This window comes from Longispora sp. NPDC051575 (assembly GCF_040681875.1).
Classification (GTDB): domain Bacteria; phylum Actinomycetota; class Actinomycetes; order Mycobacteriales; family Micromonosporaceae; genus Longispora.
The window spans coordinates 1-57671 of sequence record NZ_JBFAZP010000014.1; the positions used below are offsets into that span (position 1 = coordinate 1).

Below are 57671 nucleotides of genomic sequence, written 5' to 3' on the forward strand. Positions count from 1 at the left end.
CCATAACGGGGTCTCATTCTGTGCGGGGTGGCCATCGCTGGCCGGGTATCTGATTTCGTGTCGATGGACGCTCGACTCCGCGACGTGATCAAGTCACCGGCGGCGGTTCCTGCCCGTCGTTTCGCGGATCGCGGCAGGTTTGATGTCTGGCGGCGGCGAGGATGGGCGCGGTGGGTACGCGCCATTGGCGGCCGACGCGGATGACCGGCACCGGAAAGTTGCCGGCGTTGGCCAGTTCGTAGGCGTGGTTCTCCGAGAGGGCGAAGATCTCTGCGGCGATGAGCAGCGAGGTGAAAGCACCCAGCGCTTCGATCGCCTCGACAGTCCAGGTACGTGTGACGGGGCGCATGGAGTGCTCCTGAAACAGAAAAAGGAGGCTCCCTTGCGGGAGCCCCCTGAGGGCGAAGATGCGGATTCAGATGTGTGGGTATGCCGTGCGGGTCGGATCAGTCGGCGTGCCTGCTCGGCGTGTCTGCGTCCGGACGGCCGGCCGGGATGGTCGGGACGCGCATGACGGCCCGCTGGACTGCGGCGATGTCGTCGGGCGTTGGCCTGCAGGGCGCCGATTCTGACCCGACCCGATGCGTACACCCCGCTGGGTCCGGACTGTCGCCGCGCACCTGAGGGGCCGACCCGCTGGGTGGGACGGAGACGGCTATTCGGTGGCTGCGGATCTGGATGGGCCGCCGTCGCCGTGCGGGGTCTTCGGTGCGTCGTGGTCTTTGACCTTGTCCGGTTGTCGACGCGATACGGGCAGTCCTCGTTCGCGAACCTGCCCTGCCGTGGTGAGGGAGGTTTCCTGCCAGCCGCGCTACTAACGTCGTCCCGCTGGGCGCCGGGGCTGATCGGCTGCCGAGTACCTCGCCCCGGTTCAGCTAACGTGAGCTGCCGTCTTGTCGACTCAACAAATACATTCGAACGACAAGTGGCTGCTGACCGGGACGGTGTTCCAGATGGCTCGCAGTTTGCCGATGGCGTTGCATGTCGGTGCGCATCGCGGCGAGCTCGGCGTTCCGGACGTGTCCCACGGGGCTGAAGCACCATCCGGTGTCCGAGGTGTCCAGCGCGTCGAGGTCGGCCAGGTTCGGTTCGTGGTCGAAGCTGAGCTGCAGTTCGACCTGCCACAGGATCGGCAACCAGTCCGCATCGGCCTGGTCGCCGGCTACGATGGCGAGTTGCCTGGTAAAGGACAGGCTGGGACGTTCGTTGTTCCAGCTCCACCGCCCCCACTGAACGATGAAACCATCAGCGTCCGAACCCGGGGTCTCGTCTATGCCTTCGACGTCGGCCTGGAGGAATTCGCAGTACGCGTCCCATGCCGCTGCGACGTTGGTGACCGCCTCGGGATCGACGCCATGGTCGCGAAGCAGTTGCCCGAAGATCGCCGCACTCCGCTGCCAGTGAATACGCACGGGGCAGGCTAGCAGGCGATCGATCCTGCCAGCGGCCCCGCAGCCCGGGGTCGACCGCCCCACCGGCCAGCGAGCCTGGGTACGCCGTGATGTGCTGACACCTACCAACCGGCATTTGGAAGAGCTGACGAACAGGCCCCAGCCCGCCCGTCTCTTCCACGCTCTTTCACGCCGTCTCTGCCACACGCGACCCCGGCGTGGAAGAGGCCGACGAACAACCCCGTCCTCTTTCAGCCTCTTCCACGCGAGGACCTAGCGACCTCTTCCAAACAGGCGAACGCCATGGAAGAGGGCCCGATTTCAATGGTTATACGGCTTTCGTGAATCGCTGGCAGAGGCTGGGAGAGGCCGCGAGAGCCATCCTGCGCCTCTTTCTTGGTCCGCATCGGGTACCAAGGGGCGGGTGGAGGGAATCGAGGCCCTGCGTGTCACTGGCGGCAAAAGCCCAGGTCAGAGCATCAAAATGCGGTGGGATGGCCGGTAGGTATGGATAGTCCGTGGCGTACGGAGCACGCGAGCGATGACGGGTAAAACAGGCTCTGACCTGCGGTGTTAGAGGTGTGGAAGAGGTGGGTGCGTCACTAGGGGGCTATATCCGGCGCCGATCGGGGCCGGAGTACACCGCGAGGAGCCCCGCAATGACCACCGCCTCGCTGACGACCCGGTCCTCCGTCCTGGCCGTCGTCGACCATGCCTGGGACCTGCTGACCCGTGTGACCCGCCGCTTGTACTTGGACTGCGACGCCCTCGACGCACGCCGGGACGTTTCCCGCCGGCCCCCGGCCCTTGGTGTGGTCGTCGCGGGAGTTGCGCGACGGGATGCTCGAGCGTCCCCACGCCCATCTGGCCCGTGACGTGATCTGGCGGGAGACCGTGACGAGAGTGCGGGCCGGTAACCCGGCTGGGTCATCGCCACGGTTGGGTCTGGTGATGCCCGCGCTGGCGCGCTGCGCCGGCAGGCTCACCGCCGGGTACCGGGGCGAGGTGGCCGACACTGACGCGGAGATCCTCGCCGGTTACCTCACCGACCTGCGCGGCGAGGACCTGGGCCTGACCCGGCCGGCGGTGTACGCGAGGCTGTGCTGGGCCGGGCGGCGCGCCGGGCGTGCAGCTGCGCCGCGCGGATGAAGTCGAAGCGCCGCTGGCGGACGTGGACACGACGCCCGGGTCGAGGGCACCGGTGGTTCCGTGGCGTCATGTCGATCTGCCCGTGCACCGAGCCCGCGACGACCTCGGACTCAACGTCTCAGACGACGCCGAGTCCTGGATCGACGTCCGACTCCGAGGCAAGTGCACCTGGCTGATCTCCGTGGCCCGTGGCCTGAGCGTCAACGTGACCGACGCGTCGCCGGCGTGCTCGCCGCCGGCCGGCTCACCGGCCACGCCTCCCCCGGCGCCGCCCGCCAACTCTCGCCCACACCGCCGCCCGGTCGCGGCACGGCCGTCACCTGCCGGCCCACGGCCGGTGACTGCTGCCTGACTATGCCCCTCGTCCCTCGGTTGGCCCGAGGGCTTGATTGCTGCTCTCGGATCCAGGGTGTGTTCCCGTTCCGGATCCGGAGCTTCCGGCCAGGCACCGGGCTGGCAGGCCGCGCCGCGGCTCCCGGCGGCGGTGCTCTGTCAGCTCGGGCGATGTCTGGCAGAGGACGGCGGCGGACATTGCGGACGACGGGGGTCCGCTCTTTCAGTGCTCTTCCACGGGTGAAAGAGCACTGGAATAGGCCGATGCGTTCGTCAGCTCTTCCAAACGCCGATTGGTAAGTGTCGGAGCCGCACGCCCAGCCCAGGCGAGATCTACCCGGCTTCGGGATTCCGTCTGTGTGCCGGACACCCTGCTCCAGGTGCCTTGTCACGTGTACTTGTTCGGACAAGGCGGCCCGCCGCCGGCATCCGTGTCGACCACGCCGAGCACCCGCTGTCCAGCATGGCACGTGTCCGGCCGGTGAACGCCTGGCCTGCTCGCCGTCACCGAGGCTTCGGCTGTCGCTTTCCATTTCTATGCCACGGGCCGCCTCACAGCACAGCCGGCGACCGAGTCCACAACGAGGGAAAGGGCCGCCGCTTCCTGCGGCTGGGGGTTGTCAGGCCGCCGGCAGCTACCCCGACGTGCGCCCGCGCACCGGGCGCCGCTGAAGTGCTGGGCCGCCGGAAGGGTGTCGTGCTCGGGGTCGCCGGCCAGCGGGATGAAGCTCGTGGAAGGAGCCCGGGTGTCGTCGAGCAGTTTGTGGCGGTGGTTTGCGTCCGGGGAGAACGCCCGGTTGCGGGATACGGGCGTGGTGCACGCGGTCGCCCTGTGCGGCTGATGGGGGAACTCGTGGTTCCCGGAGCGCGGTGTCACACGGGTGTGGCCGGCGCGGGAGCTTGGCGCGGTCGCGCTCACGATGGTCCCGATGACGTGTCGGACCCAAGCCGAGTTGGCTTGTCTGCGCGGTGAGGCTGCGTGCCCGGTCGGGCGTTGGTTCGAGTTGTTCGACCTGCCGGCCTGCTCTGCGATGTGGAGACGTCTGGGCCTGGGGATGTCTGCGGTGGCGCGGGGTGTCGCCGTGTGTTCCGGCGATCGGGTGCAACGGTCGTGAGGACGAGATCCTCGGCGGTGCGGGGTGGTGGGTGCGGCCGGGGTTGTGTCGCGGCGGCGGTGACGTTCCCGACCGGCCCGAGGGGCGGGTGGGGTGCGTCTGCCGAATCGCGGTGGGGCCCTGGCGGGACCTACCTGGGGTGCCGGGTGGTGCGTGTTGATCAAGGGATGTTCATGACGTTAGCTCGAACACGGCGGAAAGCAAGTCACAGCCAGGGGCGAACACAGCAGGCGCCTCTGTCAGGCTCGGTCAGCGCGGGTGGGCACCCGGCGTTCGGGCCGACGTCGAGTCCTTCGCCGGCCTCCACGTCTCGATGCCGGCGCGGCCGGTCGGGTCCACGCCGGCCGGGCGGGTTCGTGCAGGTCCCCGCCCTGACCGGGAGAACCAGCTGCGCGGGTACGGCCAGACACCCTCCGAGGGAGGGACCCTTCCCCATGCGGATCTCCCACACACCCTCGCCCACGTCGACTAGGACCTCGCCGCCCTTGGGGACCCGCGACGCTGGCGGGACTGGTCCGGCCCGGAACCGGGTTGCCACAGGGGTCGCCACACCGGTCGCCACGGGGGTCGCCACGCGCTGACGGCGTCCGGGCCCGACCACCCGCGGCCGATATGGTCGGCAGGCTCGAACGCGCAGGTCACGGCCCTGAACGAGCAGTCGTCCGCCAGGGCGGTCGTGCGGGGGCTGCTCAGACTCCCTCCAGTTGGAGGGACCCTTCCGCATGGAGACATCGCACGGGACCTCACACGTGGACTGACCGACGCCGTCAGGTGGGGCGTCGGGTGGGGCGTCGCCCGGGGCGTTGTGCGTCCGCCGGCCCGTGCCCTGCCCGGTGTCCCGGCCGGGCATTCGCGCAGCACACAGCCCTGACAGAGGCCGACCCTCCCAGTGCCGGCTTCGTCGTCTGCTCAGACTCCCTCCAGTTGGAGGGACCCTTCCGCATGGACACATCACACGGGAGGCCACACAAAGCCCGGCGCCGGACGTGCTCCCGATCGACCGGCGCTCGCCCGAAGCCGGCGACAAGGCCGCCCAGCGAGCCCCGTCCGGACGTGAACGAGGCGACCCTACCTGACCGGCGAGCGTGGCACCGACCGGGCACGTGAGGCCCTCAGTAGCAGGCACAGCCCCGAACCAGCCACTGCCGCAGACGGGGCCAGACGGCGTCGGAGGGGCACGGCGGGCCGTACGTCGGCGAGTACCAAAGGGGCTTTCAAGAGAATGCCCACGTGCATAGCCGCAGTTGTCCCCAGCGAAAGAACCCGTCGGCATGACTTGACCTTTCGGCGAAGTGGAGCGCTGATCGACGCGCCCGCCGACCCTGTCTCCAGCGCAGGGCGGCACCTACCGTTGAAGGGGCACCCCATGACACCGACACCGACCACGACACCCAGACCGCACCTCGCTGGGAGTATCGAACTCGCCTTGCTGTGGCACCTCGCAGTGCCGGTGCTGGCCGCCCACCAACCCGACCCCGATGACCGGCACCGGTGCGTGAGCCTCCTGTGCCGCCACGAGACCTACCCCTGCCAAGCCGCCCGCACCGCCCACCGCGCACAGCGCCTCGCCACCGCACCGGCCGAGGAGACCCCGGCCGAAGCCCACACCATCGCGCGACCGGTGCCTGTGATCAGCCGAACCCCAGCCAGGCCCGCGCCGGTCCCCGCGAACGGGACACGCTTCTGGGCTCCACGCCCGGCACCCGACCGGGGCCCTTCCTGGCGACGCGCGTCTGACCGCTACCACGGCAGGCACCGAGCAATGCAAAGAACTGCGACCCCACCCCAACCCTGGCAGGACGGCCGGTCGTTACGGCAAGCCGCAGCCTGACGCCGTACGCCTCCAGGGCTGTGGATCCAAGATGCCAGAAAACTGGATTCGGTCTCCCGCGTGCCGGAAGCGCATGCGACTGGCACCTCCGGAACCGGCCAGCCGGAAGGGGTGAACATGCGCACTCTGAGTTTTCAAACTCCGGGTATACGTAGTCAGACTTGCTGGTCAACGCCGTTTCAGGCGCGCACGATGAGGTCGACGGTGCCAACCAGCCGTTGGCCAGTCGAACTTGAGGAGGCATCCGACATGAGCCAGTCCCACGCATCCGATCCCGTCGCACTCGCCCAGGCCGAAAGCGCCACAGCCGTCACCCTCGTGGCCACCGCAGCCGAAACGCAGACCCTCATCCGCGAACTGGTGACCCAGCTCGCCGCCGCCGAAGCCCGCTACGCCACCGAGTACAAAGCCGTCCTGGACACCTGGGGCACCGCTAAGACCTCGAAGTTCGGACTCCTCGCCCCTGACAAGGTCACCGCAGCACCCCCACCCGGCAAGACACGACGTGCCCCCAAACGTCCGAGGGGCACCACACCTCCAGCGGCCGCCGATCGTGTCACCAGTGCCGCTACGCGAACCCAACCGCCGCCCCACCCGCGTGAGGACTCCGCCCGGTCAGCCGGCGGCCGACCCTCACCCGTCCTGACCTGACGATGCGCCAGTAGCAGCCTGTCACCGTCGTCACCGCGACAGCCTGACGGCGACGATCAGGCCCACCGGCAACAACGCACCCGTGGCTCTTGGAACGCCGAGCCGGCGGGTCACCGGCGATCGCGCATCGGCGCCCGCGCGAGGACCTCGACGTACATGATCCGGTCGTCGACCACGTCCAGGATCAACATGCCCTTCGCCGGAAGCAGAGGCACACACCGGTGGCCCGGGCCATACGCCCCGTCCGGCCGATCGGCGGTGTAGAAACTCTGGCAGAAGTCATCACCACAGCCGCAATCAGCGACAAGCCGAAGACCAGCGATCGCCGTCGCGAGGTCGAACTCGCCCTCCTCGACGAGGAGAGAGGCGAGCTCCGCGGCCAGATCAGGGAAGACCACACGGACCAGCGGAAGGTCAGACGCCATCCGCGCACCCTAACCGGGCTCGGTAGACCACGCGTCGCAATTTCTCCGCGGCCTTGGCGACCTGGTTGCCAGTCGCCCACACGGGCGCCGTCTAGCACCAGGTCCGTCGCGACACGACGAGAAGGTCGAGCGCGCGTCCGGATTCGCACACGGCGACCCCAGCCTCAGGTGAGGCTGGGGTCCCCGAGCGGATCTATGCGGTACGGGGCCGGTTGCGGGGGATCAGCCGTGCGGTCCGCTCCGCCGTTACGCGTTCCACTTCTTGCAGGAGGCTGGTGTAGGTGTCAGCGGTGGTCACGAAATGGGAGTGACCGAGCAGTTCCTGGATCTCTTTGAGGTCACCTCCGGCGGCTTTGGTGAACGTGGCCGCTGCGTGGCGGCCGTCGTGGATTCCGACGGGCGGTAGGCCCGCGTGGCGGACGTGGCGTTGGAAGCGCTCGGAGACCAGGTCCGGATTCCACGCCCCGCCGTCAGGACGGCGGAAGAACAGGTCAACGTCGACGTAGACGTCACCGCCGTCGGGCATGGGCGTGCGCATCCGCACGGTATGCGGCCAAGCCGACCCGGCGGCGGCCTTCTGGGCGGCGCGCCGTTGAAGGTAGTCGCCCAGGTCGATGACCGTGTCGGTGTCGAGGGCGATGATCCGGTCGCCACTCCGGGTCTTGACCTTCTTGTACACAAGCTCGCTACCACCGTGCAGGGCGACCTGGTGGCTGATGACGGCGGTGGCGGTGTGCCGGTCGATCTGATCGGCGCGGACACCGAGGGCCTCGCCGCGTCGGGGTCCGCGTTTGAGGATGAACGCGAAGACCGGATACAGGTCCAGGTCATGGACCTGCACGTAGTCGAGGAACGCTCCCGCCTGTTCGGGTGTCCAGACCATGACCGAACTCGGAACCACCCCGGTCGCCAGCCATTGCGCGACCCGGGCCGGGGTCCATACCCGGGCGATGGGACGCTCTGCCGTGGGGAGCTCGACGTGGGTTGCGGGGTTGAACTCCAACAGCCGGTCTTTGACGATCGCGTCGTTGAGCGCCTTACGCAACGTCGCCCGGATACGGTGCATGGACGCCGCCGACACCGTCTTTTGCCCCCGCACACCGGCACGCTCCGAAGGATCGGTGCTGTTTCGGGCGGCCCGGATCGCGGCATTGCGGGTGGTGACGGTGGTGAACATGGCGGTGATGTGAGCGCGCGTGAGCCGGTCAAGCGCCAGATGGCCCAGGTGGGGGACGAAATAGTTCCGAATGTGTCCTCGGTAGTTGGCCTTCGTCTTCTCGTCGATCTGTCGGCCATCGACCCAGGTCGTCAGGTACTCCGCCACAGTGACCCCGGCTGCGGCGCACACCCCGGCACGCAGCCGTCGGGCGACCGTGTCGCGATCCGGCAGCGGCATGCCTGGCCGGACCGCGCGCAGCATGGCCACTATCTCCTCACGCGCCACCTCGTCGTCACCGGCCAGGAACAGCAACCCACGCGCCAGGTCACGCTCCGCCAGGGCTGCGGCCTTGCTGTTCTTCTCCGCGTGCGGCGCACGCCGCAACTGGCGCCGCCGACCATCGGATGCCCTGGGCAGCTCGAGCTGGTACGCCCATATGCCATGGCCCGAACGCCACGCGCCGTTCACACGCCGAAGCTCCGGGCACTTCGCACCGAGCCGCTTTCCGGTTACGTCTTTGCATGTGCACCACTTGAAGGCCGACCTGCTCGCAGTCATCAGATGGTCACTACTCGGTTTGAAGCAGGTTTCGGCCCGGTTGATCGAGTTCTTGATCGCATACCGAGGACAACTGCAGAGGGCGTTGCGTACTCGTTCTGATAGGTATGCTCCGAGCGCGGCAGTAATGAGACCTGAGTCGCTGGTGAGCGCTGAGCCGAGCTGCCCGCACGCCAGCCGCAGCCACGTCCAGCGGCTTTCAGTTCACCCCGCGAGTACGGGCAGAGCCGGACTACGAGCACCGCCTGGTCGCGGTCGATCGGTCCACCACCACGAGCGTGGGCCAGAGCGTGTCGTGGTCAACTCGTGCTGGTCCGCGACGGTTCACCCCGCACACGCGGGGATGTTCCCGCCACGTACACCGCGATCCTGCTGGGCGCCGACTCGACCCCGCACATGCGCGGATATTACGAGCGTGAATCAGTACGCCCAAAACTGCGACCCAATAATCGGGATTTTCGTCGAGTCGACCTGGGCGTCCCAGTCGACATCGCCGTCGGCCTCGGCCAAAGCGATGACCCGTGACTTCAGCATCGCCCAGGTGCCGTCGGCCGCCCACCTGCGGAAACGCTGATACGGCGTCTTCCACGGCCCATAGCGTTCCGGTAGATCCCGCCACGGCGAACCCGTCCGTTTCACCCAGCAGATCGCGTTGATCACCTGCCGGTGATCACGCCACCTGCCACCACGAACAGGCTGTGCCGGCAACAACGGCTCCAACACAGCCCACTCCGCACCACTCAAATCACCACGCGCCACAACTACTCAACCAACCAAAACCAAGATCCGCGAGACAGAACCTAGCCGCAGCAGCCGGTCAAGCCAAGATCGACCTCGTCCGCCAAGCCGCCGAACGCCAGGCATTCATCCGATCGTTGTCCAGCCAGCTCGCCGAGGGCACGCAGCGGATATGACGCCGAGTACCAGGCCGTCGTCGTTGCCTGGGGAGCCGCCGATACCGGAAAGTTCGGACTCCTCGCGCCCGATAAGGTCGCGGCAGTCGCTCCCGCTAAGCGTGTCCGCCCGAGCGTGCCCAAGAGCCAGCCGAAGCAAGAGGTGTCGACCACTAGCACTCCCGACTGAAAGCCGCACGAATCGGCGACCCGGGCTCGCACCAGCTCCCGGCGGGTTGCCGCCTTCAGGCGTAGTTGCGCACAGTCGTAGGCGGAGAATGCCCGCCTGGCGGGGTTTGATCCTGACGCAGGCCGCAGCTCACACGCAGATGAGGTTTTGCCAATTAGAGTAGGGGCACCCGGGGGCCGACGTCGTACTCATCCCCCATGCAACCGATAGGAAGCGACGGCAAATGCCTCTGGACGTCGTTTTTGGCGAGAGCCGCAACCGTAGCGCGGCCCAAGCCCTCGCTGCGCAGTTGCGCGAGGTCGTGCAGGAGGGAACGGTCTACCTCGCCTACCCTGTCCTCGCCACCGCCGATCAGCGGGTCGAAGTCGATGCGCTGCTGGTCAGTCGCGACCATGGGCTGGTCGCTTTCCTTCTGGCCGACGAGCCTCCCACTGAAGCAGGATGGGCCGAGGTGACTGCCCAGCAAGACCGCCTCTACGCGGCGCTGGAGAGTCACCTCCAACGACATGAGGGCCTTCGGTCAGGTCGCCGCCTCGCATTGACGCCGGCCACGGCCACCATCTTCGCCGCCCCAGTCTCGCCTCCCGAGACGGAGGGCTATTACGGCGACATGGAGGACGTCCCGGCGTTCCTTGCGACGCTGTCGCCGATCGGGCCAGACCTTGAGCGCAACCTCCAGGCGGCTCTGCAGCGCGTGTCGACCATCAAGCCCGCCAAGAAGCGCGCTGCGGTGGAAAGGCCGTCCTCTCGAGGCGCTGCGCTCAAAGAGATTGAGCGTGGCATCGCCAACCTTGACCGGTGGCAGAAGGCGGCGGCCATCGAAAGCCCTCAAGGGCCTCAACGGATCCGCGGCCTGGCTGGTTCGGGAAAGACGGTCGTTCTGGCTCTCAAGGCCGCCTACTGGCATGCCCAGAATCCCGATTGGCACATCGCGGTCACATTTCACAGTCGCGCCTTGTATCAACAGTTCACGGACCTGGTAACCCGGTTCAGCTTCGAACACAGCAACGACCAGCCCGATCCCGATCGTCTGCGCATCGTTCATTCCTGGGGATCGTCTGGCAGGCCTGGCGTCTACAGCATGATCGCCGCCGCTCTGGGTGAGACACCCAGAGATTGGGCCTACGCTCGAGGTAAGTACGGCATGGATGACGCGTTCCAGGGCGTTTGCCTGGAGCTGTTGGAGATCGCCCGGCAGCGGACGGTCGCCCCGATCTTCGACGCGGTGCTAATAGATGAGGCGCAGGACCTCCCACCAGAGTTCTTCCAGCTCGTCTACCTCTTCACGAGGGATCCGAAGCGGATCGTATGGGGGTACGACGAACTTCAGAAGCTCTCGGACGCGGCGATGCCCGACACTGACGAGCTGTTCGGCACAGGGCCGGCCGGCGAGAGTCTTGTGAGCCTCAATGCGGCACCTGACTCGCCGCAACGCGACATCGTTCTTCCGGTCTGCTACCGCAACACTCCATGGGCCCTGGCTACGGCGCACGCCCTGGGCATCGGCGTCTACCGTGCCGGTGGCCTGCTGCAGCATCCCGATGACCCCGCCTTGTGGCAGCACATCGGCTACGACGTCGTGGGCGGCAACCTTGAGTCTGGAAGGCCGGTGACCCTTGGTCGCCGGCAGGACAGTTCGCCCGCGTACTTCCGGAACCTGCTTACCGCAGAAGACGCCGTCGTTGTCCGGTCCTTTTCCAATGCGGAAGAGCAAGACGCCTGGGTCGCCGACCAGATTGCCATCAATCTCTCGATCGATGAGCTCGAACCTGATGACATCCTGATCGTCCTCCCGGATGTCATCAGGTCAAAGAGTCGCGCACCACGGTTGATCCGTGAGCTGCAACGCCGCAACATAACCAGCCATCTCGTCGGAGTGAACACTAGCGTCGATGCGGTATTCCAGCCGGGCTCCGTCGCGATTGCCCATATCTACCGGGCGAAGGGCAACGAAGCCCCGATGGTTTACGCGATCGATGCGCAGCACGCAGCCGGGGCCTTCAATGCGGTCACTCGCCGCAATACGCTGTTTACGGCGATTACCCGCAGTCGGGCATGGGTGCGAATCACTGGCTGGGGCGAGGCCATGGCGCCAATCGCCGCCGAGGCACGCAAGGTCGTGGACAAGAACTTCAATCTGGAATTCACGGTTCCGACAGAAAAGCAGCTGCGTAACCTCCGCCATATTCATCGGGACCGCTCCAGGCAGGACGAGGTCTCCATGCGCAAGGCGACCGAGGGCCTCCAGGCATTCCTCGAAGCGATCGACAGGGGCGACATCGATCTGCACGACCTTCCGCCAGCTATGCGCACCAGGCTCGTCACTATGCAGATGGAAGCCCCAGGTGACGACGACTAGGTCCATCCGCGACGAAGTCCAGAATGTACTCGACTACCTCGTTGACGCGGAGCTGGTCCGATACGCTAACGGTATTTCGATGGGGGCACGTCGAGTCACGTGGCACGCGCACAACCCGGCTGCCGAGTTCATGACGACGCGCCTACACGCCAACTTGGAGCAATATCTGCACTGGGTAACCAACGGCATCTACTCGGCGATCCTGCGCGATGGCAGTCTGCTGCAGATCACCTACGAAATCGCGAACGGACGGATTACTGGCCATCGGCTTGCTTACATTCCCTGTCCGTTTCTCCTCGATGAATCGCTCCTCGACGAAGGCGAACCTCTCGCCGACGTGGTGAGCCTCTACGGCGACATTCGCGATGTCGCGCTGAGGTCACCGGTCCGTTTTGACTATGACTTTGCTGCTGCCGGACCCGGCCACCCCGCCGCGCACATGACGATCAACTCGGTCGACTGTCGCATCGCCTGCATTGCTCCGATGCATGTCCTGCGGTTCGTGGACTTCATCTACCAGCACTTCTACCCACAGTACTGGCGTGCGCACGCGCCCTTCTTCGCCGAGGCTGTATGGAGACACGTCGGCCAGTTGGAGATCGTGGACAGCGACCGCAGGATGCTTCACCTCGCCTGGGACGTGCACGCAACGGCCGCCGGCTAATTATCTGACTAGCCGGCGGGCCCAACCGACGTGTTCAGAGGTATTCGTCGGCGAGTTCGCACAGGTGGAGCACAACCGGGAACTTGGTGGCCTGTTCGGTGTGCAGGTAGGTGCGCCGCAGGTGGGAGGCCAGTGTCGCGTAGGCGTCGGGGTCATCGGCAGGCTGGAGGAAGAAGGGCGATATCTCCAACGGGACGGGGTTGGACACCTGCCGGATGAAGTTGCTGAGGATGTCCGGGTCGAGTTTCGTCGCGCCCAGGGGCGTTTGCATCTGGTCGGATCGCTGGTTGATGGAGTAGTACACCCTGCGGGTAAAGGCGAACAGGCCATGGATGCGGGAGACATGGGTCAGGTGGTCGGCGGCGAACCCACGGGCGACTTCCATAGTGGTGGAGCGGTCCCGCACGCGGATGATGCGCAGGCCGGGACAATCGCTCGGCTGCAGGAGTTCGAGGCCGCTGTCGTCGTCGGTGAACTCTGTTCCGGGAACCGCCAGCTGGTCGGTCCGGATGTGCTGGTCCTGCAGCCAGTCCCATCCCCAGTTGCGGAAGCTGGCCGCCCGCACGAACACCACCCTGTCGTGGGTGTCGGTGCCGACTCCTAGAGCGTTGATGAGGAACTGGGCGACGATATCTTTCTGCTTGGGCCCAGAGGCGATGCGTCCTTTGGCTTCGGCGAGGGCGCGGGGGAGATCGCTGTAGTCCATCGGCTCGGTCTTGGTGCCGTGGGCTGCGGCGAGGTAGGCGGTCGCGGTGCCGTCTGTGCGCAGGCGGATGACGATCGGGATGCAGGTGTTGCCGTCTCTGTGGAGCCAGACGCCGACCTGCTCGAGGTCGGGAAGTTCCTTCGGCGTTTCATACGCGCCGAGCCGGCCCAGCTGGCGTAGCGCGTCGTTGATCGCGGCCGAGGCTCGGTAGATCGTGCCCTTAGTGAAGGGCGTACCTGGGTACGGGGTCGGCGGAGCCTTCTTGGAGTCCTCTTTCCACGTCGTCGGCGGGGCGAAAAGCTTGCCCGGACGCAGGCACTGCAGGCGCCTGCCGGTGCGACCGAACGCCTTCTTCAGAGCCTTCTTCGGGTCGATCCTCTGGGCTCTGGCGAAGAACTTGTCGTCCTCGAGTTCGAAGATGGCTGCCCGTTGGTCGGGCGCCTCGCCGATCGCCCGGGCGACAGCGTTGGCGTGGAGGCCGAGCAGCGTTGACTCTGGCCGCGTATCATCGGGTCCCCGGTCGATGCCGGCGCCCAGCACGCCGACGTCTTTCAAGATGACGGTGACGTTGAGGCTCCCGGCGAAATGGATCAGGCTGGCGTCGGCTGGGTCGTCGCTCCGGGTGAGCTGATGGTGGTGCTCGAGTGCCGCCAGCACCGCGCTTCGGGTTGTGTCCGACTGCGTCCACAACTCCAGGGTGTAGACCTTGGAACGGTCCTCCACCGGTTTGACCCGCCTATTGATCTTCTTTCCGACGCGCTGCAAAGACGGGACAGGCTCGATACCGAGCGGAGACAGGATTTCGATGAGTCGCTCGTGGGCTTCGATGTGGTCTGCTGGGACGTAGCCAGTATTGGCAGCGTGTAGCAGCGAGCGCGCCTTCTTCACTTCTTCGGCGCCTTGTGGCTCGAAATCGTCGATATCTGCGGCCTGGCTCTTGCTGCCAGTGCTGTAGAGGATGAAGGCACGAATAGCCCCTTCCTCCGCTGCGGTGGAAGGGCGTCCGAAGACCTTGTCGGGTGCCGGGAACGGCAGGTGAGTTGTGCGTGCAAGTGCCGTGGCCAGTCCAGGACTCCACCGCCACTGACGTCCCTGGCCTTTGGCCCCCCTGTAGGTGACGCCGGCAGCCAGCAGCGTGTGGGGTTCGTGCTGGCGGAGGAACCCGTCCGGTGCATACAGCCACACCGTAGCGCCAGGCGGTCCGTCACCTCGGGCAGGCACGTGGGTGACGGGCATCATCGGGAACCGGCTCGTACTCAGGTCGGCGTGGATATGCGGGACGGCGTGGTTGGGCACGGTTTCGACATGGAAGGTGAGCTTCCCCGTGACGTAGCCGCTGCCGGCCCGCGCATCTTCGATCTTCTCCGGTTGCCACAGCACAGCGTCACGCCGACCGTTCCGTAGGGGTGGCCCGAGAATCAACGAGCGGCGCTTGCCGAGAAGGGTCAGTCCTTTGGCGGTGACCTGGCGGGCGACGAAGGTCGGCAGCAGGTCGTAGACATGCGGTGCGGGTGAGGCGGTTCCGTTGGCGCGCACCGTGTACTCGAGCAGGTTGAAGGTACGCGGGACGAAGATCAGCTCTTCGGGATCGAAGAACGTGAACCAGTCGACGTCTGTCGTCTCGGAGCTGATCTCGGTGGTGGCCCAGGATGCGATGGCAATGGTGAGGAGATCGAGGTCAGGCGGGTCGAAGGCGGTGAGGAAACGGTCATTCGTCAGGTTCCAACCCGCATGGATCATCGCCGGGTCCAAGCCGATCAGCATCTCCTGTAGCCCGCGGGTGGGCATCGAGCGGCCCTCCTTGTATCCGGGCTTGGTGCGGTACTCCTTCACAAGCTCTTCGAGCCACCTTTGGGGGAAGCGCGCGATGTGGCATTGCACGTCCCACCGCGCGCCAGGGGCGAACGTGAAAGCGTTCATTCGGAGCAAGTCGCTCATCTTCTTGCGGACGGCGTCAGCCATGGCTGGTCTTCCTCCGGGATCCGAGTGGGTGGTTGGTGCGCACCAGGTGACCCATCAGGCCCCAGACTGCGGTGTTGATCGCGTACAGGCGGCGGTCCTCATCGCAGGCATCTGGACCCGGGTCGGTCAAGAGTTGGCTGAGGAGCAGATCAGTGGCGACGACGAGGCTGGTGCGTTGGGTATCGGGAGCACTGTCCTTGGTCGCGAGGCGCTCGGCGAAGGCCGCGTCGCACAGCAGCACCTTGGTGGGCTGGTTGCCGCGGATGCTGCGGCCGATGGTCTGGCTCATCGGAACGAGATTGTTCGCCACGAAAGCAGACCGGTAGCGCGGGTCGAGGTTGCGGAACTGGATGGGACGTCCGATCACGTCGAACCACATGCCCCGTGCGGCGTTGCGCATCTGCCGAGCGGTGTCGGCGATGTCACCTGGCAGCGCGACAGGCGGATCTTGGAGGTAGCCCAGGGCGAGCTGGCTGACCATCGACAAGGGAAATGCCAGGTCGAATGGCGGTGGGTGTGAGCGGGTGAGGTAGATGACGGCACCAAGTGCTGCGGTGTCGTTGGAGTTGAGGATGTTGTAGCCGCGCTGGATGGACATCTCGGCGGCGACCAGAATGTCGGAGGGGCTCTTGCCGAATCCGCCGACGAGGCGACGCAGGATCCCGTCTTTGCCTGGGTCGGCGGCATCGGGGACGACGTTGCGCGCCCTCAGCGGCGTGCGGTTGTTGACGTGGTCACTAACCTGGCTGGCCTCCCTGCCCGACAGGACCACGAACAGCAGCTGCTGGCGGTCAGCGGGCAGGCCGGCGCGCAGCTCGTCGACGATACTGCGATGGCGGCCATCGACGGGCTCGCACAGGGCCGTCACCATCTGGCGCAACGCGTCGGCGCGGCGCTGCCCGAACTGGCCGGAGACGAAGATCGCGTCGTCAGTACCTGTGCGGGCGGCTTTGACCGTCATCGTCGAGGTCATCAACGCGGCCTGGTCGGCGTCGGGCTGCCGCAGCACCGCGGTTGGCGTGATCGGGATGTGGTAAAACGACGAACCCGGCGCCCAACTGGTCGCCGAGGTCAAGATCACGTGTGGTCCGTCGACGCCCTCGTCGGAGAGTAGGTCGTGTGCGTGGTGCAGGAGCCACCGCCCGACCCCGTGGACCCACAGCAGCTGCAAGGAGGCCCCTCCGTTGCGGTTGGCGGCCCACCGCAGCGCGAGAATATTGCCCATCGGCGCTTCCGGAACCAGGGGCCGGTAGTCGCGGGGCGGCTGGTCGAGCCAGAACGTCTCCTCGTCTGGGAGGCGGAGCCGGGCACGGACGGACGGGTAGATCGTGGCCATCTCGAAAAACGTCGTGGTGATCCTGGCGGCCCACGTCGCCGCCTCGATTACCAGGCGCAACAGGTTCCGGTCGTGCTCCAACTGTGCCGGAGTGACGTGCTGGGTAGAGACGTGCGCGTCGATCCATTCGTCGATCGCGGCGGCCACCGCATCATCGTCGCGGCGTTGACGGGTCAGCTGCTCTGCGACGGCGGTCAGTCCGTGCCCGTCGGCGTTTTCGGGCCGTTCCGCGAAGTCCTGGAGGTGCTCGCGGTAGAAGTCATCGGCGAGGTCCTCGATGACCTTGTCCCCGTCGACCCGTTTCGGTAGTCCGAACAGGGTCCGGGCTACCTGCCGCAGAAGCGAGTGCGCGGTGAACGTCGCATCGCCAAGAAGATCTTTGAGCGGCTGTCCAGATGGGGTCAGGGCGAGGCGGTTGAGTGCGAATACCGCCTGCTCGTGGATCTGTAGGCCCTCCTGCCACCGGGTGACGTCGGCATCGACGACTGGGGCCATGCTCTGCTGGTCGAGTCCGCTGTTGGTGTGGGCGATCATGCGGTGAGTCCAGCCCTTGTCGGCTGCCACGAGCTGTTCGGTCTGGACGAATTTCGAGTCGAGGACCTGCTGCACCGCATCGGCCTCGTCGATAACGAGGAGGTCGAGATGGTGTTGGGCCGCCTCGAACCAGCGCATCGACACGGTGGCCGGCTCCGCCTTGCTCGTGATGAGACACTGCGGTGTGGTCACCCACACCTGCGCGGCGGCGATCTCCCGGTGGGCCTTTTGAGCCGGACACACCGACAGCAGCGGACAGTCATACGCGCTGGATCGCTCGGTGTCGGCCTCTCGGAGTCGGCCGCGGCATGGAGTTTCATCGGGGTCCAGCGGTGCCCAGTCGGGCTGGTGGTGTTGGCGGAACGGCTCGAGTAGGCAGGAGGTGTTCGCGTAGACGGCTGCGGCGTCGGCCGGGGCGAACTCGTCGGGAATGAGGTTTTCGGCTTCCTCGACCATCGTCCGCCAGTAGCGGGCCGCGTGTTCGCCCCGGGAGCTTCGTCCGATAAGCGGCACGGCGTTGATCCCCAGCGCGCGCAGGAACGACACCTTGGCGAACACGTCGCCCACGGAGCTGACGACCAGGCCGACTCTGTCGTCGTGGTCGCGAACGCGGTTGATCGTGATCAGGTCGGCGAGCGTCGTTTTTCCGGAGTTCATCAGGCCGACGAAATGCTCGACTCCGTCGAGGGTGAAGTCAGCTGGTCGGTCGATGAGCTCCACCGAGGCCGGGTCCACGGTGTTGAACCGCATGTCGGCGGTCAGGCGCTTGGTGAAGTTGCGGTTGGTGATGTCCGGCCGTGTCGCTAGCTGCTCGTCCACCCACGCAGCCGTGGTGGCCAGATCCTTGTCGAAGGAGATGGTCCACGGTTGCCGGACGCGAGCCGTTTGAGGTCGGATGGGCTCGATCGGCACCACCAGCGGGAGAACGCTCGGGAACTGGACATGGTGCGTTTTCCCGGACGCCTGGAATGTGTAGCGCTCTCCAGGTTGGGCCGCAGGGTAGGTCGGGGTGGGCGTGTAGATGAGCGGATCTGCCAGGGCCGCCGGGTATGCCTGCTCACGGCCCAGGCAGAAGGACGATGGCCGGGGGGCGAAGACGGTGTGGTCGTTCACCCGACGGGTGGGGTCATCAGTTCGGTCGAACGCCCGCCAGGCATCCGGTATCCGCATGTACTGGTTCAGGAGCCTGCGCCAATAGCCGCGCCGCGCGACGTCACCCATCCGGTGTCGGACCCGCCTCGTCACCGCCGATAGGTCTTCACTCGGGCGCACGTACCCCGACAACAACGCCTGAAGAGCGCCGACCGGCTCGCCCGCCAGATGACGGGTCATGAAGTATAGGCCCAATTCCACCTGCAAGAACTCCTCGCAAGGCATGACGTCCTCGGGGAAGGACTGATGGCGCATCTCCCGCGCGAGGGCGCCGCGCCATCCGGACGAATCCCTCATTGGCAAATCCTTCGCGCCGTGGCCTTTACTCGCCTAACCAGGCGGTGTTCATCGATGACGGTGACACCGCGAACGCGCCCGTCGAGTTCAGTTTCAAGGTCCTCGACATATCCCGGCTGATCGGCGCGATGCTTAGGCAGGGCCAGGAACTGCTGGTCACAGCGCATTGTCGCCGGCCACACGAATCCCCGCCCCAGCAGCCGGGCGCTGACCTGATCTTTGGCATCAACTCCCCAGGTCTCCAAGACTGCGGGTTGACCGTGGACATCGGATCCGAGGAACTCGATGAGGATGTCGAGGACGTCTGCTCCCGGGTACGGAGTAACTCGCACCACGCCCTGCAGGCTCTCCTCACAGAGAGCATCGATGATACGCGCTTCGACGAGCCCTGGATCGTGGACGAACCGGCGGGTGGCCCGGTGTTGTTCATAGATCACGGCCAGCGGTCTGGCGATCATGTGCTCAGGTGCGCCCCCGCCGCAGCCGGGTGTCCCGCAGGAGCTGACGAGATCAGGCACGGTGTTCTTGCAAGCGGGACACCGAAGGTAGTTCTGCGGTCCATGGACTGGTCGGGCGACGTAGGCGATTTCCACGAGGCGACGCACGTAGGTCTGGCCGCTATTGTCGGCGCGGTCGAACTTTCGCTCCCACGGTATTAGGTCGCGGTCTGTGAGCACGGGATGGTCGATCATCAGCCGCCGCAGCGCCGCGTAGGCGGTCTGCACCAGCACGTCGTCGTCTCCACCGTTGGCTGAGGCGGCGGCCCGTAGGGCCAGGTGAACACGATTCTCCATCCACTCCGCCTCGACGTCCGGGCGAGCCAAACGGGCACCCTGCTCCGCGAAGCCCGACAGCTCCCCTGCAACCAGCAGGCAGTTCTCCAAGTCCTGATCCGACAACAACAGCCCCACCGGCCACGCAGACAAAGGGTGGGCGCACAGCGCTAACAACTCCAGGTCACTCTCGAGCGGCGCGACGTTCTGAGCCTGGAAGCGCCACCACAGCCTCGTGAAGCCAGCACGCCACGATGCCGGCAGCAGGCCATCGTCATTGCGCCCGCCTTCAGCGGCGTGACGCCTTCGATGAAGGATTCCCGCCAAGCCGGCAGACAGCATTGTCACTGTCAAGTAGTCGTCATCCACCGCGACACCGCTCCGAAGGCGCGGACCTTCTGTACTCGGATCCGCAAGCCCAGCCTCCACGCCTACCTCCAGCTCACAACGGCCGACGCCGAGGGAATGCATCGCGAGCGGTGACACATGTCAGCCTCAACCATCGCTCAGAGATCAACTTTCACTACCCACAGCCATGTGCGCCGCAAAGGTACGCCCAACCTCTGACAAGAACAGGCCCCTCGAACATGACAAGAATCCGACACCAAATCCTGAATAAGATCGCGAGGTAAGGGCGGTTCGCTGAGGATTTACGTTCTGTAGCCCAGCGGTGCTCGCGGCCATCGAATCGAAGGCTGCGTCCGACCATTACCCCTTGGAACATCCAGGTAGGAGTGAAGGATTCCAGGCCGCCATGGCCGGCGCTCGTTTCAGGAAGGGCTGCACCCTGATCCAACCCGGCGGGTCGCCGACGTAGGAATCAGCCTCGTGCCGGACGAGTTCACTCCAGGAGTAGACGGGTGACAGCGACTGGTTCGCCGGCCGACATTGCTGATCGCGCCGCAGCTGGGCCGTCATGTGAGGCTGCGGGACCTTCGATCGATTCGGTCCGACCTAAGCTTCGCAACCCTCGTGCTCACTATCGAGGAAGTGGACCTTGGCCCGCACAGGGCGGGGCTGTTGGGCACCACCACGCCGCGTACAACGCACTGTCCGATTGGCGACCTATGTCGTTGTGCCGGTCTGATAGATAATGTGCCTTTTCCCCACTGGGATTTAGGGTGATTTCAACTGAAGGGCTGGTCGTTCAATCACCACCCTGCGTCTCCCGGTGCCTACCCAGGCTCAGCAAGATGTTTCAAGCTTGGGACATTGTGATGTCAGCCGCTATCACTATGGTTATCACTATGGAGGGTGCTGGCCGGGAAGGGGCTCAATCGGCCTACGACTGGTGGCAGGCGCGCCTAGCTGCTGAGTTTTTCGCCCCTGGGGCTTCCGGCCGCGCGGTGATCCTCTACGTGGATGACCTCGAAGCTCGGCGCCTAGGGTTGGAATCAGATTGCTCGGGTCTCGCCGAAAGCGTACTAGGCGTCCTCGATGAGCATGGAACGAACATTTTCAGCCGTGTGCTCCGCATGATTTCCAGATGGCGAATCGGCCCGCGCATCGAGCCGCCGCCGTGCTTGCCGGTGCTGGCGGTGTTCGTCCTCGCGGCGAGCCGGATGCGGACTGAAGGAACAACTTGGTCCCACAACTACTACTCCCGGTTGGCGCAAGTCCTGAAGCCAGACGTAGATCACGAGCGCGAGACCGGCACCGGGACGTTCCGATGGAGGCTCACTCGCGACTCCGACATGACGGAGGCTTTGTGGACTGTGTTGGTCGACTGGTTGGAGGATCAAGGTGGCAGCCGCGGCCTGAGTACCATCCGCACGGCTGGTAGTCGCAATAGGATCGGCTTCGCCCTGTCTCAGGCCATTATCCGAGCCTCCGATCATGTATATCTAGAGCGATTCTTCCGGGCCATTGGAGCCGGTGAGGCTTGTCGCCTCGACGCAGCCAAAGTCCTGCGCGACCTGAGAATCTGGGGAGCCCACCGGCGGGGTCTCTCTCGCAGACTCCAGCAGGCATTGTCTGAACCGGACGTCGCCCAGGATCAGCTATTAGGGGACTTGATCGTCGCCCTGGCGCAGAGCTGGGATGGCACTGTCTCCGGGCTCGGCACGGGCAGCCGGCGCGTGCTGGACATGAGATTGACTCTCGAAGATGATCTCTTTACTGGCTGGAGTGGCGGCTGGCATGCCGGGTGTGTCGGCGGCATCGATACGGACGTTTTGACCTACGGTTCCGCGACGATCTCGGTGACGGCAGACGAAGGCGCCCGCTCGTATCGCCTGGGAGGCGATATCCCGGATTTCGCCAACGTGCTGCGCAACGGCTTCCATGCCCGAGGCACGGTGCTGGAAGTCACGTTGCCGCCAATGCGTATCTTGGCGATGGCAGAGGACCCGTTGAATGCTGGAAGATGGATCTCGACGGACGAGTTGGCAACGTACGAGCGCTACACCCTCCTGGTCAGAGCGGGTGACCGCGGCCGAGTTGAACTGGCGCTCGACCGGGCCGGGACCGGAACGGTAGTGCCCGATGACGCGCCCTGGGAAGGCTGGCTGATCTTCGGAGATGTCGAATTCAGGAATGAGGCACTCCTTCGCGCAACACTCGCCGATCTTGAGGGATCCGGCCTGACAGGGTTGGACTACTCGCCGCCGCTGCGGCCCCGTCTCGTCAATGGGCTGCCAGTTCGTACTGACCTCGGTCGTCGGCACTACCTGATTGGTGGAGAACCGGATCTAGCCCTTCCTGTCGAGGACGGCCGGAATATCAAGGTGCTGCTTGACGGAGTCGAACAGGTGGTACGCGCATCCGGGCGTCTGATCCCGCTACGCGGCCTGGACCTCGCAGCGGGCAAGCACCGTATCCAGGTCGCCGGAACCGAGACGGATTTCCATCTCTGCGAGCCGTCGCCGCTCGTCCGCGCCGCAGGCATATCCGCCGGTATCGTGCCTCCGGCGAGCGTTATGATCAGACCCGGCACGGATGCGCGCTTCGTGACCGCTGACGGCCGCTTCCACTGGATTACCCGGCACCACCACACAGACCACGAGCCATATTGGTGGCGTTCGCGGTCGACCGAGTTGCGGGCGTACGGGTTCGAAGCGGATGTGCTGGACGAGGCGGTTTGGTTGGTTGTCCTACACCACGACCGTCTGGTTAAGGTCGTGCTCCTTCGCGCGCTGGAGCCGCGGATCACGTACCTGTCTGGCGACGGCAAGGAATTCTGGTCGCACCTGGTGCTCGATACGCAACGGGATACACCGCATCGTGCGCTGTGGAAGCGGTACTGCAGTGCGGCTATGACCATCGGGGTTGCCCCGGTACTGAGCCGCAGGGAGCACCACCGTGCCCTTTGATCCCGACACCTTCGTGGCCTGGATGGCTGAACGCAAAGAAGGGGGCATGCCGGACCTGCGTCGGAAGCTCACATGGTTGGCCGACGGAGACGACACCGGTGTCCGTACGTGGGTCACTGACGCCGTCGGCATGGGCAAGGTGGATGTTGACTGGAATCGTAATCGCTGGTTGGCAGGCCCGCTGCTGGTAACCCGGCTTCCCGGCAGCGGCGGTGTTGGCCTCCTTGCCGGCGCCATCACCCCTGCTATCAGGCAAGCAGCATCAGATCTGGCCGCCGACATCGTCGAACACCGGCACGAGGAGCTCGGCAGGATTCTCGCGCCCCCGACCACTGTGTGGCTGCAATACGACGACAGCGACCACCTGCGACTCATAGCCGACACCATCGGAGCGTCGTTCGAGCCCTGCGCGGCCGAGCGAATGACCAGGAAGCTGGAACCAATCTCGTGGGGAGATACGGCGGCAGCTCCTCCTTCGCGGCACAACGCAGGGCTACGCGCCTTCCAGATGCGGCAAGGGCAGTTCGAGGACTGCGCGTGGTCACCCGAACTTCAGGATGGACTGTACGAGATCATGATGTTCGGGTCCCAGCGCCAGTACCTGTTCCGCAGAAACGGGGACTGGTACCGGACGACCCGCAGTGTCGGCATCCATCTGCAACTGCCCCAGGAGGGCTACCCTCTACGCTGGCGGGCACACAATGGCGGCGGCGACCGATACGTGGCCCAGCTCATGGTGGACGCGCCCATGTCGCTTCCCCCGGCCCAGCACCGCACTGCGGTGTTTTGCACCGGACTGCCCGCCCGGCGCAGTTCTGTTACGGGCACCTGGATGTATGACGGGATTCCTCGTAATACCGCTGAGACCATTGCCTGGACACTGCGCCGACGCCTGGAGATCGAATCGTGACACCTGAGCAAGCACCTGGCCTCGACGTGATCGGCACATTCGACGCTCTACGCGAAGCGTACCTGCGCTACTACGACACGCCGTTCGGCCTGGCCGACAAGCGCTTGCAGGACGAGCGTCGGACCCTGCTGGACCGGCCGGGCGGGATCTACGCCGAGCCCCTCATCGAAGTACGGCCCGAATACCGGACCGCCGAAGGCAGCCTGGAGCACTCGGCACGGGCGGCCGGTGCCCCGAATGAGCTGGCCGAGTTCGCCCTGTGCGGACTACTACGGTCGGGCATGCAGCTCTATACCCACCAGGAGCAGGCCCTACGAGCGGGCCTCACTCCCGGGCGCAACGCAGTGTTGACCGCTGGCACCGGCTCAGGGAAGACTGAATCGTTTCTCCTGCCGGTCGTGGCAGATCTACTGTCGGAGTCCCGGAACTGGGGAGGCCGACCAGCGCGGCCGCGGCCCTGGTGGCGGCGCGACGACACCGGGTACCAGTCCCAGCGTGGCGGTGAGACCGGGCATGCCCAGGCTGTGCGGACGATGGTGCTGTACCCAATGAACGCCCTCGTCGACGACCAACTCACCCGGCTCCGCAGAACCTTGGACAGCGATGAGGCCCGCGCCTGGCTAGACACCCACAGGGGCGGGCACCGCTTCTACTTCGGCCGTTACACCGGGGCTACGCCAATGACGGGGAGCCGGGACAACGCCCTCGCGGTCGACGAACTCCGCAGATACCTCAAACAAACCGAAGCCCGTGGGCGACGCGCCATGGCGCTGAAGGATCCTGACGCCCGCTATTTCGTTCCGCGGCTCGACGGGGCGGAGATGTTTTCCCGGTGGGACATCGCTGACGCACCGCCGGACATCCTGATCACCAACTATTCGATGCTGAACGTCATGCTGCTACGCGACCGCGACCAACACCTGTTCGACAGCACCCGACGGTGGCTGGAGACCACTCCAGCGGCCCGATTCACACTCGTCGTCGACGAACTGCACATGTACCGCGGCACCGCAGGCACCGAGGTCGCGTATCTACTTCGCAACCTCAAGCATCGCCTCGGCCTCGATGACCACCCGGAGAGGTTCCGGATCCTCGCGGCCTCCGCGTCGCTGGAAGCACCCCGCGACCGGCAGTTCCTCGAAGAGTTCTTCGCCGTCGCCGGGGAGTCATTCGACTTCGTAGGCGGCGAGACAGCGCATACAACCTCCGCGCCGGTCGATCTGTCAGCCCACGCCGGAATGTTGGCGCAGGCCAGATCTGTTGCCGAGCCGGCTGCTGCGGCGCGGATTCTCGCTGACACGGGTGCGGCGGCTGCACTGACCTCAGCCTGCCACCGTTCCGGCGCGGAACCCACCCCGGTGACCCGTCCGGTCGGAGAACTCGCCAGCCTCCTGTTCCCCACGGTCGGAGAATCCGGCCGCATCGAGGCCCTCGACGGCCTAGTCACCGCGCTGCGGACTGCCTCTGCCGAGGACCCGAAGCTTCCCAAACTCAGGGCGCACCTGTTCTTTAGGAATGTTCCGGGCATTTGGGCTTGCTCGGATCCGAACTGCCCGCAGGTCGATGTCGCACAGCGCGACGGCCGCCCGGTCGGTCGTCTGTTCGCGGGGCCCCGCACCCACTGCGACTGCGGTGCCAGGGTCCTAGAACTTCTCTATTGCCAAGACTGTGGCGACGTAATGCTCGGCGGCTTCGCCCCCCGCGACACCTTCGATGGAAAGTCATTCGAGGCATTCCTGCTACCGGACTCGCCGGACCTGTCCAAACTTCCCGACCGCGCGCCCCAAGACCGCTCGGCCAACAGCTACGTCGTGTACTGGCCTTCCCGCAGCCCGCAGCAGGCCGACGACGACGCGACCTGGAGCGCCGGCAAAGCTGGCGTCACGTTCCAGTTCCGGCGCAGCACATTCACTCCCGCCACCGGGCAGCTCAAGAACACCGAGGATGACTCCGCGACCGGATGGAGCTTCCACATCGACGTCAAAAAGGACCGAGACACTGGCCAGCCGGCCGTCGCCCCGGAGGCTCTGTCGGCCTTTCCCACCCGCTGCCCATCGTGTGGCAACGCATGGGAAATGACGGTCGACCGCAACGGCATCGGCTTGCCCGTAACGCACCCCCTGCGCCAACGTTCACCCATCCGGACGATGCGCACCGGCTTCGAGAAGATCAACCAGGTGTTGTCGACCGAGCTCGCTGGCCTGCTTGCTGAATCCGACCGTAAGCTCGTTCTCTTCTCCGACAGCCGCCAAGACGCGGCAAAGCTGTCCGCAGGGCTTTCCCTGCGCCACTACCAGGATCTAGTTCGTTTGCTCGTGCACGAGAGCCTCGTCGAGCTCACCGTATCGCCGGAACTGCTGGAACGGGCGCACGGTAGCTTCCGAGGCGATCGTTCTGTGGAGAACACCGCTGCGGCCACCGAGCTGACCAGCCACCACAGCAAGGACTACACGCGACTCGTCATGGCTTGGGCTCACGGAGACGATGCGGGCGCGTCGGCAGCCTCCAAAGCGATCCTGGCACCGCCGACGCTGACCACCCTGTCGGGGCGTGTGCACGATCGCCTCCTGGCCCTCGGCGTGAACCCTGCCGGAACCCGGTCCTCCGTCCAGCAGTACAACGGCAAAGCCTGGCAGGAATACTTTGACTGGGGCCCACAGCAGCCCGTCCACCGGCAAGGCCTGTCCAGGACGGACCTGGAGATCCTCAGTCTTGCCGAGGCTGATCTGCTTGAAAATGTCATCGAGGGACTATTTTCCGGTGCGGGGCGCGACTTCGAATCACTCGGCCTAGGCTGGATCGCCCAATCCGGGGACCCCGGCAACGAGGCGACTCTCGGGTTGGCGGTGGGCACTGCGAGGGCGAGCCTGCGGATTTTGGCCCAGCTCCGAAGATTCACCGGATTCAGGGACGGCACCGCCCGCCCGCCGCGGAAACTCAAGACGTTCTGGAAGGGGGTAGCGGACGTTTACAACCTCAACGTCGAGGAGATCCGGCAGGATGTGGAGGACATTTGGGGCGACGCCGTTCGCGAGTACCTGATCGACCCGGCCAAGTCCGGCATCCTGCGGCCGGCTGGCACGGTGTGGCCGTGCCCGAAGTGCAGGCGCAGACACCTTCACCGGGGAGCCGGAGTTTGCACACGCTGCGCAGCGCCGCTGCCCCTGAACGGTGACGCCCTGGCCGACGCCGAGCTCGACTACTACGGGTGGAAGGCGGAAACGGGCCACGGACGGTTCCGGCTCGTCGCAGCCGAACTGACCGGCCAAACCGGCCGCATCGAGGCACAGAGCCGGCAGTCGCGATTCCAGAACATCTTCCTCGAACGCGGCGAAGAGCCCCGAGCTGACGGCGTTGACGTGTTGTCGGTTACCACAACCATGGAGGCCGGCGTCGACATCGGCGCCCTGCACGCCGTGGTCATGGCCAACATGCCGCCGACCCGTTTCAACTACCAGCAGCGGGTCGGCCGGGCAGGCCGCCGTGGGGCACCGGTCGCCGTCGCGCTGACGGTCTGCCGCGGCCGTAGCCACGACGAGCACTACTTCCGGAGCCCTGCGGCTATAACGAACGACCCTACGCCGCCCCCGTATCTGGCCCTGGACCGCGACGAGATTCTCCGCCGGGCGGTGGCGTCCGAATGGCTACGGAACGCCTTCGTAGCGTTGCGAGGGGCACTTGACCACCCACCCGGAACGAACGTTCACGGCCAGTTCGGCCGCGCCGCCGACTGGCCTGCTGCCGCCCCCCAGGTGCACAAATGGTTCGCCGACAACCCCCACACGCTCCTCGGCGTTGCGCGCGCGCTTGCGGCACGCGACCTCACAAGCCAGGAAATCACAGGTTGGTCCGCCGACCTGCTCGGCAACATCGAGGCCGTAGCCGCGCAGGGCCACGGTGTTCCCGAGCTCAGCGAACGACTTGCCGGCGCCGGGGTACTACCGATGTTCGGCTTCCCCACCAAGGTCCGGCTGCTCCACCTGGCCCCACCGACGAAGAGCTACCCGTGGCCGCCGGACGACACGATCGACCGCGACGCGGCCATCGCTGCATCGCAATTCGCCCCGGGCAGCGAGACCGTCCGCGACGGACAAGTCTTCCCCGTCGTAGGCGTCACGGCGTTTGAACCCATGCCGCGTAGGCCGAGACCGGTCATGAATCCCTTTGGCGACGCAAGGCTGCTCGGAGTCTGCAGAACCTGCAACCACCTGCACGAACCCTACGTCGTCAATGGAGCACCGCCAGCGACCACGTGCCCGATGTGTTCATCACCTGAGTACGGGCCCATCGACCTCCGCGAGCCCCTCGGCTTCAGGGCCGGGCCCGGGCGCGACTTCGACGGCACCTTCGCTTGGTCCCCGCGGAACGTGTCCGCCCGAGCGAACGCCGACCTGGAACAGCTCGTCCGAGCAGATGTCGACAACGCCATGATCCGCTCCGGCCCCGGCCAGCGCTACGTCATCAACGACAACAACGGCCACCAGTTCAGCTTCCAGTCCGCAACCGACCGCGGCTGGGGAGGCTACGTCGAAGCCGGAGCCCGCCAATTCGACGAAAATGCCAAAGGATACGGACCGATGCTCCAAGTCGCCATCGGCGCCGTGCTGCCCACCGACCTACTGTTCTTCGGCCCTCGGACCAGGATCCTGGAGGACCCCGCCGTCAGGCTTGACCTGGCTCTCCATGCGCCGAACTCCCAGTGCGGAAGCGACATCAGCGACGGCCGGCGGGCGGCCTGGTACTCCTTGGCGTTCCTGCTACGCCGCGCCGCAGCGGTGTTCCTCGACGTCCAGCCTCAAGAGCTCGTCGCCGGGCTTCATACCGGCCCCCACCCCGAAGGCCACGCTCCCTACGCCTACATCGCCGATTCCCTGGAAAACGGGGCGGGGTTCAGCTCTCACCTAGGCCGGCCCGAAGTGCTTCCGGACTTCCTCGACAGCATCCGCCGCTACCTCGAGGAACTCGCCGACGACAGTCACGGCGACACATGCACATCTTCGTGTTACGGATGCCTGCGCGACTATTCGAACATGGCTGCCCACCCACTCCTGGACTGGCGGCTCGCCCGCGACCTGTTCGGCGTACTTGGAACCGAGGGACTACCGCAGGACCACGAGCGCGACCAGAGTGCCATCCGCCGATGGGCGGCGATCCTCAACGGAACGGTCCACATCGGTGACGATTACGCGATCTGCACGGCAAGCCTCAAAGGCAAGACGTATGCCATTGTGGCTAAACATCCCCTTGAGTCCTGCGACCTTATGGCCGCCAGCCCACGTCTCGTCCCGGTCCTCGAATCCGCGCTCTCCTTAGCCGGAGATTCCGCGCGAGTAGTCGTTGCAGACTGGTTCACGCTCAACAAGAGCCCAATGCGGGTCATGGAGGTCATCAGGCGGTCACCGAGGCGGTGAAGCCGGTGCCCCTCCAGCCGGAGCAGCCGGCCGGAGGGGCGCTAGGCGGTTCCGATCAGACTGTCGATCCAGTTTTCCAGCGACGACAAGCGGCCACTCTTGAAGTGCTCATTCATCTGGTTCGCCTTGTCCTTCGGCCGCGGCTTCCCCCAGACGATCACCGGACCGGCGGCGTTGACATGCACGACCGACGTGAACAACCTGTGGTTCTTGGCCCGACGCTCACAGGCGTTCACAAGGCGAGCTGGATCGAACTCGTTGGTGATCAGAACGTAGTCGAAGTCCTTGCCATCAGCTTCAAGGTTGGCGTAGTCGTCGAAGTCGGTCTTGAACTGCTCTTCGCGGTCTGCTCGCACGCTCCACTTCGAAGTGACCAGGATGCGGTGCTGGTCGGACTTCCGCACCAGGGCGAGGTCGACCTTGCGCGGCTTCTCGTTCCCGGTGGGTTCACGGAAGCCGGGGAGGTCGTGCAGCAGCTTCCTCGGCTCAATTTCATACGCGCCGGCAACACCTCCGATCCGGTTGAGCACAGCCGCGACTGTGTCTTCGAAGCCTTCGCCGGTGAGATTGTTGCGCTTGTTTTCTTGCCCGGAGTACAGGCGCATGCGGTCGGTCAACGCCCGCATTGCCTCGCGGGGCGGGTCGTGCGTCAGCCACTCCCGAAGACCTTCGGTGATGATCGCCCCCAGTCCGGGGTCGTCACCGGGCTCAGGGAAGCCCATTCCCTCATAGGGTGCCCGCTGCTCGGCTAGCTTGCCCGACCGCGACGGCGGCCCGGCTTGCGCTGCGAGCTGGACGATCGCCCGTTGGAACAGCCAGTCGACTTCTTCACCGAGCTTGTCCGGCGTCGTACCCAGTTCCCCGGCTACCCACTGGTGGAAACGCAGCGACCTCGCATACCACGGTTCGCCTGGCTGGGTCCGGTTGCTTTCGTAGCAGTGCGCGAGGCCGATGGTGCGGTTGATCCGTAACAGAAGCCTGTACACGTGCTTCCAAGCATCGCCCGGCGTTGGCGCAGAAGTGCCCAAGAAGTACTCATCGAGCAGCCGAGCACGATTGCCGGCACCGAAGGCACCGGCACCTGCTTTAGAAGCTTCCGAGGTCTGCTCGCCGTCCTCGGTCACGGCAAATCACTTCCGGCGCTCGGCCTTCCCAACAAGTTTCTTGACCTCCTGGGCGACAGCCGCCGCGAGCAGCGGCGGCACCGCGTTACCGACCTGGCGATAACGCGAATGCGCTTGCCCGCCGTCGATACGCCCGGCTATCGTCCCACGCCGCGAGTCGGTTGTGAAGGTGAAGTGATCCGGGAACGACTGCAGCCGGGAGAACTCCCGCACGCTCAGGGCGCGAGGGAACGCGTAGTGGTAGACCGAATCCGCCTTGGTATTGAGCGTCCAGGCCCAGATCGAGGGGTGAAGCCTGCGGTAGGCATAGAAGTGCGCTCGTCCAAGTCGCCCGGAATCGGTGCTGGGCCCCCATTTTTGGCCGGTCAGGTAGCGGGCCAGAAGACGCTCCGGCAAGTCCCTGTGGTTGCCCCCACCTGGGATCGCCTTCAGCCGCAGCACAGTGTCCTCATTGATTCGGGGCACGCTGACGTTCTGGACGACATCGGGAAGCGACTGGCGCATCAGCCGTTGGTAGGCCGACTCAGGTGTCCGGAGGGACTCGACGACGATGTCTTCTTCCCGGCGTCCCGTCTGCAGGAACCGCAGGTCAGAGATGGCCTGGGCTGCTGTTGTGACACCGAGGTCCTCGGGGTCCAGGAGCTGCGCAAGAAGTTTCTCGCCGACGCCATCGCTGGCGTCGACGAAGTACTTGCCCTTCTTTCTCCTTGCCAGCGACAGTTGGCTGGTGGCGCCAGTTCCCGTGATCGCTGCGGGTTCGACCCCGAGGTCGCTGCGGATGCCTAAAAACAGCAGGCGCTTGCGGGTTTGGGGCACCCCGAAGTCCGCCGCGTCCAGGACCTGTGGAAGTACTCGGTAGACCCCGCCGAGGCTGAGATCCTCCTCGGCCTGCTCCTTGACGCCCATTTGGGCTAGACCGGGAACGTTCTCCATGAGGAACACGGCAGGGCGCAACTCATCAACCATGGATACGAACTCGCGGTACAGGGAGTTACGCGGGTCGTCGATCAGGCGGGTCGCGTTTCGGACCTGTGAGAAGGCCTGGCACGGCGGGCCTCCGACGACCACGTCGGCTCCCTTGCCTGCGGCGATGACTCTCGCCCGGATCTCCGGCTCGCGGATGTCGCCGTGGATGGTTATCGCATTGGGAAAGTTTCGTTTGTAGGTCGCACACGCATCCGGATCAATGTCCGACCCAGCGACAATCTCGAATCCCTGTTGCCGGAAGCCCTCCGACAGCCCGCCGGCGCCGGCGAACAGGTCGATCACCTTCAGTGGCTTGTCTCCGGTCGTGGAGACCGGCATCCGCGCTTCCGGAATCGCCGAGGCCAAATCGAACAGGGGCTCCGCCAGGGAGACGCGCATCTGACCTCCAATACTGTGCCTACCGTAGGCTGCCAGCTGGCTGTCCATCACGGCTTCCCAACATAGCTTTCGCAGTGCCCACAATCTCACATTGTCAGGGCGTGGCGGCACTCCGGGAGCATGGCGGACGCACTTGATCACGATGGTCGGCCTGCGTTGGACAGTCAAGTCCTGGCCGCCCCACTGGTAGCCCTAGACTCAGGCGCGTGGACGAAGGGCCGGAAGGTGCCGCCAACCAGCGCCCCGCACCCGCCGAGGTATGCCGGTTCGTCGAGGCGGCACGTGAGGCCATGTCGGTCCTGATGCTCGACGCCGCCGGAACAGCCGAGCTGCGCGATGCGCTGGTCACGGCCGAGAACGCACTGAACCCTTTCAATCAAGTCCAGGCGCTTAGGGCAATCCGGCAAGCAAGGTACGTGCTGGTGGAACTCGCCCACGGACCCTGTCGCAGCCATGCTCGCCGACTCCGCTGCCCGCATTCTCGGCGATGACGTCGGCAAGATCTTCTTCTAGAGAGAAATAGACACGCCGACCCTGGGGCTTCCCGTTTTGAAACCTCGAATGAGGTAGCATTTCGCGAAGTCTACAGATGGAGGCTGCGGCATGGCGCTGGTCCGGTTGCACGAAGAGTCCGAGGCGGGCCGTCGCCTGGCCGAGTTGGGGCTCGATTCCGAACTTCTGACCACGATCCTGCTGGCCGCCGACGCCGAAGCGCGGCTATACACCGAGCTCGACCCACCAGGCATGTCCGGTATGGCGCGGTATTCCCGCACGGTCCGGGGTCTACGTCAAGCGCTGTTGCCTCAGGGCTGGTCGTTCGACAACGTGATGAACCAGGCCCGCACCTTGTCCCCCGACCAGGACGTGGCGATCATCGCAACCCTCGGTGACATCAACGCCGGCAACCCCGACCCGGGAGTGGTGCCGACCCAGCAGCATCCCAAGGGGCAGGCCACAACCCGAGCAGTGGAATGCAACGGCCAACTCAGCCTGCTAGACCTGCCGGAGTTGCACTGGGCACCGCCTGCCATCTCGGGAACGACGACGTGGGTTCTGCTGTACCACCCGACCGAGGAACGGATTACCGCGGAGCTGTCACTTCCCGAGATGGTGGGCGAGAGGGGCCGCATCACCGCTTGGCGGGAGCGGATCGTACTGCCCGACATCATGCTCGAACCCGAGATCACACTCGCGATGCACTCCGAGCTTCCCGGCGACATGCTCGACATTCCCGTGGAACGCCGCTCCGCATAATCACTCGATTAACAATGGGACCATGCTGACACCTAGTCGCCTCACTCTCGCCCGCCAGCGCCGGGGCGTAACCAAGGTGCGGCTTGCCGAAAGCGTTGAACTGAGCGTCCGCAGCATTTCCGCCTACGAAAACGGCCACCAAGAGCCCAGCGCCCAGTCGCTGCACGACCTTGCCCGAGCGCTTGCGGTACCAGTCGCGTTCCTGGAAGCCGAAGAGGTCGACGAAATCCCCGCCGGAGCCATCAGCTTCCGGGCGCCTAGCAAACTCCCGGCCGCACGCCGGGACATGGCGCGCAGCGCTGGGCGGATCGGCGTGATGCTCGCAGACTGGATCACTGACCGGTTCCGGCTACCAACACCCGACGTGCCATCCCTGTCCCGACACAGCCCCGAGGACGCCGCCGCTATCGTCCGGGCGCGTTGGGGCCTCGGCGAGAGCCCCGTCGGCGACATGCTCCGACTCCTGGAATACCACGGAGTCCGAGTGTTCTCGCTGGCTGCCGAATGCGCCGACGTAGACGCGTTCTCATTCTACTGGCACGGCACCCCCTATGTCTTTCTCAACACATCGAAGTCCGGCGAACGGGGCCGGTTTGACGCCGCCCACGAACTCGGCCACCTCGTCCTACACGGCGACCATCGCGAGCCCCACGGGCCCGACGCGGAACAGGAAGCCAACCGCTTCGCGGCGTCGTTCTTGATGCCCGCAGCCAGTGTGCTGGCCCAGCCTCTGCGCAATGCTTCCATCGGGCAGGTGCTTGCCGCGAAGGCCATCTGGCGGGTGTCAGCGATGGCCTTGACTCATCGCCTCGGCGAACTCGGACTCCTCACCGAATGGGGATATCGCGCGGCGTTCGTCAACCTCGCGCGCGCCGGCTATCGTACCGACGAGCCCGGTGGCATCCCCCGAGAGACGTCCCAACTCCTCAGCAAGGTTTTCCGGGCCTTGCGCGCCGAAGGCATCACTCCGGCCACCGCAGCCCACGAGCTGCACATCACGGTGGACGAGTTGAATAGTCACGTGTTCGGGCTGATCCCCACCGTTGTCGGCGGTGGCAAGCAGACATCAATCGGTAGCCGGCCGAAACTTCGGCTCGTTCAGGCGGGCAAGGACTGAAACGTTTCGGCGGGCTGCGTCCGCAGGCTCGCTGAACGGCGGCCATGGCGTTCAGCGCCCACTGCGGTAGCCGGCGCCCGACGAGGTGAGGTTGGCGACGGCTGGAAGGAGCCTTCAGAAGTCGATGTGGCAGGCGGGAATCGAACGTCGTGGTATAGCGGCTATCGGAGTTCCACAGCCACTCCGTGGCGGTGGAGGTGGTCTGCGATCGGTTGCCGCTGGTCGGCGGGGAGGCTGAAGCCTAGGAGCCGCCGGGCTCTGGTGGCGGCGACGTAGAGGACGCGGACCGCTTCGGCAGTCGTCCCGGTAGCGCGCCCTGAGCGCCAGGCGTCGAGGGTGGTGGTGCCGAGGACTGTGTCGGGGACGTAGACGAGTACGGCGTCGGCTGCTTCGCCCTTGACCTGGTGGATGGTGCTCAGGCGGGGGGTGCCGGCCTGTGGAACTGAGGTCGGCAGGCCGGCTGCGGAGCGTGCGTTCTTCGTGCCGGTCAGGGTGAGTCTGGTGCCGGCGCGGGTAGCAGCCGGGGTAGGAGGGTGTGAGGTCAGGACCTGGGAGGCTGCAGCAGCCCAGGCGGCTGCCGGCTGGTCGAGGTCGGGCATGGCGGCGAGGGCTCGGTGGAGCAGGCGGTCCACGCTACTGGGGTCGAGGCCGTGGATGGTGAGGGTCTCAGCGGGTGTCTGGCGGTCGGCGTCGGGGTACCACCAGCGCAGGATGCTGCGGAGCAGGGTGTCGCGGGCGCTGTCGCGGATCTTGGCCGAGACGTGGGGGAACTCGGTCAGGGTCCCCACGGCCCAGGCTAGGGCGGCGGTCTTGGACTCCGGTGGGGCCGCTGGGCCGGCGTAGCCTTTCGGTAGTCCGCCGCGGGCGTGGGCGATGATCATGCAGTCGCTGGTGGGGATGTCGAGTTTCTGGTTGGCGTAGGTGAGGAAGTCGATCGCGGTTGTGTCGCGTCGGCTGCGCTGCTCGGCGTACAACAGGATCGGCGTGTTCTCGGCATGGTGGTCACCGAGGGCGGTGTCGGCCGGACGCGGCGGGCCGAGGCGCAGTGTGGCGGCGGCGCGGCAGATGTTAGTGGTGCTGCGCCAGTTGCTGGTGATGGTCCTTGGACCGAGCGTCGTGACGAGCGTGGCCAGGTCGGTGGTGCTGCCACCGCGGAAGCCGTAGATGGCTTGGTCGGGGTCGGCGACCAGGATCAGCGGCAGGCCCCGCCGGTGGAGCCGGTCGAGGATCTGCAAGTCGACCGTGGAGCAGTCTTGGGCTTCGTCCACGATCAGCTCGGCGTACTTCGCCGCCAGGAGAGCGACGAGTCGCGGCCCTTGGGTGGCGAGGTTGCGGCAGGCTCGTTCGCGCAGTTCATCGCCGGTGAGGTAGCCGTCCGCAGCGAGGTTCCGGCGTGTCGCGAGGGCGGCATGTTCCCAGCCGGGTGGCCGGGGCTGCCAGGCGGCGGCGCCGGTCGGTCGCCCCGACCAGGTGCCCGTGACCGGGTCGTAGGCGAAGTTCACGTCCGAGAGCTGGTAGCGCTTCTGGCCGCAGACGAACTCCCTGCGACTGGCCGGCGCGTCGCGCCAGGATTCCAGCCGCTGCCACCGTGTGCCGTCAGTGAGGAAGGGGCGCACCAGGTGAAGCCAGATGAACGTGTCGAGAGTGCCGATGAAGTGTGGATGCTCGACCAGCTCAAGCCGTACGGCAGAGGCGCAGCGGCGGTGGATCTCGGCGGCGGCCACCCGGGTGAAGGACGCGATCGCCCGGCCCTGCCGTCCGGGCACCGAGCGGTGCAGGTGCCGGTCGACGATAAGGCGGGTCTTCCCGGCACCCGGGCAGGCGATCACCGCGAACGGCGGATCTGCCGTGGCGAGCTGGGCCTGGTCGTCCCGCGCGGCGTGGCGCAGGGCGTCGATGCCGGGAGCGGTCACCCGGCCGGCTCGCTGGTGAGCCAAGTCAGCGCGGCGACGAGGTAGTCGGGAACCTGAAAGGTGCCCGTTGCGGCTTCCAGGAAATCCTGGGCGAAGTCGCCCTTGCGAAGCCCGTCACTTTGCATCTGCCTGGCCAGCTCCATGATCTGCTCCTGTGGATCGGTGATGGCGTCGATGACCCGCCAGGCCTGCTGCGACCGCTGGGGTTTCTGCCGCCGCCAGGCCGCCCGTACCGCTTCGGCGTTGCCTGCGGCGTACAACTCCGGCTCGAGAGTGCTGGCGGAGTGAAACACCTCAGCGTGACCGGCAGCTCCCAGCTTTTCGATCAAGGCTCGCAGGCCGTTGATCCGGTTCTCGCCGTTGCGCTGCGGGTTGTGCCGATCGGCGTCGGTGACAATCGCGACCCGGTGGCCGATGCGCACGCCATCGCAGCCGGTGAGCAGCACCCGCACGTACGGCTCGAAGTCCACCCCGTCGATCGGGACCAGGACCGCACCCAGAAACCGAGCCCGCTGCAGGGAACCGGCGGGGAAGAGCAACCGGGCAGCCGCCGGCACGATCAGTGCCTCGCCGATGCCCTCCACCAGAATCACCCGGGGGCTGAACAGCATCGCGCTGCGCGTGGCGTCCAGGTACCGGTTCAGCTTGGCGTGGAACTCGACGGACAGCCCGAGCCGGCCGACGCCGATCACCGCCGACTCGTATCGGGCCCAGCCGTCGGAAGGGATCCTGACCGGATCGGCCTGCGCTGGAGCCGCCTGTGGCGGGGCGGCGGTGGGCCGCACTGACCGACGCTGCACTACCACCAGGTCAGCCACGTCGATCGCCCCGGCCAGCGAAGGTGCATGCGTGGTGACGAGAACCTGGATGTGCCCCAGCCACTCCCCGTCGCCCGGACTGGTCCGGCTTGCGGCGGCGACCTCACGCAGGTAGTCCATGAGCAGGGCCTGCAACGGTGGGTGCAGGTGCGCCTCGGGCTCCTCGACCAGCAGCACGGTCAGGTCCGCCTGCGTCGCCGCGTCCAGCTGAGTGAGCACATACGCGATGTACAGCAGGTTGGCGTACCCCATCCCGGACTCGGCGATCTCGCGGGGCTCCAGGCCGGCGTCGGCCATCCGCAGCCGCAGACCACGCGCCAGCGACTGCAACGTCGCCGCCTCAAACCCCAGATCCGCTTCTTGCTCATAAGCCCCACGGGTCAGCCGGCCCAGCGGCTCGGCGATCCGCTCAGCGGCCGCGGCGATCAGTGGATGGCGCCCGACGTCGGTCAGGTGACCGCCCGCGTGTTCCAGTAGATCCTCGCGGGTGATCGGCTGCCCGGATGAATCCCGCACCGGGTTAGGCTCAGATAGCAGGTTCTCCATCACCGCCTGGATTCCCGCCGCCGAGGCGCCACCCAGCTCCCGGGCCGCATCCCGCAGGGCGGGAAGGTAGACATGCCGCAGCCGTTCCCGGGCGCCCGGCACCGGATCTGACGGATCAGCTCCGTTGCCAGCCACCCACTGCACCTGCCCGCGGAGCTGCCCCACCGCTGGCGGGGTGTATCGCAGCCCGAACACCGCTTCGGTCAGATCAGGGCCCATCCCATGCACGTACGAGGCGATTTCTGAGACAGGACCAGTGAAGGCCCCCGAGATCTGCACCCCAGAGCAATCCGGCCCCCGGAACACGTCATCGGCGTCGAGATAGCGGCCACGGCGCCCGTCCAGCGGCTCCGTTAGTAACCGCACCGCATCCAACAGATTCGACTTGCCGCCGTTGTTCTCACCCACCACGACGGTGACGTCCCGCAACAGGTCAACAGACACCGACGACATCGACCGGAACCCGGTCACCTCAAGCCGACTGAGATACACGAACACCCCCGCGCAACAAGACTTTCAGGGTAGACCCGCCACGGTCGCGGTCGCGAGCGCGACCCGGTTGATCAGTATGGTCTTCAGCCGTTCGGCTTCAAAGACTGCGGGAGCTGTGAACCGAGCCGTGGCGACGATCGCGGCGACGTCGGCGCGGTAGATCGGCAGCGCGACCTGAGTGGGGTCGCCAGCGGCCAGCGTTGCCCGATCGGGGTCGGATTCACCCTCGAGTTCGGGGCAGGTCAAGCGAGGACCGGGTGGGCTCGATGTACTGCGAGTCCACCGACGCTGCGATCAACCCGCGAGGATTCACTCACCCTGACCGGCCATCGGCCCTTGGCGGGTGGCCGCCTTTCGGGTTAAGTGGTGCCTGGACGGAGGGAGCCCCCATGGATGATCTAGAGCGACTGCGAGCGGAGCGCGAGGAGGAGCTGAAGTACTTCGGCGATCCTCCTCGGTTCGATGTACGCATGTTCCCACTCCTCGGTGTTGACGTAGACGGCTCCGTCGGGATCACCCGGCATGCGGACGCCTATGAGTTGCGTCAGGTCGTGGCGGAGATCGGCATGCAGTTCAAGCGGGAGCTGCGGTTCGACCTTCCACCCTTCGATCCGGATGACCCCCGTCGGGACGGGGTGCTCATATTGTCGAGGCGCTTTACCGCGACTTTCGCTATCGCTGCTGGGGCTGCCGAGTTCGTTGAGGACGACGGTGGTTGGACGATGACGTGGATTTGGCTGCACCCGTACGAACGCGGCGGAGAGCTCATCGAGCGCGCATGGGAAGAGTTGGAAGGCCGCTACGGCGAATTTCGGATCGACGGGCCATTCTCGCCAGCGATGCGGGCGTTCCTTGCCCGTCAGCAGATCCCCGACGGCCGCCTCCTGGGCTAAGCTGGAGCCCCGGTTGTCAGAGTTCGACGCATCTGCGGGTCATGCCCATCGTCCCTAAGAAGGATCATCGGGTGGTGATGGCTCGGACCAGGTTCTCCTGGAGTGGGACTGGTCGAGCGGGTGGATCAGGAGTGGCTAGGCTGGAACAGGGGTTGGTGTCACCGACGCGGCCGGGCACCAGCGGTCCCTTGTCGACAAGGTGCCGAGCTTCACGACTGTGGACATCAATCCACAGACCACCCTGCCGGTACTGATGACGGTCTGCTGCACTGTGGTGTCGATCGACCAGACGGTGCCGGCGGGACCACCGCTGCTGGTGGTGTCGGCTGCGGTCGACGGAGTGACAGGGGAGGATGGCACTGATCAGTTCCGAGAAATTCGGTGGTGGGGACCGCCGAGTGTCACGCATGCTCCTGGGAATGGGCATGTTGGACGCGGTCGCGGCGCGAGTGGCTGCCGGAGCGAAGGTCGAGTTCCGGCCGACCGGGTCGTCGATGGTTCCACTGGTCAAGAGCTGTCAGTTGGTGACCGTGGTCCCGGTTGACGCGACGAAGCTTGACGTCGGAGACATCAACCGGGGCCGGGTCAACGGGTGGAGAAGCCATGATCGGGTGTTCGGGATCTGCATCGCCGTCGACGGCAACGCGAGACCGGGCGCGGCGGGCAAGGCGCGGCCGTAGGCGACTGCCAGCTATCGGTTGAGTCTGAGAAGTCTTCTGAGCGCGAATCAGATGACTTGGGTCAGTTTCTCGGCGGGCCGAGCGAAACGCGATGGCAAATCGATAGTCAACGGTGGATCTAAACGCAGGAGCAACAACGGAGCAACACGGCCGATTTTCGGGCCGATGCAGCCCAAGGTGGATCTTCATAGCACCAGGTCAAAGCCATTTTTCGAGCATCTGACCCGAAATCCTACGGATCAGAAGGTTAGGGGTTCGAGTCCCTTCGGGCGCACATAGTTTGACCTGGGCTCCTTCCTCCACACGGAGGATAGGGGCCCAGGTCATTTTTGGCCCTGGGCGGGGCGGTCTCCTGGCGTTCCCGCCGTTTCCGCTGAGTGCTGGAACACCTGAGCAGCATGAGTCTGGCGATCCAACTGGTGAGTCGCTCGGGGTGCTCACGGTCCATGCCTGACGTAGTAGCTCCGCACGCGCCGGTGCGACTCGCACGTACCCGCAGCGGTTAGGTGTTGATTTGCCTCTCGGCGCCCTCAGAGGTGTCCACCAGCCGTTTCCCAGTCGGCTGTGGCGACGACGGCGGGTCGAAGGGGGTCAGCCCTGTGCGATCCGTTCGTAGCCGGTTAAGCAGCTGTCGTCCCGGACTGCTCGATCATCAGGTTCTCAACCGCCAGCTGTGCCCGGCGGCTGCCTGAGGCTGAGCTGAAGAGCACTTGTACCTACGTCGTCACTTCTTGGTGCGGCGTCCGTTGGCGCTCTTGTAACGGGTGAACGGCACCTGCTGGAACAGATGCCGTTCTGAACTCCCGGTCCCCCGAGGGAAAGAGCGTTCATGCACGCAACGAAGAAGCATCGGGACCGGACACGGCACCGGTGGACACCCTGGCAGATCATCAGCGCTCTGGGCGCGGTAGCCACACTGGTCACCGCAGTGGCAGGTCTTGTCGCAGCAGTGAAATAGGAAGTAGGTCGGGCGGCTCGTCCATAAGGTGAGTCGCCCGCCGCGGCACTGGCCCGGTGTTCAGGGTTAGGTCTGTGTGTCGGTGAGGCGTCGTCGGGGGTCGTATGACCTTTCCAACCGCTGTTATAGAAGCGCACCGGAAGTGGGTCGGCTGGTATTTTGGGCCGGTGCAGGCGGCCGCGTTCCTCGTGGCGGGGGCCCCGGGAGCGGGAAAGAGCACCCTCGCCGAGCTCCTCCTCGCCCGCCTGACCCCACCCCCAGCATTGCTGGACAAGGACACCATCTACGGCCAGTTCGTCACGACCACCCTATCGGTCGCAGGACGGCCGAACGGTGAGCGCGAAGGCGCCTGGTACAACGCCCACGTCAAACCCCACGAGTACGACGGCCTGGCCCAGACCGCTGCCCAGATCCGCGCCCACGGCTGCCCGGTGCTGCTGTGCGCCCCGTTCACCGAGCAGATCCACGACCAAGACACGTGGGACAGCTACGTCGACGCGCTCGGCGGCGGCCACGTCGAGCTGATCTGGGTGCGGTCGGACCCACACACCCTGCGGACGCGGATCACGGCCCGGGCACTCGATCGCGACGCCGGCAAACTCCAGCACTGGGACGCCTTCCTCACCGGCGTGCGCCTGGGCGCCGCGCCCGTGGTGGCGCACCGCGAGATCGACAACCGGCTCGCCGCGCCCGACCTGGCCGGTCAGGCCGACGCCCTGCTCGCGGCGCTCGTCGACCGACGACGACCGTCGATCACGCCTGTCGGATAGCCGCACAGTTCCCGCTCGGCTGAGCGGGTGCGCCGGTCACGCAGGCGTGATCGCCCCAGGCCCGTTGAGGTCTTTGCCGTTTCGTCTTTCCGGGCGCCTGACGCCTGTGTTCCCGCGAGGAGTTCTGTCATGTCCCTGCTGTCGGTGGTTGAGCAACACGTCCGGGTGGCGGTGGCGAGGGTACTGGATGTCGACGCCGCCCTCGTCGATCCGATGGTCCGCCGCTCCGACTACGGCGACCTGCAAGTCAACGGCGCCCTGGCGCTGGCCAAGAGGTTGGGCCGCGATCCGAGGGAGGCCGCAGCGGCGGTCGCGGAGCTCCTCGAACAGGAGGGGCTGATCGAGGCTTCGGAGGTGTCCGGGCCGGGATTCGTGAACCTGACGGTCTCCGGCAACGCGCTGTGGCAGCGGTTGGCGGTGCTCGCCGGGGATCCGCGACTCGGGGTGCCCGCCGACGGGGGTGGCACGGCGGTGGTCGACTACTCCCAGCCCAACGTCGCCAAGTCCATGCACGTCGGCCACCTGCGCAGCACCGTGATCGGTGACGCGCTCGTCCGGTGTCTGGAGTTCACCGGCAGCACGGTCGTCCGGCGCAATCATGTCGGGGACTGGGGCACCCAGTTCGGCATGCTCCTGGAGTTGATGCTCGAGCAGCCGGAGCGTTGGTCGCTGTCGGCTGACGAGTCCGGCTCGCAGGCCATCGCCCGGCTCAACGTGCTCTACCGCGACGCGCGGGCCCGGTTCACCACCGACCCGGCCTTCGCCGACCGGGCCCGCACCCGGGTGGTGGCGTTGCAGGCCGGCGATCCGGCGACTCTGGCGGCTTGGGTCGACATCGTCGGAGAATCGAAGATCTACTTTCAGGAGGTGTACGAACGGCTCGGTGTCCTCCTCACCGACGCCGACGTGGTGGGCGAGAGCTTCTACAACCCGTACCTGCACGACCTCGCCGAGGATCTGCGGCGGCGGGGGATCGCCGTGCAGAGTGACGGGGCGCTGTGCGTGTTCTTCGACGACATCTGCGGCCCCGACGGCGACCCGGTCCCGTTGATCGTGCGCAAGAGCGACGGCGGATTTGGGTACGCTGCCACGGACCTCGCCGCCATCCGTGACCGGGTGGAAAGGCTCGGTGCCACCCGGTTGATGTATGTCGTGGACTCGCGTCAGGCCCTGCACTTCCGGATGGTCATCGACACCGCCCGGCGCGCCGGCTACCTGCCCGACCACGTCACGGCCGAGCACGTGTCGTTCGGGTCGGTCCTGCGCGCCGACGGCCGGCCGTTCAAGACCCGGGACGGGGACACGTTCCGGCTGATCGAGCTCCTCGACGAGGCCGTGGACCGCGCCCGGGTCACCGTGCGGGCCAAGAACCCGGGCCTCGACGGCGACGCCCTCACCGAGCGGGCCCGGGAGGTGGCCATCGGCGGGGTGAAGTACGCCGACCTGTCGACCAGCAGGACCCGGGACTACCTGTTCGACCTGGACCGGATGCTCAGCCTGCAGGGCAACACCGGCGTGTACCTGCAGTACGCCCACGCCAGGATCAACTCCATCCTCGCCAAGGCCCCGGCACCCGACGGCGTCACCGACACCGTCGAGTGGGAACCGGCCGAGCGGGCACTGGTACTCAAACTCGACGGGTTCGCCGAGGCGGTCGCCGCAGTGGTCGCCGGGTCTGAACCCCACCGGCTGTGCGGGTACCTCTACGACCTCGCCCAGACCTACAGCGCCTTCCACGAGAACTGCCCAGTCATCAAGGCGCCCACGGCCGAGGTCCGGAGCAATCGGGTGGTCCTGTGTCAGGTCACCGGGGCGACCCTGCGCCTGGGGCTCGGCCTGCTGGGCATCGCCTCCCCCGAACAGCTGTAGGCGCCGACCTCGGGTACCCGACACCGGGTACCCGAGATCGGTGTTGAAGCTGCACTCTCGTCGCCGAAGATGTCCTCGACCGAGGGCGAGCCCCCGCAGAACCCGCCGCTGCTGCCCGAAGTCCCGCCGTGCGCACTGCGCGGGATGGGCCAGTAGCACCGTGGGGGACTCCGCCGACGAGCCGTCGCCCACGGTACCTGTCACGCGGAACGCGGCGGCGCTGCCCGTGGTACCAGGAAAAGGTCATGGTCCGTGCCTTCGGGGATCGTCCCCACGGTGACCCACGACCCCGGCGCTCCGTCGAGGACTTCCTCGCGGCGGCCGGGCGGAGGTCGCGTGGACGGGCGACGACGCGCTGACCTGGGCGATCCGGCCTAAACTGCCCCGAGCTGCGCCCGCACCATCCACCGTCTCCCGCCGTGAGGAACCCGACCATGGACGACGCCTACGACCCGCACGCCATCCTCGACAAGTGGATCCGGGTCTGGGACGAGCGGGGCTCGTTCGAGGCCGGTTCGCTCACCGGGGACGCGGACCCCGGGCGCGAGCGGTCCTATGTGGTGAGCATGCTGCCGTACCCGTCCGGTGACCTGCACATGGGCCACGCGGAGGTGTACTCGATCAGCGACGTGATGGCCCGGTTCCTCCGGATGCGCGGCGTCGACGTGCTCAACGCGATCGGCTGGGACTCCTTCGGCCTGCCGGCGGAGAACGCGGCCATGAAGCGGGGCCTGCACCCGAAGGCGTGGACCTACGACAACATCGCCATCCAGGCCGAGTCGTTCCGCAGGATGGGGATCTCCTTCGACTGGCGTACCCGGCTGCACACCTCCGACCCCGAGTACTACCGCTGGAACCAGTGGCTGTTCCTGCGCCTCCGCGAGCACGGCCTGGCCTACCGCAAGGAGGCCGCGGTCAACTGGTGCCCCACCGACCGGACGGTGCTGGCCAACGAGCAGGTCGTCGACGGCAGGTGCGAGCGGTGCGGTGCCACCGTGATCCAGCGCGCGCTGACCCAGTGGTTCTTCCGGACCACCGCCTACGCGCAGCGGCTGCTGGACGACATGGCCGAGCTGGAGGGGCGGTGGCCGGACGACATCCTCGCGATGCAGCGCAACTGGATCGGCCGTTCGGAGGGCGCGCACGTCGACTTCGCCGTCGAGGGGCGGGCCGAGCCGCTGCGGGTGTTCACCACCCGCCCGGACACCCTGTACGGCGCGACGTTCCTCGTGGCGGCCGTGGACTCCCCGCTCGCCGACGAGCTGTGCGCGCCGCAGGCCCGGGGCGAGTTCGAGGCCTACCGGGCCGGTGTCGCCTCGGCGACCGACATCGACCGGCTGGCCACCAACCGGGCGAAGACGGGGGTGGACCTGGGCCGGTACGCGATCAATCCGGTCAACGGCGAGCGGATCCCGGTCTACGCCTCCGACTACGTGCTGGCCGGCTACGGGACCAGCGTGATCATGGGGGTGCCGGCGCACGACACCCGCGACGGCGACTTCGCCACGGCACTCGGCCTGCCCGTGCGGACGGTCGTCGACGGCGAGGGCCCGGGCGTCATGGTCAACTCGGCCGGCTACGACGGGCAGACCCCGGCCGACGCCGGCCGCGCGATCGTCGCCGAGCTGGCGGCCACGGGCCGGGCCGGCGCGGCGGTGAACTACCGGCTGCGCGACTGGCTGCTGTCCCGGCAGCGGTTCTGGGGCACGCCGATCCCGATCGTGCACTGTCCCGCCTGCGGCGAGGTGGCGGTGCCCGACGAGCAGCTGCCGGTGACACTGCCCGAGGACGGCTACGAGCTGAAGCCGACCGACGGCCGGTCCCCGCTGGCGACCGCCGAGGCGTGGGTGGCGGTGGACTGCCCGGCGTGCGGCGGCCCGGCCAGCCGGGACACCGACACGATGGACACGTTCGTGGACTCCTCGTGGTACTTCCTGCGCTACCCGAACCCGCACTACACCGAGGGGCCGTTCGACCCGGCGGGTATCGCGCGCTGGCTGCCGGTCGACGAGTACATCGGCGGCAAGGAGCATGCCACCGGGCACCCGATGTACGCCCGGTTCCTCACCAAGGCGCTGCACGACATGGGGATGCTGCCGTTCGTCGAGCCGTTCGTCCGCCTGACCAACCAGGGCCAGGTGCTGATGGACGGGCGGGCCATGTCCAAGAGCCTCGGCAACCTGGTCAACCTCCAGGACCAGATCAGCCTGTACGGGCCGGACGCCGTGCGGGTCACGATGGTGTTCGCCGGGCCGCCGGAGGACGACGTCGACTGGGCGGACGTGTCGCCGGCCGGCGCGGTCAAGTGGCTGGGTCGGATCTGGCGCCTCGCCGGCGAGGTGGCGCCCGCCACCGGGGAGCCGCTGAAGCCCTCCGACCTGCGGCGTGAGACCCACCGGCTGGTGGCCGAGGCCACCACCGGCATGGCGGCCAAGCGGCTCAATGTCGCCATCGCGCACCTGATGAAGCTGACCACCGTGCTCCGCAGGGCGGTCGAGGCCGGCGGGGGCGCGGATCCCGGGGTGCGGGAGGGCGCCGAGATGCTGGCGCGGATGCTCTCGTGCTTCGCGCCGTTCACCGCCGAGGAGGCGTGGGAGCGGCTCGGCCACCCGGCGTCGATCATCGACCAGCGCTGGCCCGAGGCCGATCCGCAGCTGGTGGCCCGGGACAGCGCGGTGTGCGTGATCCAGGTCAACGGGAAGCTCCGCGACCGGCTCGACGTGCCGGCCGACATCACCGAGGAGGCGCTGCGGGACCTGGCGCTGAACTCGGACCGGGTCCGAGCCGAGCTCGCCGGGTCCGAGGTGACGAAGGTGGTCGTGCGCGGAGATCACCGACGACGTCGCCAACGTGATCATCGCGCAGTTGCTGCACCTGCAGTCCGAGAGCGCCGACCTGGAGATCGCGCTCTACATCAACTCGCGGGGCGGCTCCTACAGCGCGCTGACCGCGATCTACGACACGATGCAGTACGTCCGGCCGGACGTCGCCACGTTGTGCGTCGGGCAGGCGTCCTCGGCGGCGGCCGTGCTGCTGGCGGCGGGGACGCCCGGGAAGCGGACGGTGCTCCGGCACGCCAAGGTGGTGCTGCACCAGCCTTCCACGGAGGAGGGCTCGTTCGACGTGACCCAGGGGACGCTGCCCGACCTGGCGATCCGGGCCCGGGAGGTGTCGCGGGTGCGGGCCGAGATGGACGACATTCTCAGCCGGCACACGGGTCATCCGGTGCAGAAGATCCACCATGACATCGACCGGCACAAGACGTTCAGCGCCGCAGAGGCGGTGGAATACGGCCTGGCCGATCAGGTCATCGCGTCGGTGAAGGCGGTGCCGGGAGCCTAGGTGGCCAGAGGTCGGGAGGCTAGGCGGTCAGAGGTCGGGTGGCCACGCGGGCAGCGGGAAGGCGCTGCCGGGAGGTCGAGCGGCCAGGGCGAAGGCTGCCGGGGGTCAGGCGGCCAGGGGGAAGGCTCCCGGGAGGTCAGGCGGCCAGGGCGTAGGCGTCGCCGGCTCGCCGGACCGGCGACGTCGCCACCTCGAACCGGCCCACGGTCGCCCGGCGGACCGGAACCGTGGCGGCCACGCCGTTCTTCGCCGAGATCTGGAAGGCGACGGCGACGAGCAGCTCCGAAAGCTCGATGCCGAGCGCGGCGCACAGTGCCGCGAGCACCTCCGAGGAGGCCTCCTTCAGGCCGCGTTCCAGTTCCGACAGGTAGGGCATGGAGACCCGGGCCTGGAGCGCGACCTCGGCCAGGGTCCGCCCCTGTTCGAGGCGCATGCGCCGCAGGGTGTCGCCCAGCGCGGAGCGCAGCAGCACACGACGCGGAGTCGCCTGGGCGTGGGCACCGTCCGCCGGATTCAGCATGTGACCTTTATAGCGAGGCGGGCCGCGCCCTGACACCCGAGTTCGCTACGGGCAGAGAAGGCCGCGTCGGTAGCCGAGCCGCGCACCCGAGCCGTTCGCCGAGCCGTTCGCCGAGCCGCGCACCCGGCCTCGCCGTCGACGCGCCCGGCGCCAGCGGTACCCCCCAGGTCCTGGATCTGTTCGAAGCCCTGACCCCGCTGGGCGCCACCGACGCGCAACGCATCGCCGGGACGACCAGCGGACTCAGGGAACATTCCTGACATTCGAGGGGTACTCAGGCGCCGAGCAGCTTCTCCACGAGCGCCCTGGAGTCGGTGAGCGCCGACTGCCGGTACGCCACCACCGGGGTGAGCATGTCCTCGGCGGCGCCACCGAAGACGAGCCGCAGCGGCGGTTCGGCCATCGCGGCGATCCCGGTGACGACCGTCGCGTAGATGTCGGCCGGGGCGGCGACGGTGTTGTCGCGCATGCTCCGCAGGCCGGTGTCCACGGGTGCGACCACGTCCCGGTACGCGTCGATCCGGGTGTCGGGCTGGTGCACCTTGTCGCCGTAGGAGGTGCTGAAGCCGCCCAGTTGCAGGATGCTCACCTTCACGCCCAGGTGGCCGGCCTCCATGTGCACCGACTCGGCGAGTCCCTCCAGGGCGTGCTTGCTGGCCGTGTACGCCGACAGCCCGGGCAGGGCGAACATGCCCGACACCGAGGAGGCGAAGATCGCGTGCCCCCGACCGGCGGCCCGCCAGTGCGGCAGCGCGGCGCGTACCAGTCGCCAGGGCCCGTAGAGGTTCGCGTCGAGCTGGGCGTGCAGTTCGGAGTCGGTGACCTCCTCGACGACCCCGAACTGCCCGTAGCCGGCGTTGTTGACCAGCACGTCGAGGCCGCCGAACCGCTCGACGGCCAGCTCCACGGCAGCGGTGCACTGCGCGGGGTCGGTGACGTCGAGGGCGGCGGTCACGATGTGCGGGCCCGCCGCCGCGAGGTCGGCGAGAGAGGACTCGTCCCGGGCGGTGATCACGGCCCGGGTGCCGGAGTCGGCGAGGCGTTGGGCTAGTGCCCGACCCAGACCGCTGGAGCAACCGGTTACCAGCCAACGTCGTTCAGTCATCGTGCCAGGGTGGAGACGGCCGACCACTGTGTCCAGTCAACTGGCGGTTGGCCGACAGTTCGGGTCGTCGGTGCGGGCCGGCCGGGTGACGGCCCCTCAACCGTCACCCGGCACCCGTCGGATCAGTGGTTCGGGTCCACGGAGACGTGGATGTGGTCGTAGTGGCAGGTAGTCCACTGGTTCTTGTACTTCGACGGGTTGGTCTTCTTCAGCTTCTGGAGCGCGGCCAGCTTGGTCCGCGGGTAGTCGCACCCGCCCCCGCCCCGGCTCGTGTTCCAGCCCCCGTCGGCGTACGCGAACGCCCCGTACCAGATCTCGTAGGCCATGCCCTTGTTGTTGCCGTTGGTCCGCAGCCATCCGGACAGCTTGTCGCCGTTGGTCTTGTTCAGGAACAGGTCGCAGGCGTCGCCGGTGTTGTGGGCGCTGCCGGGATCCTTCCGCCGGCAGCCGTAGCTGAAGCTGTACCCGGCCGACTTGGCGTGCGCCTGGGTGTACTTGAGAAGGTTGCACATCTTCTGCGACGTCTGGCCGGGGTTCTTCTTCCAGTCCTTGACGCACGCGGCCACGGCGGCGGACGACTCGCCCGCGACGGAGTCACCGGCGGCGCTGGCGGCCACCGAGCCGCCGGCGATCAGGGCGCCGATCGCGGCGACGGCGATGGCGAACTGTGCGAACCGCGACATGCCTGACAGACGTTTCATGGCGGACTCCTCCGATGGTGGCAGGGGGCGGGGTGCCCCGGTGCCACCAGCAGAAGGCCGGGCGGGGGTGGCTCACAACGCGTCCGGCGGGCCGGGTCAGTCCCGGACAGTCCGGGACGCCATGGCCGCGCTGGTGGTTGGTCACGTGGAGTGCGGCCGGCGCGGTCGGCCACCCGGGATCAGGCCGGACCGGTCACACGGAATCCGCCGGCCCGGGCGACAAACCACAAGCCCTCGACGGGTACGCCCGCGCGAGCGGTCAGCGCTTCCCCCGCCGGGGGTTCGGCGCGCCGCGCCGGTGTCCCGACTTCTTGGCCGACTCCGCGCTCGGCGCCGGGGCCCGGCCGCGGGTGCTGTTCGCGGTCCGGCCGCGCACGATGCCGATCATCTCCTCGACCAGCTCGGTCTGCCGGTCCCGCCGCCACACGAGCGCGACGGACGACTGCGGCGCGTCGGTGACCACCCGGTACGCGAGATCGCGACGGTTGTGCAGCCGGGCGAGCGACTGCGGAACCAGCATGACGCCGACGCTCGCGGCCACGAACTCGACCGCCGACGCGGTGGTGGCCGGCCGGTGCTCGGTCGCCGGGGCCGCCGAGGCGCCGGTCCAGTCGAGCACGTCGTCCAGCGGCTGGGTCAGCGTCTGGCCGGCGAGATCGGCGAGGCTGAGCTCGTCCTCGGCCCCGGCGAGCTGATGATCACGCGAGAACACGACGACCGTCGCCTCGGTGTACAACGGAATGGCGTGGAATATGTCCTGATCCACCGGAAGTCGTACCAGTCCGGCGTCAGCTTGTTCCGACAGCAGCGGCCCGAGCTGGGCGTGTTCGGTCGGCGTGACCCGCAGGTCCACCTCCGGCAGCCGCTCGGACCACACCCGGCTCCACTTGTCCACCGTGACGCCGGGGACGATCAGCAACCGGAAAGTCGGGGGGCGGCGATCCTCGGCGGCGGGCATGCTGGTCAGGGTACTGGGGGATCCGCCCGGCCCGTTGCCGGCCCGCTAATCTGAGCTGGTGAGCAAGCCTAAGAAATCCCAGATGATGAAGCCCTCGACGGCGGCACTGAAGCTCGAGGTCTACCTGCCGGCCACGCCCCCCGAGTTCCAGGACGGCATGGTGTCCCGCGAGCAACTCGACGACCTCCAGCACAACCCGCCGCCGTGGCTCGCCGAACTCCGCAAGAACGGCCCGCACCCCCGGCACGTCATCGCCGCCCGGCTGCGGGTGTCCAACAGTGGGCTGGCGCGCGGGGGCATCACGGATCCGCTCACGACCTCGGAGATCGCGGCCCTGATCGCGGAACCGCCGGCGTGGCTGGTCCGGGAGCGCGAGACGTACGCGGAGGTGCTCCGCGAGCAACGCATCCAGCGGGGCGACACCGGCGCCTAGCCCGATAGTCGCCAGGTGGGGTGATGTTCGGTCGGTCGACCATGCGTGTCCGGCAAGTGTTTACTTTGATCCCACCTGACGCTATCTCGCCGAGATGCCCATTGAACTGCGCATATAGGCCCAGTTAGTGTTCTGGGTATGAGAACGCCGGAGGCGGGCAACCGGGAGTAGTGGGACGCTCGGGCGATGAAGAGGCGTGCGAGCTACCCTGTCGCCGCCGGCTTGTTCGCGGTTTCGGTCGTGTTCGGGCTCGCGGTCCTGATGATTGTCAAGGGGTACGGACCTGAGGTCATCACTCCGGTCGTCACCGGTACGAGTCTGGCCGCAGCGGAACTGATGCGCCGGGTCCAGGTGTCCGTGTCCACACCGTCCCGGTCGGGAGACAAGGCGAGGGACGATGATGAGTCGACCGACCGGTGACGACAGGTCCACCGCGAAGGCCCGGCCCTCGGTCGCGCTGATCGGCAGCTTCCGGCAGCACTTCGCCGAGGTACGGCGGGCCGCAGAGGTCTTCGCCGCCGCCGGGTTCACGGTGAGGACGCCCCCGCTGGTTCCGCTCCGCGACGTCGACCGGGAGTTCGTGCGCTTCGAGACGGATCCCCACCTGTCGCTGGACCACCACATCCAGGACATCACCTTCGACAAGATCTTCTCGTCCGATTTCGTGTACGTGGTGAACCCCGACGGCTACCTGGGCCGCACCACCTCCTATGAGTTGGGGCGCATCCTGGAGCGGGGCATGGCGGTGTACTACGCCGAACCGCCGAAGGATCTTCCCATCGAGATCGCCGAGGGTACGGTGCTGAGCGCCGATGACCTGGTGGCGTGCGTTCTCGGGGAGGTGCTCACCGCGCCGGCGAGACGTCCACGAGTCGCGGCGCTGCCGACTGCGGACATCGTCATCCTCACCATCCGGGACCGCGAACTCCACGTCCTGCTGATCAAGCGTGGAAAGGATCCTTTCCGGGGAAAGTCCGCGCTCCCCGGCGGTTTCGTCCGGCCGGGCGAGTCCCTGGAGGACACCGCGAGGCGCGAACTGGAGGAGGAGACGAATCTCGGAGGCTCTCTCCTCATGGAGCAGTTGCACACCTTCTCAGAACCCGAACGTGACCCGCGGGGACGGATCGTGACCACCGCCTTCCTCGCGATCGCGCCCGACCTGTCGGACGTCCGGGGCGCTTCCGACGCCGCCCGAGCTGACTGGGTGGAGGTCGACGAGTCAATGTGGAGGGATCCCGCGCGGCTCGCCTTCGACCACGGGGACATTCTCCGCCGCGCGCTCGAACGTGCCCGGGTGCTGTTGGAGCACACCACGGTCGCAGCCGACTTCTGCCCACGGAGGTTCACCATCAGCGACCTACGGAAGGTCTACGAGGTGATCTGGGGCGTCACTCTCAACCCGCAGAACTTCCAGCGGAAGGTCCGCGAGGTCAAGGGCTTCGTCATCCCGACCCACGAACGGCGGGACGGACGGCAGGGGCGACCAGCCGAACTGTTCCGGCGTGGTCCGGCCGAGCATCTCGATCCGCCGATGCTGCGTCCGCGCCAGCGAAATAGTCCCTGAGCCCGCTCAGGCCTCCTCCCCGCCCCGTTGGAGCCCGGCCGTGGCGAGCATGTGAACGGCGAAGCGGGCCGCGTTCTCCGCCGCGCGCTGCTGGTGCCGGTCCGACTTGCGGTAGCCCAGGTCGGAGATCGCCTTGATCATGATCCAGTTGGGCTTCTTGCCCACGGTGCACGCCTCGTAGACACCGGCCGCCTCCATCTCCCCGGCGATCGCGTCTGGGAAGTCCTGCCGGAGCTGACCGATCGTCTCCTGCGAGTTGAAGACCGTGTTGGAGCTCAGGACGGTACCGAAATGGACGCGCACTTTGGGGTCGGCCCAGGTCGCCTGCCCGGACTGACAGCTGTTCATCAGCACTGGTGACGGCCCTACGTTCACGCCCCTGTAGATCGTCTGAGGCTTGCCTTCGCGGTCGACGATCTTCCGGTGGTCCATGTTCTGTACCCGACGGGACACGACGACGTCGCCGAGCCGCTGACCCTCGTCCGGCCGTAGGCCGTAGCAGATTCCCACCAGCAGTACATGGTCTGGATGGCACAGCCGGGTGGTCTCCCTCGCCGTCATGAGCATCCCCGACGCCGATCCCGTCCCCTGCTCCGCCGCCTGGACCATGAGCACCCTCGTGTCCTCGACCGGCCCGAGATCGTAGACGGTGTAGATGCCGTGGCGGCGAAGGGCCCACGTCCGGCCGTTGCGGGCGTGCACGGCGGCACGGACCGCGTCACGTTCCTTCTCCGTGACCACCAGGATGAGTACGAGTGTCTCGGTCATCTTCTCAAGTACCTTCTCTTGTCGGTCGCGAGAATCGCGGTTGCGGGTGCTCTCGTGGTAGCCGGCGACGCCGACCACGGCGACACCCGTGAGCGCGGCGGCGCTGACCAGCCAGCCGAGCGACGTCGCCAGCACCGTGCCGGGCGCCAGGCCGGGGGTGTCCTGGAGGTACAGCCGGTTCAGCAGGAAGCGCAGCGCGTCGAAGTAGGTGGCCGGATGGCCCACGCACGCCGCTGGTAGGCACTCCGCGGCCTCGACATTCGCGACGATCCACGCGAGGACCGCCACGACCAGCGCGAGGGCGCCCAGGTAGAGCACCGCGAAGCTGCCGTTCACCCGGTGGCGGCGCGGGCTGGTCAGCCTGCGGCTCGGCGCGTGCAGCAGCAGCGCGGTGCCGTCGGCCGACTGGTCCGCGGTCCGCACCGACCGCTTCACGGTGTCCTCGGCCGCCTTCGTGGTGACACCGTGGGTCACCACCACCAGCGACTCGGTGATCTCGGCCAGGTCCGCACGCGCCTGGTCCCCCACGAACTCCTGGATACCGGCCCGGATCAGTTGCTCCAGCCGTTGGTGGGTGCGGCTGAGGAGGTCATCCACCCGGTCCGCCGCCGGCTGGTGCAACAACGGCACCGACCAGCGGATGGCCGTGAGCGAATCGGACTCGCGGTCGCGCCCCGGCCAGGAGAGCGACCCCATGCCGAGCATCCACCAGAGCTGGAAGACGGCCATGCCGGTGAGGAACGCCGTTATCCACAGCATCCCCGCCAGAACCGCCAGCAGCGCGGGCAAGTAGAGGTGGGCCATGGCAGCCACGACGGCGATCATGATCCCCAGCAGTGGCGGCGCGGCGAAGACCAGCGTGTCCCAGTGCCGGTCGATCCGGCGCAGCAGCCGCAGCGCGTACCCGCCGGTGCTCGGCGGTCGGCCCACCACCCGGGGACGTTGGAGTAGGGCGAACCCGCCGCCGTCCTGCTGGACGACGAGCCCGTCGAGGGAGGCGACGAACAGCAGCAACGCCAGCGGCGCCCGGCAGCGAACCAGCCCCAGCACGCTGCGCGGTCGCACCGCGGACAGCTTCCATCCGCCGTCCGCGGTGCGGCGGACCGATCGTGCGGCGGCCCTCGCCTCTCGCATGGACCAGGTCATGACAGAACCTCCTACGCCCGGCGCTTCAGCGCGTCGGACGCGAGTCGGAACACGTATCCCATCAGGCGGAACGGCGCTACGAGAAGCCAGCCCAGGAACCGGGTGTAGAGCCTCCAGAGCGGCTCCCCGAGCCACGGGACGAAGACCCTGAACAAGTAGAGCAGTACCGTGACCGCGATGAGTGGGGACAGCAGGCTGAGTGTCAGGTTGAGGAGCGCGACGAGCAGGTCGTTGAGCACGAGTTCCCCTCAGATGGTCCGTCGACGGAGGGTCTGGTGAGTGAGGTCGGCGATGGTCCGGCCGAAGGCGAGTGCGGTCTCCTCGGCGTTGGCCCCGTCGAACCGGGTGGGTGCCGCCTCGGGGAATCCGGTCGCCCACTGCCCCGGCACATCGATGCTCCTGCCAGGCGCCAGGAGCCGCAGGTCGTGGACTCCGTGCCGGTTCAGCCGGTCGCGGCCCACGACCGGTGAGATCGGCAGGTCCGCCAACTGGGCGTCGGAGATCAGCACCAGCGCCACGTCGCAACGTGTCGGGGACAGCGCGGAGGTGGCGGTGAGCAGCGGTTCCAGCAGGGTGTCGGCGCCGTCCGAGACGTGGGTGGCCTGCAGGGGCGCGGGGAGGGCGGTGACCGCTGTCGCCGACTGCCGCACCCCGGCGTCGAAGGCGAACTCCACCACGGCCACCTCGTCGTTGTCACGGAGAGTGCGGGGCTGCCGGACCCAGGTCAACAACTGCTCCAGCGCTGCATCCCTGGGCTTCGCGAACAGGGTCATCGAACCTGAGATGTCCAGGCCGACGACCACACGCACGCAGGCCGGGCCCCGCGGGCCGACCAGCTCGGTCCTGCTGAGGGAACTCGGCCGGTCAGACTGTTCCGAGGCAGGCCACAGCCAGGCGGCCAGGAGGGCGAGTGCGAGAAGAACGAGCCCCGTCGTGCGGCCCTTCCCGTTTCGGCCGTCCAGCGAGACCGGCCCGATGAGAGGCCGGTCTCCACTGAGCTTGACGGTCATGACCCACCACTTTCGGGCATGTGGGCGGGCCGGGAGAGATCGTGGCCGTTGGTGGGATCGGCCTGGTTCAGCGAGCCGAACGAGACCCCTTGGACAAGTCCGTTCCGGCCGGGCTCCGGTCCGTCACCGGACGCGTCCCCGACAGGCCGGGCGCCGTTCGCCGGCTGGTCGTCGCCCGGGGCCGAGCGCTGTGCCGGAATGGGAAGGGCGTTCTGGTCGCCCCGCCGTCCCGACCCGGCGCTGGGCAGCTTGTGCAGCGCGCCGATCCGCTCGTCCAGTTCGCGGACGAGAGCCTCCTGGGAGACCGGAGGGTAGGACCGGAGGGTGTCGATGACGTCGCTGACCCGGCGTACGGGATTGAGCGTCATCGGCTGGCCGTGGAGCCTCATGGGCGCGGCCGACGGGACCGCCAGAGCTCCGGGAGACGGGTTCTGGTGGGCGTCGGTCCGGACGTCGACGGCCGCGGGTGCCGGCAGGTGACTGTTGGTGGCCCGGTTGTCGGTGAGCAGGATGCCGCCGGCTCCGTAGACCTGGTCCACCCGTCCGAGTTGCACCTGGATGGCGGCGCGCAGCGCCAGCCAGGCCTTCGTGTGCGCCTGGTTGGCGGCGATCACGGCGTCGCGACGGCGGGCGAGCCTGCGGTCACGTTCCCTGGTGTGCGAACGAATCTCGGAGATCGCGAAGACCCGCGCCACCATGTCGCCGAGGATGACGACCACGAAGAGCGCCGCCATGGCGAACGAGGGCAGCGGGGTGCTGCCGACCGGACGGGTGTCCTCGCCGAACCGCGTGTTCACGAGCGTGAAGACCACGGCCACGACCACAGCCCCCACCGCCAGGGCTGCGATGGTGCCCCAGCGTTCCCTCCGCCCGATCCCCGGGTAGTCCATGACCCACCGGTGCCCGAGGTGGCCGACGATGCGGGCGACGCTGACCCCGGCGAGCGGTAGGAGGATCGCGAGCAGGACTGCGGAGATGCGACCCGTGGCGTACCAGGCCGCCTTGTGGCTGACACCTTCGCTGAACACGCCGTACCAGAAGAACAGCTCCACGATGATGAAGACGATCTCCAGGATCAGGAGGCCCACCCCGCGCAGCATCGGCCGGTGCAGGTCGAAGACCTCCTGGAACCTCCCGTCCTCGTGCGCCGGGGCCGGAACCGGGGTCCGGTGGTTGACCCAGATGGGGTCGTTGACCAGAGTGGCCAGTTCCTGGCGGGCCTTTACGGACTTGTGCGTGCACCGGTTGACGGTCTGCTCGGCCTGGAGCAGTGCCTTGGAAGCGCGCTGCTCCTCTTCGGCGATGGTGTTGCCGACCGTGATCGCGACCGAGACCTCGCCGTTGGTCAGCGCCGTTGGGGTTGGTGCCGTGGACTGCGCCTGCCGTTCCTGCCGCAGCACCATCCGGCGCTGGGCGGCGACGCCGCCCAGCCGACCCGTCAACCGGGACAGGATCTCGCGTTTCATGCCTGGCATCCCTTCGGACCCATCTCGATGACGACCCGACGGTTCTGGGCCGCCGCGTTCTCGTCGTGGACGTTGTTGACGAACTCGGGCACCGCGGGTTGGGTCGACCCGTGGCCGATGGACCTGATCCGGTCTTGGGCGACACCGAAGGACGCGATGGTGCTCGCCACGGTCTCCGCCCTCTGCGTGGAGATGCGCGTCTGGTACTCGGTGGTTCCGTAGTTCGCGGCGTGCCCCGCGACCTCAGCCATCCAGGACGGGTTGGTCACAAGGGTGTTCGCGACGTCCTGGAGCTGCTTCCCTGAACCGGTGCGCAGCTCGACGCTGCCCGCCGTGAAGAGCAGCGAGGCCGGGATCGTGACCCGGGTCCGGCAGCCGACCGTGACACTGGCCGTCACGGGAAGGCGCGCCTCGTCGGGCTGTGTCGCGGGCTTGCCGCCGCCCGCCTTCCCCGGCTCGCTGACGAAGTTGAGCTGTGCCCCGCCTTCGGGCCACGTGAGCGCCGACGTCCACAGGGACTTGAGGTCGGTGCGGGCGGACTCGGGCAGCGAGGCGTTCGTCTCGCCGAAGTTGCCCCAGGTGATCTTCTTGCCGGTCAGCTCGGCGGCGAGGTGCGGTCGGATCCGGCTGGCGAACTCCTTCGGGTCGGCATCGAAGCCGACCGTGTTGATGTCGAACGCGCCAGCGTTGCTGACGCCGTCGGAGACGACCAGGATCTCCGAGGTGCTGTGCCGGGCGGCGGTGTTGAGAGCGGCGACGATATCGCTGCCGGGTGCGGTGGGCTGTGCGCTGTCGCCCCGCATCCAGGTGGAGATGCAGCTGATCGCGATGGCCCGTTGACGCTGGGCGAGGTCCGAGTCGGTGGGGTCGGGGTTGAGAGCGAAGGTCACCACCCCCTGCGGGGTGCGGCCCCGACCGTCGACCGCGATGATCGTGAGCTGGGCCTTGCCCTTCTGGAGGTCCGCCAGCAGCGCGTCGAAGCCGGGAGGCAGTTGGGCCCGGGTCCCCGAAGCGGTGTTGTCAACGACGAGGGCGGCCCGGGTTCCGGTCCCGCCGGGCAGCGCGGCGAGCTTCGCGCAGTCGCTGGCGCGCGCCCCGTCCGCCGTCACGGCGCCGTCAGCCTGGACGTCGGTGCAACCCGACATCGTCACCAGGCCGAACAGGAGGGCGATGACGCAGTACAGCAGACGGTGGAATGTGTTCTTCCCCAGCATGTTTCGAACTCCAGGCGGTGAGAGGTGGTCTCCGGGTCCTCGGGCGGCTGGCGGTCGGCGTGCCTGGTGAGCACGCCGACCGCCGTGGATCGCCCTGGGACTCGCTCAACGGTGAAGGCGGTGCCTTCCGTTTTCCTACCGGCACGTTCCGGTGGCGTTGTCCCAGTTGGTGCTCGCGGGGCAGGGCAGCCCGGCCTCGGCCGGGCTGCTGGTGCCGGTGAGGAAGGAGGTGAGGAGCACGGCGAGGAGCACGGCGCGCAGACACTGACGCATGGGAGGTCCCTTCAAGGAAGGTGGGAAGCGGGAGGACGGGCTTCGCGACGCCCATGTCGGGTCGGCCGTACGTGCCGAACCGAGCGGCAACAGCTTTACTGTCTCTTCGACAATAAGCCTCGGGGTGCGTTTGTGTCAATGGAACAATAAGGTAAGCTCGTGCCGTGGAGAGCCGTGATCATGCCGAAGTCCGCCTGGCCGTGGACCTCGTTGTCCTGACCGTCCGCGAGGACCGCCTCCAACTGCTCGTCATCGTGCGGGG

General features: G+C 67.1%; 39 protein-coding genes and 3 pseudogenes (1 of these 42 running past the window's edge). 19 read left to right on the forward strand and 23 right to left on the reverse strand.

Annotation, left to right across the window (positions count from 1 at the left end; genetic code table 11):
• Positions 1-88: 88 nt before the first annotated feature.
• Positions 89-349 carry a DNA-binding protein gene (locus tag AB0M43_RS35270; protein WP_363731177.1) on the reverse strand — a complete coding sequence of 87 codons (261 nt, stop codon included), beginning with the start codon at positions 347-349 and terminating at the stop codon, positions 89-91.
• A 526-nt stretch (positions 350-875) separates the two neighbouring features.
• Complete coding sequence (locus AB0M43_RS35275; RefSeq protein ID WP_363731179.1) at positions 876-1412, reverse strand: hypothetical protein; 537 nt, start codon at positions 1410-1412, stop codon at positions 876-878.
• Positions 1413-2342: 930 nt separating this feature from the next.
• Between AB0M43_RS35275 and AB0M43_RS35280 the strand changes: the two genes are divergently transcribed.
• Entirely contained in the window at positions 2343-2540 is a 198-nt protein-coding gene (locus AB0M43_RS35280; protein ID WP_363731181.1) for a hypothetical protein, read from the forward strand.
• A 4040-nt stretch (positions 2541-6580) separates the two neighbouring features.
• Here AB0M43_RS35280 and AB0M43_RS35285 read toward each other — a convergent pair.
• The 3 genes and pseudogenes from AB0M43_RS35285 to AB0M43_RS35295 all read right to left on the reverse strand — a co-directional run.
• Positions 6581-6895: a hypothetical protein gene (locus AB0M43_RS35285; protein ID WP_363731183.1), complete on the reverse strand. Its 315-nt coding sequence runs from the start codon at positions 6893-6895 to the stop codon at positions 6581-6583.
• A 193-nt stretch (positions 6896-7088) separates the two neighbouring features.
• Positions 7089-8522, reverse strand: coding sequence for a tyrosine-type recombinase/integrase (locus AB0M43_RS35290; protein WP_363731186.1), 1434 nt, complete (start codon positions 8520-8522; stop codon positions 7089-7091).
• Positions 8523-9149: 627 nt separating this feature from the next.
• A pseudogene (locus AB0M43_RS35295) lies at positions 9150-9371 on the reverse strand (transposase); the annotation flags it as partial.
• A gap of 547 nt (positions 9372-9918) precedes the next feature.
• On the opposite strand from AB0M43_RS35295, the gene AB0M43_RS35300 reads away from it, so the two are divergent.
• Together AB0M43_RS35300 and AB0M43_RS35305 are read left to right on the forward strand one after the other, a co-directional pair.
• Complete coding sequence (locus tag AB0M43_RS35300) at positions 9919-12054, forward strand: ATP-binding domain-containing protein (RefSeq protein WP_363731189.1); 2136 nt, start codon at positions 9919-9921, stop codon at positions 12052-12054.
• Positions 12041-12718: a DUF2290 domain-containing protein gene (locus AB0M43_RS35305; protein WP_363731191.1), complete on the forward strand. Its 678-nt coding sequence runs from the start codon at positions 12041-12043 to the stop codon at positions 12716-12718. The genes AB0M43_RS35300 and AB0M43_RS35305 overlap by 14 nt, the downstream gene beginning before the upstream one ends.
• 34 nt (positions 12719-12752) lie before the next feature.
• On the opposite strand, the gene AB0M43_RS35310 is transcribed toward AB0M43_RS35305, so the two are convergent.
• The 3 genes from AB0M43_RS35310 to AB0M43_RS35320 are packed head-to-tail and all read right to left on the reverse strand — an operon-like array spanning position 12753 to position 19847.
• Entirely contained in the window at positions 12753-15386 is a 2634-nt protein-coding gene (locus tag AB0M43_RS35310; RefSeq protein ID WP_363731194.1) for a DUF3962 domain-containing protein, read from the reverse strand.
• The gene (locus AB0M43_RS35315; protein ID WP_363731195.1) at positions 15379-18705 is read right to left on the reverse strand and encodes a hypothetical protein; all 3327 of its coding nucleotides are present in this window, start codon (positions 18703-18705) and stop codon (positions 15379-15381) included. The genes AB0M43_RS35310 and AB0M43_RS35315 overlap by 8 nt, the downstream gene beginning before the upstream one ends.
• Positions 18702-19847 carry a hypothetical protein gene (locus AB0M43_RS35320; protein WP_363731197.1) on the reverse strand — a complete coding sequence of 382 codons (1146 nt, stop codon included), beginning with the start codon at positions 19845-19847 and terminating at the stop codon, positions 18702-18704. The genes AB0M43_RS35315 and AB0M43_RS35320 overlap by 4 nt, the downstream gene beginning before the upstream one ends.
• A gap of 878 nt (positions 19848-20725) precedes the next feature.
• Between AB0M43_RS35320 and AB0M43_RS35325 the strand changes: the two genes are divergently transcribed.
• Genes AB0M43_RS35325 through AB0M43_RS35335 form a run of 3 tightly spaced genes read left to right on the forward strand, consistent with a single transcriptional unit; the run spans position 20726 to position 29110 of the window.
• Positions 20726-22789 (forward strand): hypothetical protein, encoded by a 2064-nt coding sequence (locus AB0M43_RS35325; protein WP_363731199.1) that lies wholly within the window; start codon positions 20726-20728, stop codon positions 22787-22789.
• On the forward strand, positions 22779-23699 hold the full coding sequence (locus tag AB0M43_RS35330; RefSeq protein ID WP_363731200.1) for a hypothetical protein: 921 nt from the start codon (positions 22779-22781) through the stop codon (positions 23697-23699). The genes AB0M43_RS35325 and AB0M43_RS35330 overlap by 11 nt, the downstream gene beginning before the upstream one ends.
• The gene (locus tag AB0M43_RS35335) at positions 23696-29110 is read left to right on the forward strand and encodes a DEAD/DEAH box helicase (protein ID WP_363731202.1); all 5415 of its coding nucleotides are present in this window, start codon (positions 23696-23698) and stop codon (positions 29108-29110) included. The genes AB0M43_RS35330 and AB0M43_RS35335 overlap by 4 nt, the downstream gene beginning before the upstream one ends.
• Before the next feature lie 41 nt (positions 29111-29151).
• On the opposite strand, the gene AB0M43_RS35340 is transcribed toward AB0M43_RS35335, so the two are convergent.
• Together AB0M43_RS35340 and AB0M43_RS35345 are read right to left on the reverse strand one after the other, a co-directional pair.
• Positions 29152-30234 carry a hypothetical protein gene (locus AB0M43_RS35340; RefSeq protein ID WP_363731203.1) on the reverse strand — a complete coding sequence of 361 codons (1083 nt, stop codon included), beginning with the start codon at positions 30232-30234 and terminating at the stop codon, positions 29152-29154.
• A gap of 6 nt (positions 30235-30240) precedes the next feature.
• Positions 30241-31599, reverse strand: a complete 1359-nt coding sequence (locus tag AB0M43_RS35345; protein ID WP_363731204.1) for a DNA cytosine methyltransferase — start codon at positions 31597-31599, stop codon at positions 30241-30243.
• Between the two features lie 206 nt (positions 31600-31805).
• On the opposite strand from AB0M43_RS35345, the gene AB0M43_RS35350 reads away from it, so the two are divergent.
• The 3 genes from AB0M43_RS35350 (at position 31806) to AB0M43_RS35360 (ending at position 33970) form a co-directional block, all read left to right on the forward strand.
• The gene (locus AB0M43_RS35350; RefSeq protein ID WP_363731206.1) at positions 31806-32090 is read left to right on the forward strand and encodes a hypothetical protein; all 285 of its coding nucleotides are present in this window, start codon (positions 31806-31808) and stop codon (positions 32088-32090) included.
• A gap of 112 nt (positions 32091-32202) precedes the next feature.
• On the forward strand, positions 32203-32853 hold the full coding sequence (locus AB0M43_RS35355) for a hypothetical protein (protein ID WP_363731208.1): 651 nt from the start codon (positions 32203-32205) through the stop codon (positions 32851-32853).
• A 22-nt stretch (positions 32854-32875) separates the two neighbouring features.
• The gene (locus AB0M43_RS35360) at positions 32876-33970 is read left to right on the forward strand and encodes an XRE family transcriptional regulator (protein WP_363731210.1); all 1095 of its coding nucleotides are present in this window, start codon (positions 32876-32878) and stop codon (positions 33968-33970) included.
• Between the two features lie 161 nt (positions 33971-34131).
• On the opposite strand, the gene AB0M43_RS35365 is transcribed toward AB0M43_RS35360, so the two are convergent.
• Genes AB0M43_RS35365 through AB0M43_RS35375 form a run of 3 tightly spaced genes read right to left on the reverse strand, consistent with a single transcriptional unit; the run spans position 34132 to position 37985 of the window.
• The gene (locus AB0M43_RS35365; RefSeq protein WP_363731213.1) at positions 34132-35883 is read right to left on the reverse strand and encodes an ATP-dependent helicase; all 1752 of its coding nucleotides are present in this window, start codon (positions 35881-35883) and stop codon (positions 34132-34134) included.
• The gene (locus AB0M43_RS35370; RefSeq protein ID WP_363731215.1) at positions 35880-37745 is read right to left on the reverse strand and encodes an AAA family ATPase; all 1866 of its coding nucleotides are present in this window, start codon (positions 37743-37745) and stop codon (positions 35880-35882) included. The genes AB0M43_RS35365 and AB0M43_RS35370 overlap by 4 nt, the downstream gene beginning before the upstream one ends.
• An 18-nt stretch (positions 37746-37763) precedes the next feature.
• Positions 37764-37985, reverse strand: coding sequence for a hypothetical protein (locus AB0M43_RS35375; RefSeq protein WP_363731216.1), 222 nt, complete (start codon positions 37983-37985; stop codon positions 37764-37766).
• A 143-nt stretch (positions 37986-38128) separates the two neighbouring features.
• On the opposite strand from AB0M43_RS35375, the gene AB0M43_RS35380 reads away from it, so the two are divergent.
• From AB0M43_RS35380 to AB0M43_RS35405, 6 genes and pseudogenes are all read left to right on the forward strand, one after another.
• Complete coding sequence (locus tag AB0M43_RS35380; protein WP_363731217.1) at positions 38129-38632, forward strand: hypothetical protein; 504 nt, start codon at positions 38129-38131, stop codon at positions 38630-38632.
• Positions 38633-39057: 425 nt separating this feature from the next.
• Entirely contained in the window at positions 39058-39312 is a 255-nt protein-coding gene (locus AB0M43_RS35385) for a hypothetical protein (RefSeq protein WP_363731220.1), read from the forward strand.
• Positions 39313-40374: 1062 nt separating this feature from the next.
• A complete protein-coding gene (locus tag AB0M43_RS35390; protein ID WP_363731223.1) occupies positions 40375-41040 on the forward strand; it encodes an AAA family ATPase in 666 nt (221 codons plus the stop codon).
• Between the two features lie 129 nt (positions 41041-41169).
• A complete protein-coding gene (gene argS / locus AB0M43_RS35395) occupies positions 41170-42909 on the forward strand; it encodes an arginine--tRNA ligase (protein ID WP_363731224.1) in 1740 nt (579 codons plus the stop codon).
• A 434-nt stretch (positions 42910-43343) separates the two neighbouring features.
• Positions 43344-45638: pseudogene (gene leuS / locus AB0M43_RS35400) on the forward strand (leucine--tRNA ligase); the annotation flags it as partial.
• Positions 45639-45759: 121 nt separating this feature from the next.
• Complete coding sequence (locus AB0M43_RS35405) at positions 45760-46251, forward strand: ATP-dependent Clp protease proteolytic subunit (RefSeq protein ID WP_363731226.1); 492 nt, start codon at positions 45760-45762, stop codon at positions 46249-46251.
• 274 nt (positions 46252-46525) lie between these two features.
• Here the strand turns inward: AB0M43_RS35405 and AB0M43_RS35410 are convergent.
• The 4 genes and pseudogenes from AB0M43_RS35410 to AB0M43_RS35425 all read right to left on the reverse strand — a co-directional run.
• Positions 46526-46771, reverse strand: a pseudogene (locus AB0M43_RS35410) (helix-turn-helix transcriptional regulator); the annotation flags it as partial.
• Positions 46772-47045: 274 nt separating this feature from the next.
• Positions 47046-47876: an SDR family oxidoreductase gene (locus tag AB0M43_RS35415; protein WP_363731229.1), complete on the reverse strand. Its 831-nt coding sequence runs from the start codon at positions 47874-47876 to the stop codon at positions 47046-47048.
• A 122-nt stretch (positions 47877-47998) separates the two neighbouring features.
• The gene (locus tag AB0M43_RS35420; RefSeq protein ID WP_363731231.1) at positions 47999-48577 is read right to left on the reverse strand and encodes a hypothetical protein; all 579 of its coding nucleotides are present in this window, start codon (positions 48575-48577) and stop codon (positions 47999-48001) included.
• Positions 48578-48836: 259 nt separating this feature from the next.
• A complete protein-coding gene (locus AB0M43_RS35425; RefSeq protein WP_363731234.1) occupies positions 48837-49535 on the reverse strand; it encodes a LysR family substrate-binding domain-containing protein in 699 nt (232 codons plus the stop codon).
• 58 nt (positions 49536-49593) lie between these two features.
• Here AB0M43_RS35425 and AB0M43_RS35430 point away from each other — a divergent pair, with 58 nt between their 5' ends.
• The 3 genes from AB0M43_RS35430 (at position 49594) to AB0M43_RS35440 (ending at position 51532) form a co-directional block, all read left to right on the forward strand.
• Complete coding sequence (locus tag AB0M43_RS35430) at positions 49594-49968, forward strand: DUF5997 family protein (RefSeq protein ID WP_363731236.1); 375 nt, start codon at positions 49594-49596, stop codon at positions 49966-49968.
• Positions 49969-50154: 186 nt separating this feature from the next.
• Positions 50155-50388 (forward strand): hypothetical protein, encoded by a 234-nt coding sequence (locus AB0M43_RS35435; protein ID WP_363731238.1) that lies wholly within the window; start codon positions 50155-50157, stop codon positions 50386-50388.
• Positions 50366-51532 carry an NUDIX domain-containing protein gene (locus AB0M43_RS35440; protein ID WP_363731241.1) on the forward strand — a complete coding sequence of 389 codons (1167 nt, stop codon included), beginning with the start codon at positions 50366-50368 and terminating at the stop codon, positions 51530-51532. The genes AB0M43_RS35435 and AB0M43_RS35440 overlap by 23 nt, the downstream gene beginning before the upstream one ends.
• A gap of 6 nt (positions 51533-51538) precedes the next feature.
• On the opposite strand, the gene AB0M43_RS35445 is transcribed toward AB0M43_RS35440, so the two are convergent.
• The 6 genes from AB0M43_RS35445 to AB0M43_RS35470 all read right to left on the reverse strand — a co-directional run bounded on the left by AB0M43_RS35445 (position 51539) and on the right by AB0M43_RS35470 (position 57409).
• Positions 51539-53365, reverse strand: coding sequence for a hypothetical protein (locus AB0M43_RS35445; RefSeq protein ID WP_363731243.1), 1827 nt, complete (start codon positions 53363-53365; stop codon positions 51539-51541).
• Between the two features lie 92 nt (positions 53366-53457).
• Positions 53458-53685 (reverse strand): hypothetical protein, encoded by a 228-nt coding sequence (locus tag AB0M43_RS35450; protein ID WP_363731245.1) that lies wholly within the window; start codon positions 53683-53685, stop codon positions 53458-53460.
• A gap of 9 nt (positions 53686-53694) precedes the next feature.
• Entirely contained in the window at positions 53695-54456 is a 762-nt protein-coding gene (locus tag AB0M43_RS35455; protein WP_363731247.1) for a hypothetical protein, read from the reverse strand.
• Positions 54453-55922, reverse strand: coding sequence for a hypothetical protein (locus AB0M43_RS35460; RefSeq protein WP_363731249.1), 1470 nt, complete (start codon positions 55920-55922; stop codon positions 54453-54455). Before AB0M43_RS35460 ends, AB0M43_RS35455 begins: the two co-directional genes overlap by 4 nt.
• Positions 55919-57136: an OmpA family protein gene (locus AB0M43_RS35465; RefSeq protein WP_363731252.1), complete on the reverse strand. Its 1218-nt coding sequence runs from the start codon at positions 57134-57136 to the stop codon at positions 55919-55921. The genes AB0M43_RS35460 and AB0M43_RS35465 overlap by 4 nt, the downstream gene beginning before the upstream one ends.
• A gap of 135 nt (positions 57137-57271) precedes the next feature.
• On the reverse strand, positions 57272-57409 hold the full coding sequence (locus AB0M43_RS35470; RefSeq protein WP_363731255.1) for a hypothetical protein: 138 nt from the start codon (positions 57407-57409) through the stop codon (positions 57272-57274).
• 164 nt (positions 57410-57573) lie between these two features.
• Between AB0M43_RS35470 and AB0M43_RS35475 the strand changes: the two genes are divergently transcribed.
• Positions 57574-57671: the start of an NUDIX domain-containing protein gene (locus AB0M43_RS35475; RefSeq protein ID WP_363731258.1), read on the forward strand. 601 nt of this gene lie beyond the right edge of the window; the window shows 98 of its 699 coding nt (coding positions 1-98); it begins with the start codon at positions 57574-57576; the stop codon falls past the right edge of the window.

What these genes read in the sequence shown, in the direction of transcription:
- AB0M43_RS35270 (WP_363731177.1), bottom strand. Translation starts at nt 349, where the DNA reads ATGCGCCCCGTCACACGTACCTGGACTGTCGAGGCGATCGAAGCGCTG.
- AB0M43_RS35280 (WP_363731181.1), top strand. Translation starts at nt 2,343, where the DNA reads ATGCCCGCGCTGGCGCGCTGCGCCGGCAGGCTCACCGCCGGGTACCGG.
- AB0M43_RS35285 (WP_363731183.1), bottom strand. Translation starts at nt 6,895, where the DNA reads ATGGCGTCTGACCTTCCGCTGGTCCGTGTGGTCTTCCCTGATCTGGCC.
- AB0M43_RS35300 (WP_363731189.1), top strand. Translation starts at nt 9,919, where the DNA reads ATGCCTCTGGACGTCGTTTTTGGCGAGAGCCGCAACCGTAGCGCGGCC.
- AB0M43_RS35310 (WP_363731194.1), bottom strand. Translation starts at nt 15,386, where the DNA reads ATGGCTGACGCCGTCCGCAAGAAGATGAGCGACTTGCTCCGAATGAAC.
- AB0M43_RS35315 (WP_363731195.1), bottom strand. Translation starts at nt 18,705, where the DNA reads ATGAGGGATTCGTCCGGATGGCGCGGCGCCCTCGCGCGGGAGATGCGC.
- AB0M43_RS35325 (WP_363731199.1), top strand. Translation starts at nt 20,726, where the DNA reads ATGGAGGGTGCTGGCCGGGAAGGGGCTCAATCGGCCTACGACTGGTGG.
- AB0M43_RS35345 (WP_363731204.1), bottom strand. Translation starts at nt 31,599, where the DNA reads ATGCGCGTCTCCCTGGCGGAGCCCCTGTTCGATTTGGCCTCGGCGATT.
- AB0M43_RS35355 (WP_363731208.1), top strand. Translation starts at nt 32,203, where the DNA reads ATGGCGCTGGTCCGGTTGCACGAAGAGTCCGAGGCGGGCCGTCGCCTG.
- AB0M43_RS35360 (WP_363731210.1), top strand. Translation starts at nt 32,876, where the DNA reads ATGCTGACACCTAGTCGCCTCACTCTCGCCCGCCAGCGCCGGGGCGTA.
- AB0M43_RS35380 (WP_363731217.1), top strand. Translation starts at nt 38,129, where the DNA reads ATGGATGATCTAGAGCGACTGCGAGCGGAGCGCGAGGAGGAGCTGAAG.
- AB0M43_RS35385 (WP_363731220.1), top strand. Translation starts at nt 39,058, where the DNA reads ATGTTGGACGCGGTCGCGGCGCGAGTGGCTGCCGGAGCGAAGGTCGAG.
- AB0M43_RS35390 (WP_363731223.1), top strand. Translation starts at nt 40,375, where the DNA reads ATGACCTTTCCAACCGCTGTTATAGAAGCGCACCGGAAGTGGGTCGGC.
- argS (WP_363731224.1), top strand. Translation starts at nt 41,170, where the DNA reads ATGTCCCTGCTGTCGGTGGTTGAGCAACACGTCCGGGTGGCGGTGGCG.
- AB0M43_RS35415 (WP_363731229.1), bottom strand. Translation starts at nt 47,876, where the DNA reads ATGACTGAACGACGTTGGCTGGTAACCGGTTGCTCCAGCGGTCTGGGT.
- AB0M43_RS35420 (WP_363731231.1), bottom strand. Translation starts at nt 48,577, where the DNA reads ATGAAACGTCTGTCAGGCATGTCGCGGTTCGCACAGTTCGCCATCGCC.
- AB0M43_RS35425 (WP_363731234.1), bottom strand. Translation starts at nt 49,535, where the DNA reads ATGCCCGCCGCCGAGGATCGCCGCCCCCCGACTTTCCGGTTGCTGATC.
- AB0M43_RS35435 (WP_363731238.1), top strand. Translation starts at nt 50,155, where the DNA reads ATGAAGAGGCGTGCGAGCTACCCTGTCGCCGCCGGCTTGTTCGCGGTT.
- AB0M43_RS35440 (WP_363731241.1), top strand. Translation starts at nt 50,366, where the DNA reads ATGATGAGTCGACCGACCGGTGACGACAGGTCCACCGCGAAGGCCCGG.
- AB0M43_RS35455 (WP_363731247.1), bottom strand. Translation starts at nt 54,456, where the DNA reads ATGACCGTCAAGCTCAGTGGAGACCGGCCTCTCATCGGGCCGGTCTCG.
- AB0M43_RS35460 (WP_363731249.1), bottom strand. Translation starts at nt 55,922, where the DNA reads ATGAAACGCGAGATCCTGTCCCGGTTGACGGGTCGGCTGGGCGGCGTC.
- AB0M43_RS35465 (WP_363731252.1), bottom strand. Translation starts at nt 57,136, where the DNA reads ATGCTGGGGAAGAACACATTCCACCGTCTGCTGTACTGCGTCATCGCC.
- AB0M43_RS35470 (WP_363731255.1), bottom strand. Translation starts at nt 57,409, where the DNA reads ATGCGTCAGTGTCTGCGCGCCGTGCTCCTCGCCGTGCTCCTCACCTCC.